This is a genomic window from Enterobacter sp. N18-03635 (assembly GCF_004006055.1).
Lineage (GTDB): Bacteria > Pseudomonadota > Gammaproteobacteria > Enterobacterales > Enterobacteriaceae > Enterobacter > Enterobacter vonholyi.
Window position 1 is genome coordinate 1 of record NZ_CP034769.1, and the last position, 57671, is coordinate 57671.

At 57.9% G+C, this 57671-nt stretch carries 52 protein-coding genes, 1 pseudogene and 1 other annotated feature (1 of these 54 running past the window's edge); of the genes and pseudogenes, 35 read left to right on the forward strand and 18 right to left on the reverse strand.

The window, feature by feature from the left end; translation table 11 throughout:
* From dnaA to gyrB, 4 genes are read left to right on the forward strand one after another with little or no spacing between them, the layout of a single operon-like run.
* Entirely contained in the window at positions 1-1395 is a 1395-nt protein-coding gene (gene dnaA, locus ELK40_RS00725; protein ID WP_010426558.1) for a chromosomal replication initiator protein DnaA, read from the forward strand.
* Between the two features lie 4 nt (positions 1396-1399).
* Positions 1400-2500 carry a DNA polymerase III subunit beta gene (gene dnaN, locus ELK40_RS00730; protein ID WP_008500170.1) on the forward strand — a complete coding sequence of 367 codons (1101 nt, stop codon included), beginning with the start codon at positions 1400-1402 and terminating at the stop codon, positions 2498-2500.
* Positions 2500-3573 (forward strand): DNA replication/repair protein RecF, encoded by a 1074-nt coding sequence (gene recF, locus ELK40_RS00735; RefSeq protein ID WP_048030318.1) that lies wholly within the window; start codon positions 2500-2502, stop codon positions 3571-3573. Before dnaN ends, recF begins: the two co-directional genes overlap by 1 nt.
* Before the next feature lie 28 nt (positions 3574-3601).
* Positions 3602-6013, forward strand: coding sequence for a DNA topoisomerase (ATP-hydrolyzing) subunit B (gene gyrB / locus ELK40_RS00740; protein ID WP_127729011.1), 2412 nt, complete (start codon positions 3602-3604; stop codon positions 6011-6013).
* Positions 6014-6047: 34 nt separating this feature from the next.
* Here the strand turns inward: gyrB and ELK40_RS00745 are convergent, their stop codons facing one another.
* A complete protein-coding gene (locus tag ELK40_RS00745; RefSeq protein ID WP_127729012.1) occupies positions 6048-6983 on the reverse strand; it encodes a LysR family transcriptional regulator in 936 nt (311 codons plus the stop codon).
* Between the two features lie 109 nt (positions 6984-7092).
* On the opposite strand from ELK40_RS00745, the gene ELK40_RS00750 reads away from it, so the two are divergent.
* The 3 genes from ELK40_RS00750 (at position 7093) to ELK40_RS00760 (ending at position 10326) form a co-directional block, all read left to right on the forward strand.
* Complete coding sequence (locus ELK40_RS00750) at positions 7093-8118, forward strand: NAD(P)-dependent alcohol dehydrogenase (RefSeq protein WP_127729014.1); 1026 nt, start codon at positions 7093-7095, stop codon at positions 8116-8118.
* 115 nt (positions 8119-8233) lie between these two features.
* The gene (gene yidA, locus ELK40_RS00755) at positions 8234-9046 is read left to right on the forward strand and encodes a sugar-phosphatase (protein WP_115876765.1); all 813 of its coding nucleotides are present in this window, start codon (positions 8234-8236) and stop codon (positions 9044-9046) included.
* 50 nt (positions 9047-9096) lie between these two features.
* Positions 9097-10326, forward strand: a complete 1230-nt coding sequence (locus ELK40_RS00760) for a DUF3748 domain-containing protein (RefSeq protein WP_127729016.1) — start codon at positions 9097-9099, stop codon at positions 10324-10326.
* Here ELK40_RS00760 and ELK40_RS00765 read toward each other — a convergent pair.
* Positions 10323-10655 (reverse strand): YceK/YidQ family lipoprotein, encoded by a 333-nt coding sequence (locus ELK40_RS00765; RefSeq protein WP_096150942.1) that lies wholly within the window; start codon positions 10653-10655, stop codon positions 10323-10325. The genes ELK40_RS00760 and ELK40_RS00765 overlap by 4 nt on opposite strands.
* Before the next feature lie 249 nt (positions 10656-10904).
* Positions 10905-10976 (forward strand) — a sequence feature (ROSE (Repression Of Heat Shock gene Expression) occurs in the 5'-region of heat shock genes and acts as an RNA thermometer to modulate expression.).
* Here ELK40_RS00765 and ibpA point away from each other — a divergent pair.
* The 3 genes from ibpA to ELK40_RS00780 all read left to right on the forward strand — a co-directional run bounded on the left by ibpA (position 10970) and on the right by ELK40_RS00780 (position 13768).
* On the forward strand, positions 10970-11380 hold the full coding sequence (ibpA, locus tag ELK40_RS00770) for a small heat shock chaperone IbpA (RefSeq protein WP_008500162.1): 411 nt from the start codon (positions 10970-10972) through the stop codon (positions 11378-11380). Its footprint overlaps the feature before it by 7 nt.
* Before the next feature lie 133 nt (positions 11381-11513).
* Positions 11514-11942 carry a small heat shock chaperone IbpB gene (gene ibpB, locus ELK40_RS00775; protein ID WP_115876763.1) on the forward strand — a complete coding sequence of 143 codons (429 nt, stop codon included), beginning with the start codon at positions 11514-11516 and terminating at the stop codon, positions 11940-11942.
* Positions 11943-12106: 164 nt separating this feature from the next.
* Entirely contained in the window at positions 12107-13768 is a 1662-nt protein-coding gene (locus ELK40_RS00780) for a putative transporter (protein ID WP_127729018.1), read from the forward strand.
* On the opposite strand, the gene ELK40_RS00785 is transcribed toward ELK40_RS00780, so the two are convergent.
* The gene (locus ELK40_RS00785; protein WP_023618235.1) at positions 13736-14482 is read right to left on the reverse strand and encodes a GntR family transcriptional regulator; all 747 of its coding nucleotides are present in this window, start codon (positions 14480-14482) and stop codon (positions 13736-13738) included. The two genes, ELK40_RS00780 and ELK40_RS00785, sit on opposite strands and share 33 nt — an antisense overlap.
* Positions 14483-14703: 221 nt before the next feature.
* Between ELK40_RS00785 and ELK40_RS00790 the strand changes: the two genes are divergently transcribed.
* The 4 genes from ELK40_RS00790 (at position 14704) to ELK40_RS00805 (ending at position 18422) form a co-directional block, all read left to right on the forward strand.
* Positions 14704-16326 carry an alpha-glucoside-specific PTS transporter subunit IIBC gene (locus ELK40_RS00790; RefSeq protein ID WP_024907386.1) on the forward strand — a complete coding sequence of 541 codons (1623 nt, stop codon included), beginning with the start codon at positions 14704-14706 and terminating at the stop codon, positions 16324-16326.
* Positions 16323-17645: a 6-phospho-alpha-glucosidase gene (locus tag ELK40_RS00795; RefSeq protein WP_127729020.1), complete on the forward strand. Its 1323-nt coding sequence runs from the start codon at positions 16323-16325 to the stop codon at positions 17643-17645. Before ELK40_RS00790 ends, ELK40_RS00795 begins: the two co-directional genes overlap by 4 nt.
* Before the next feature lie 92 nt (positions 17646-17737).
* On the forward strand, positions 17738-18085 hold the full coding sequence (locus ELK40_RS00800; RefSeq protein WP_115876760.1) for a YidH family protein: 348 nt from the start codon (positions 17738-17740) through the stop codon (positions 18083-18085).
* Complete coding sequence (locus ELK40_RS00805) at positions 18075-18422, forward strand: DUF202 domain-containing protein (RefSeq protein ID WP_115876759.1); 348 nt, start codon at positions 18075-18077, stop codon at positions 18420-18422. The genes ELK40_RS00800 and ELK40_RS00805 overlap by 11 nt, the downstream gene beginning before the upstream one ends.
* A gap of 35 nt (positions 18423-18457) precedes the next feature.
* Here the strand turns inward: ELK40_RS00805 and dsdA are convergent, their stop codons facing one another.
* The gene (dsdA, locus tag ELK40_RS00810; protein ID WP_127729022.1) at positions 18458-19744 is read right to left on the reverse strand and encodes a D-serine ammonia-lyase; all 1287 of its coding nucleotides are present in this window, start codon (positions 19742-19744) and stop codon (positions 18458-18460) included.
* Positions 19745-19761: 17 nt separating this feature from the next.
* Positions 19762-21099, reverse strand: a complete 1338-nt coding sequence (dsdX, locus tag ELK40_RS00815) for a D-serine transporter DsdX (RefSeq protein ID WP_127729024.1) — start codon at positions 21097-21099, stop codon at positions 19762-19764.
* A 204-nt stretch (positions 21100-21303) separates the two neighbouring features.
* On the opposite strand from dsdX, the gene dsdC reads away from it, so the two are divergent.
* Positions 21304-22230 carry a DNA-binding transcriptional regulator DsdC gene (gene dsdC / locus ELK40_RS00820; protein WP_127729026.1) on the forward strand — a complete coding sequence of 309 codons (927 nt, stop codon included), beginning with the start codon at positions 21304-21306 and terminating at the stop codon, positions 22228-22230.
* A gap of 84 nt (positions 22231-22314) precedes the next feature.
* A complete protein-coding gene (locus ELK40_RS00825; protein ID WP_127729028.1) occupies positions 22315-23403 on the forward strand; it encodes a cellulase family glycosylhydrolase in 1089 nt (362 codons plus the stop codon).
* Here the strand turns inward: ELK40_RS00825 and emrD are convergent.
* The 4 genes from emrD to tisB all read right to left on the reverse strand — a co-directional run bounded on the left by emrD (position 23306) and on the right by tisB (position 26162).
* The gene (emrD, locus tag ELK40_RS00830) at positions 23306-24490 is read right to left on the reverse strand and encodes a multidrug efflux MFS transporter EmrD (RefSeq protein ID WP_127729030.1); all 1185 of its coding nucleotides are present in this window, start codon (positions 24488-24490) and stop codon (positions 23306-23308) included. The two genes, ELK40_RS00825 and emrD, sit on opposite strands and share 98 nt — an antisense overlap.
* Positions 24491-24665: 175 nt before the next feature.
* Positions 24666-25499, reverse strand: a complete 834-nt coding sequence (locus ELK40_RS00835; RefSeq protein ID WP_127729032.1) for an EamA family transporter — start codon at positions 25497-25499, stop codon at positions 24666-24668.
* A gap of 62 nt (positions 25500-25561) precedes the next feature.
* Positions 25562-26008, reverse strand: coding sequence for a GNAT family N-acetyltransferase (locus ELK40_RS00840; RefSeq protein ID WP_025910712.1), 447 nt, complete (start codon positions 26006-26008; stop codon positions 25562-25564).
* Between the two features lie 64 nt (positions 26009-26072).
* Entirely contained in the window at positions 26073-26162 is a 90-nt protein-coding gene (gene tisB / locus ELK40_RS22990; protein WP_008500146.1) for a type I toxin-antitoxin system toxin TisB, read from the reverse strand.
* Between the two features lie 523 nt (positions 26163-26685).
* Here tisB and ivbL point away from each other — a divergent pair.
* The 8 genes from ivbL (at position 26686) to ELK40_RS00885 (ending at position 34515) form a co-directional block, all read left to right on the forward strand.
* Positions 26686-26784, forward strand: a complete 99-nt coding sequence (gene ivbL / locus ELK40_RS00850; RefSeq protein ID WP_057979964.1) for an ilvB operon leader peptide IvbL — start codon at positions 26686-26688, stop codon at positions 26782-26784.
* A 106-nt stretch (positions 26785-26890) separates the two neighbouring features.
* Positions 26891-28579 (forward strand): acetolactate synthase large subunit, encoded by a 1689-nt coding sequence (gene ilvB / locus ELK40_RS00855; RefSeq protein WP_115876750.1) that lies wholly within the window; start codon positions 26891-26893, stop codon positions 28577-28579.
* A 3-nt stretch (positions 28580-28582) separates the two neighbouring features.
* A complete protein-coding gene (ilvN, locus tag ELK40_RS00860; RefSeq protein WP_008500144.1) occupies positions 28583-28870 on the forward strand; it encodes an acetolactate synthase small subunit in 288 nt (95 codons plus the stop codon).
* A 77-nt stretch (positions 28871-28947) separates the two neighbouring features.
* Positions 28948-29541, forward strand: coding sequence for a transcriptional regulator UhpA (uhpA, locus tag ELK40_RS00865; RefSeq protein WP_022646555.1), 594 nt, complete (start codon positions 28948-28950; stop codon positions 29539-29541).
* Positions 29538-31043, forward strand: coding sequence for a signal transduction histidine-protein kinase/phosphatase UhpB (uhpB, locus tag ELK40_RS00870; RefSeq protein ID WP_127729034.1), 1506 nt, complete (start codon positions 29538-29540; stop codon positions 31041-31043). Before uhpA ends, uhpB begins: the two co-directional genes overlap by 4 nt.
* A complete protein-coding gene (locus tag ELK40_RS00875; RefSeq protein ID WP_115876748.1) occupies positions 31036-32355 on the forward strand; it encodes an MFS transporter in 1320 nt (439 codons plus the stop codon). Before uhpB ends, ELK40_RS00875 begins: the two co-directional genes overlap by 8 nt.
* Before the next feature lie 140 nt (positions 32356-32495).
* The gene (uhpT, locus tag ELK40_RS00880; RefSeq protein ID WP_045895418.1) at positions 32496-33887 is read left to right on the forward strand and encodes a hexose-6-phosphate:phosphate antiporter; all 1392 of its coding nucleotides are present in this window, start codon (positions 32496-32498) and stop codon (positions 33885-33887) included.
* A gap of 175 nt (positions 33888-34062) precedes the next feature.
* Complete coding sequence (locus tag ELK40_RS00885) at positions 34063-34515, forward strand: DUF1198 domain-containing protein (protein WP_115876746.1); 453 nt, start codon at positions 34063-34065, stop codon at positions 34513-34515.
* Here the strand turns inward: ELK40_RS00885 and ELK40_RS00890 are convergent.
* Positions 34512-35432, reverse strand: a complete 921-nt coding sequence (locus tag ELK40_RS00890) for a LysR family transcriptional regulator (protein ID WP_127729036.1) — start codon at positions 35430-35432, stop codon at positions 34512-34514. The two genes, ELK40_RS00885 and ELK40_RS00890, sit on opposite strands and share 4 nt — an antisense overlap.
* A gap of 339 nt (positions 35433-35771) precedes the next feature.
* Between ELK40_RS00890 and ELK40_RS00895 the strand changes: the two genes are divergently transcribed.
* Positions 35772-36992 carry an MFS transporter gene (locus ELK40_RS00895; protein WP_127729038.1) on the forward strand — a complete coding sequence of 407 codons (1221 nt, stop codon included), beginning with the start codon at positions 35772-35774 and terminating at the stop codon, positions 36990-36992.
* A gap of 91 nt (positions 36993-37083) precedes the next feature.
* Here ELK40_RS00895 and ELK40_RS00900 read toward each other — a convergent pair whose 3' ends face one another.
* On the reverse strand, positions 37084-38082 hold the full coding sequence (locus ELK40_RS00900) for an aldo/keto reductase (protein ID WP_127729040.1): 999 nt from the start codon (positions 38080-38082) through the stop codon (positions 37084-37086).
* Positions 38083-38289: 207 nt separating this feature from the next.
* On the opposite strand from ELK40_RS00900, the gene nepI reads away from it, so the two are divergent.
* Genes nepI through ELK40_RS00915 form a run of 3 tightly spaced genes read left to right on the forward strand, consistent with a single transcriptional unit; the run spans position 38290 to position 40050 of the window.
* Positions 38290-39480: a purine ribonucleoside efflux pump NepI gene (nepI, locus tag ELK40_RS00905; RefSeq protein WP_127729042.1), complete on the forward strand. Its 1191-nt coding sequence runs from the start codon at positions 38290-38292 to the stop codon at positions 39478-39480.
* A 56-nt stretch (positions 39481-39536) separates the two neighbouring features.
* The gene (locus tag ELK40_RS00910) at positions 39537-39809 is read left to right on the forward strand and encodes a type II toxin-antitoxin system prevent-host-death family antitoxin (RefSeq protein ID WP_041911702.1); all 273 of its coding nucleotides are present in this window, start codon (positions 39537-39539) and stop codon (positions 39807-39809) included.
* Positions 39784-40050: a Txe/YoeB family addiction module toxin gene (locus ELK40_RS00915; protein WP_041911701.1), complete on the forward strand. Its 267-nt coding sequence runs from the start codon at positions 39784-39786 to the stop codon at positions 40048-40050. The genes ELK40_RS00910 and ELK40_RS00915 overlap by 26 nt, the downstream gene beginning before the upstream one ends.
* 1 nt (position 40051) lies before the next feature.
* Here the strand turns inward: ELK40_RS00915 and ELK40_RS00920 are convergent, their stop codons facing one another.
* From ELK40_RS00920 to ELK40_RS00945, 6 genes are all read right to left on the reverse strand, one after another.
* Positions 40052-40957 (reverse strand): DMT family transporter, encoded by a 906-nt coding sequence (locus ELK40_RS00920; RefSeq protein ID WP_127729044.1) that lies wholly within the window; start codon positions 40955-40957, stop codon positions 40052-40054.
* Positions 40958-41091: 134 nt separating this feature from the next.
* Positions 41092-42471, reverse strand: a complete 1380-nt coding sequence (locus ELK40_RS00925; protein ID WP_047649991.1) for a carbohydrate porin — start codon at positions 42469-42471, stop codon at positions 41092-41094.
* 138 nt (positions 42472-42609) lie between these two features.
* Entirely contained in the window at positions 42610-42912 is a 303-nt protein-coding gene (locus ELK40_RS00930) for a PTS lactose/cellobiose transporter subunit IIA (RefSeq protein ID WP_029741865.1), read from the reverse strand.
* A 2-nt stretch (positions 42913-42914) separates the two neighbouring features.
* Complete coding sequence (locus ELK40_RS00935; protein ID WP_127729046.1) at positions 42915-44294, reverse strand: glycoside hydrolase family 1 protein; 1380 nt, start codon at positions 44292-44294, stop codon at positions 42915-42917.
* 17 nt (positions 44295-44311) lie between these two features.
* Complete coding sequence (locus ELK40_RS00940) at positions 44312-45637, reverse strand: PTS sugar transporter subunit IIC (RefSeq protein ID WP_023309840.1); 1326 nt, start codon at positions 45635-45637, stop codon at positions 44312-44314.
* Positions 45638-45648: 11 nt separating this feature from the next.
* On the reverse strand, positions 45649-45963 hold the full coding sequence (locus tag ELK40_RS00945) for a PTS sugar transporter subunit IIB (protein ID WP_032644367.1): 315 nt from the start codon (positions 45961-45963) through the stop codon (positions 45649-45651).
* Positions 45964-46256: 293 nt separating this feature from the next.
* On the opposite strand from ELK40_RS00945, the gene ELK40_RS00950 reads away from it, so the two are divergent.
* Positions 46257-47207, forward strand: a complete 951-nt coding sequence (locus tag ELK40_RS00950; RefSeq protein ID WP_115876739.1) for a LacI family DNA-binding transcriptional regulator — start codon at positions 46257-46259, stop codon at positions 47205-47207.
* A gap of 48 nt (positions 47208-47255) precedes the next feature.
* Here the strand turns inward: ELK40_RS00950 and ELK40_RS00955 are convergent, their stop codons facing one another.
* Complete coding sequence (locus tag ELK40_RS00955; RefSeq protein WP_127729048.1) at positions 47256-47552, reverse strand: YicS family protein; 297 nt, start codon at positions 47550-47552, stop codon at positions 47256-47258.
* A gap of 141 nt (positions 47553-47693) precedes the next feature.
* Between ELK40_RS00955 and ELK40_RS00960 the strand changes: the two genes are divergently transcribed.
* The 6 genes and pseudogenes from ELK40_RS00960 to ELK40_RS00985 form a co-directional block, all read left to right on the forward strand.
* Positions 47694-48113 (forward strand): GNAT family N-acetyltransferase, encoded by a 420-nt coding sequence (locus tag ELK40_RS00960; protein WP_127729050.1) that lies wholly within the window; start codon positions 47694-47696, stop codon positions 48111-48113.
* A gap of 146 nt (positions 48114-48259) precedes the next feature.
* Positions 48260-49060, forward strand: coding sequence for a lipoprotein NlpA (gene nlpA, locus ELK40_RS00965; RefSeq protein WP_008500128.1), 801 nt, complete (start codon positions 48260-48262; stop codon positions 49058-49060).
* A 121-nt stretch (positions 49061-49181) separates the two neighbouring features.
* Positions 49182-49961: an MBL fold metallo-hydrolase gene (locus ELK40_RS00970; RefSeq protein ID WP_127729052.1), complete on the forward strand. Its 780-nt coding sequence runs from the start codon at positions 49182-49184 to the stop codon at positions 49959-49961.
* A 26-nt stretch (positions 49962-49987) separates the two neighbouring features.
* Positions 49988-50941 (forward strand): helix-turn-helix domain-containing protein, encoded by a 954-nt coding sequence (locus ELK40_RS00975; RefSeq protein WP_127729054.1) that lies wholly within the window; start codon positions 49988-49990, stop codon positions 50939-50941.
* 183 nt (positions 50942-51124) lie between these two features.
* Positions 51125-52822: a ShlB/FhaC/HecB family hemolysin secretion/activation protein gene (locus ELK40_RS00980; protein ID WP_244599395.1), complete on the forward strand. Its 1698-nt coding sequence runs from the start codon at positions 51125-51127 to the stop codon at positions 52820-52822.
* Between the two features lie 14 nt (positions 52823-52836).
* Positions 52837-57671, forward strand: a pseudogene (locus ELK40_RS00985) (hemagglutinin repeat-containing protein) (its annotated part continues 6682 nt past the right edge of the window); the annotation flags it as partial.

A 57671-nucleotide genomic window follows, 5' to 3' on the forward strand; every position in this document is an offset into this window, starting at 1 on the left:
GTGTCACTTTCGCTTTGGCAGCAGTGTCTTGCCCGATTGCAGGATGAGTTACCAGCCACAGAATTCAGTATGTGGATCCGCCCGTTGCAGGCGGAACTGAGCGATAACACGCTGGCTTTGTATGCGCCAAACCGTTTTGTGCTCGATTGGGTAAGGGACAAGTACCTTAATAACATCAATGGATTGCTGAACGATTTCTGTGGGTCAGATGCCCCGCAGCTGCGTTTTGAAGTGGGCACAAAGCCGGTCACCCAAACCGTACGTGAAACCGTGAACGTCGCAGCGCCTGCTCAGGCCGCTCCAGCTCCGGCCCCTCGCGTCGCACCCGCTCGTCAGGGCTGGGATAATGTCCCTGCACCGGCTGAGCCAACCTACCGCTCTAACGTTAACGTGAAACACACGTTCGATAACTTCGTTGAAGGTAAATCGAACCAGCTGGCGCGCGCGGCGGCTCGTCAGGTTGCTGATAATCCCGGTGGAGCCTACAACCCGCTGTTCCTTTATGGCGGCACGGGTCTGGGTAAAACGCACCTGCTGCATGCGGTGGGCAACGGCATCATGGCGCGCAAGCCCAATGCCAAAGTGGTGTATATGCACTCCGAACGCTTCGTTCAGGACATGGTAAAAGCCCTGCAAAACAATGCGATCGAAGAGTTTAAACGCTACTATCGTTCCGTTGACGCGCTGCTGATCGATGACATCCAGTTCTTTGCCAATAAAGAACGATCGCAGGAAGAATTTTTCCACACCTTCAATGCCCTGCTGGAAGGCAATCAGCAGATCATTTTGACCTCGGATCGTTACCCAAAAGAGATCAACGGCGTTGAAGATCGTCTGAAATCCCGCTTCGGCTGGGGCCTGACCGTGGCGATCGAGCCACCGGAGCTGGAAACCCGCGTCGCGATCCTGATGAAGAAAGCCGATGAAAACGACATTCGCCTGCCGGGTGAAGTGGCGTTCTTCATTGCCAAGCGTCTGCGCTCCAACGTCCGTGAGCTGGAGGGGGCACTGAACCGCGTTATCGCCAATGCCAACTTCACCGGTCGTGCGATCACCATCGATTTTGTGCGTGAAGCGCTGCGCGATTTGCTGGCATTGCAGGAAAAACTGGTCACTATCGACAATATTCAAAAGACGGTGGCTGAGTACTACAAGATCAAAGTGGCAGATTTACTGTCTAAACGTCGTTCCCGCTCGGTGGCGCGTCCGCGTCAGATGGCGATGGCGCTGGCAAAGGAGTTAACCAACCACAGTCTGCCGGAAATTGGGGATGCGTTTGGTGGCCGTGACCATACGACCGTGCTGCACGCTTGTCGCAAGATTGAGCAGTTACGCGAAGAAAGCCACGACATAAAAGAAGATTTTTCCAATCTAATCAGAACATTATCATCGTGACGCTATGAAATTTACCGTTGAACGTGAACATTTATTAAAACCGCTGCAACAGGTGAGTGGCCCATTAGGCGGTCGCCCAACGCTGCCTATTCTCGGAAACCTGCTGCTTCAGGTCGCGGACGGTACGCTGTCGCTGACCGGTACAGATCTGGAAATGGAAATGATCGCGCGCGTTACGCTGACGCAGCCGCACGACGCGGGCGCGACCACGGTTCCGGCACGTAAATTCTTTGATATCTGCCGCGGGCTGCCGGAAGGCGCTGAAATCGCCGTGCAGCTGGAAGGCGACCGTATGCTGGTGCGTTCTGGCCGCAGCCGTTTCTCGCTCTCCACGCTGCCAGCAGCGGACTTCCCGAACCTGGACGACTGGCAGAGCGAAGTTGAATTCACCCTGCCTCAGGCGACGATGAAGCGTCTGATTGAAGCCACGCAGTTTTCCATGGCGCATCAGGACGTTCGTTACTACTTAAACGGCATGCTGTTCGAAACCGAAGGTGAAGAGCTGCGTACCGTGGCAACCGACGGCCACCGTCTGGCGGTCTGTTCTATGCCGATTGGCGACTCACTGCCAAACCATTCGGTGATCGTGCCGCGTAAAGGGGTGATTGAGCTGATGCGTATGCTCGACGGTGGCGACACGCCGCTGCGCGTGCAGATCGGCAGCAACAACATCCGCGCACACGTGGGCGACTTTGTCTTCACATCGAAGCTGGTTGACGGCCGTTTCCCGGATTATCGCCGCGTATTGCCGAAGAATCCGGACAAAACGCTGGAAGCCGGTTGCGATAGCCTCAAGCAGGCGTTTGCACGTGCGGCCATTCTCTCTAACGAGAAATTCCGCGGCGTGCGCCTGTACGTGAGTGAAAACCAGATCAAAATCACCGCTAACAACCCGGAGCAGGAAGAGGCAGAAGAGATTCTGGACGTCACCTACGCCGGGGCTGAGATGGAAATCGGCTTTAACGTCAGCTACGTACTGGATGTGCTGAATGCGCTGAAATGCGAAAACGTGCGCATTCTGCTGACCGACTCCGTTTCAAGCGTACAGATTGAAGATGCCGCATCACAGTCGGCTGCCTATGTTGTTATGCCAATGAGACTGTAATGTCGCTCACCCGTCTGTTGATCCGCGACTTTCGCAATATCGAAAGCGCGGATCTCGCTTTATCCCCCGGCTTTAACTTCCTGGTTGGCGCAAACGGCAGCGGCAAAACCAGCGTGCTTGAGGCCATCTATACGCTCGGCCACGGTCGGGCGTTTCGCAGTTTGCAGATTGGTCGCGTCATTCGCCACGAGCAGGAATCCTTTGTTCTGCACGGGCGTTTGCAGGGCGAGGAGCGGGAGACCGCCATCGGCCTGACCAAAGATAAGCAGGGCGACAGCAAGGTGCGCATCGACGGCACTGACGGCCATAAAGTGGCGGAGCTGGCGCTGCTGATGCCAATGCAGCTGATTACGCCCGAGGGGTTTACTTTACTCAACGGCGGCCCCAAATACAGAAGAGCGTTCCTCGACTGGGGATGCTTTCACAACGAAGCCGGATTCTTTAACGCCTGGAGCAACCTGAAGCGTCTGCTCAAGCAGCGTAACGCCGCGCTGCGCCAGGTGACGCGCTACGCCCAGCTGCGTCCGTGGGACATGGAGTTAATCCCTCTCGCGGAACAGATAAGCCGCTGGCGTGCCGAATACAGCGCTGGTATCGCCGAAGACATGGCCGACACCTGCAAACAGTTTTTACCTGAATTCTCTCTCACCTTCTCCTTCCAGCGCGGCTGGGAGAAAGAGACGGACTATGCCGAAGTGTTAGAGAGAAGCTTCGAGCGCGACCGCATGTTGACCTATACCGCGCACGGCCCGCACAAGGCGGATTTCCGCATTCGTGCTGACGGTGCGCCAGTGGAAGACACGCTGTCGCGCGGGCAGCTCAAGCTCCTGATGTGTGCGCTGCGCCTGGCACAGGGAGAGTTTCTCACCCGCGAGAGCGGAAGACGCTGCCTGTACCTGATAGATGATTTTGCCTCGGAACTTGACGACGCGCGGCGCGGGCTGCTTGCCAGCCGCTTAAAAGCCACGCAGTCGCAGGTTTTCGTTAGCGCGATAAGCGCTGAACACGTTATAGACATGTCGGACGAAAATTCGAAGATGTTTACCGTGGAAAAGGGTAAAATAACGGATTAACCCAAGTTGAAATGAGCGAGAAACGTTGATGTCGAATTCTTATGACTCCTCCAGTATCAAAGTCCTGAAAGGGCTGGATGCGGTGCGTAAGCGCCCGGGTATGTATATCGGCGACACGGATGACGGCACCGGTCTGCACCACATGGTATTCGAGGTGGTAGATAACGCTATCGACGAAGCGCTCGCGGGTCACTGTAAAGACATCGTGGTCACCATCCATGCGGATAACTCCGTCTCCGTCACCGATGACGGTCGTGGCATCCCAACCGGTATTCACCCGGAAGAGGGCGTCTCTGCAGCGGAAGTGATCATGACCGTCCTGCACGCAGGCGGTAAGTTCGACGATAACTCCTATAAAGTTTCCGGCGGCCTGCACGGCGTAGGTGTTTCGGTAGTAAACGCCCTGTCGCAGAAGCTGGAGCTGGTTATCCAGCGCGAAGGCAAAATCCACCGTCAGCTTTATACGCACGGCGTGCCGCAGGCACCGCTGGCCGTCACTGGCGACACCGACAAAACCGGTACCATGGTGCGTTTCTGGCCGAGCCTCGAAACCTTCACCAACGTCACCGAGTTCGAGTACGACATCCTGGCGAAACGCCTGCGTGAACTGTCGTTCCTGAACTCCGGCGTCTCGATTCGCCTGCGCGACAAGCGTGACAACAAAGAAGACCACTTCCACTACGAAGGCGGTATCAAGGCGTTCGTTGAGTATCTGAACAAGAACAAAACGCCTATCCACCCGAATATCTTCTACTTTTCCACCGAAAAAGACGGCATCGGCGTGGAAGTGGCGCTGCAGTGGAACGACGGTTTCCAGGAAAACATCTACTGCTTTACCAACAACATTCCACAGCGTGACGGTGGTACTCACCTTGCTGGCTTCCGTGCGGCGATGACCCGTACCCTGAACGCCTACATGGACAAAGAAGGCTACAGCAAGAAAGCGAAAGTCAGCGCCACCGGTGACGATGCCCGTGAAGGCCTGATTGCCGTGGTTTCCGTGAAGGTGCCGGATCCGAAGTTCTCCTCACAGACCAAAGACAAGCTGGTCTCTTCTGAGGTGAAATCGGCGGTTGAGCAGCAGATGAACGAACTGCTGAGCGAATACCTGCTGGAAAACCCGTCCGACGCGAAAATCGTGGTGGGCAAAATTATCGATGCGGCGCGTGCCCGTGAAGCGGCGCGTAAAGCGCGTGAAATGACCCGTCGTAAAGGCGCGCTGGACCTGGCAGGCCTGCCGGGCAAACTGGCTGACTGTCAGGAACGCGACCCGGCATTGTCCGAACTGTACCTCGTGGAAGGGGACTCTGCGGGCGGTTCTGCGAAGCAGGGCCGTAACCGTAAGAACCAGGCTATCCTGCCGCTGAAGGGTAAAATCCTCAACGTTGAGAAGGCGCGCTTCGACAAGATGCTCTCTTCTCAGGAAGTGGCGACGCTCATCACCGCGCTGGGCTGCGGCATCGGCCGTGACGAGTACAACCCGGACAAACTGCGCTACCACAGCATCATCATCATGACCGATGCGGACGTCGACGGCTCGCACATTCGTACGCTGCTGTTGACCTTCTTCTATCGTCAGATGCCTGAAATCGTTGAGCGTGGTCACGTCTACATTGCCCAGCCGCCGCTGTACAAAGTGAAGAAAGGCAAGCAGGAACAGTACATCAAAGATGACGAAGCGATGGATCAGTACCAAATCGCGATCGCCCTTGATGGCGCGACCCTGCACGCGAACTCGCACGCCCCTGCACTGGCCGGTGAGCCGCTGGAGCGTCTGGTATCCGAGTTCAACGCCACGCAGAAAATGATCACGCGTATGGAACGCCGTTATCCGAAAACGCTGCTGAAGGAACTGGTTTATCAGCCAACCCTGACCGAAGCCGATCTGAGCAACGAGCAGACCGTCACTCGCTGGGTGAACGCCCTGGTGACCGATCTCAACGAAAAAGAGCAGCACGGCAGCCAGTGGAAATGCGATGTTCAGCAGAATGCCGATCAGCAGTTCGAGCCGATCGTTCGCGTGCGTACTCACGGCGTCGACACCGACTATCCGCTGGAGCACGAGTTTGTGACCGGTCCGGAATACCGTCGTATCTGCACGCTAGGCGAGAAGCTGCGCGGTCTGATTGAAGACGATGCGTTCATCGAACGTGGCGAACGTCGTCAGCCGGTAGCCAGCTTCGAGCAGGCGCTGGACTGGCTGGTGAAAGAGTCCCGTCGCGGCCTCGCGATCCAGCGCTATAAAGGTCTGGGCGAAATGAACCCGGAGCAGCTGTGGGAAACCACCATGGATCCGGAAAGCCGCCGCATGCTGCGCGTTACCGTTAAGGACGCGATTGCTGCAGACCAGCTGTTCACCACCCTGATGGGCGATGCGGTTGAACCACGTCGTGCCTTCATCGAAGAGAACGCCCTGAAAGCGGCAAATATCGATATTTAATCGACGTGATACCGCACGATAACTGGCCGCGCGTTTAGCGCGGCTTTTTTATGGGCGCAGGCATATCCAGCGACATCACGGATGGTAAACGGCTCGCCAGCGTATCTATCGCTATTCTTACCCTCAGCGGCAGATGCGGCGTCTGCTGCCACACGGCATGAACGTTGAAATGCACTTCCGGTGCCTGCTTCAGGAGCGGGACGAGTTTACCCTGATGGATTTCTTTAACGACCATCCAGCAGGGCAGCCATGCAATGCCGTGCCCGGCCAGCGCCGCGTCGCAGATCGCCTGCAAATCATCCATATTGAGTGATGACCGGGGTGTAAAGGTGTGCGACGTTCCTTCGTTATCCATCAGCTGCCAGGACAACACTCTGCCTGCGCTCAAATAGTTGATGGCCGTATGCTGGGATAAATCATTAACGCTTTGTGGCTGGCCTTTCTTCAGCAGATACTCCGGCGTGGCGCACAGCACCATGCGGTGTTCTCCCAGCTTTCTGGCGACCATCATGCTGCTGTCCTGCAGCGTGCCGTTACGCACCGCCATATCAAACCCTTCCTCTACCAGATCCACCACGCGGTCGCTGAACGACATTTCAAGCTCAAGCCCGGGGTGTTCCTGCGCCAGTTCAATCAGCAGCGGCGCGACGCACTGGCGGCCAAACAGTACCGGCATGGCAACGCGCAGGCGGCCGGTGACCTGCTGTTTCCCCGTTTCAAGCAGCGACTCTGCGCCCCGAATCTCCTCCAGCGCGCGCAGGCAGCGTTCATAAAAAAGGGCGCCGTTATCGGTCAGCCTCTGGCTGCGGGTGGTGCGCTGAAAGAGCCGTACTCCCAGGCGTTCCTCAAGGCGAGCAATGCTTTTTCCCACCGCCGAGCGCGACAGGTGCAGGCGAACTGCGGCCTGTGCAAAGCTTCCTGCCTCCACGGCAGCGACAAAAACAGGAATATCTTTCAGCGTATCGGTCATGGATTGTATCCATTCAGGCATCAATAAAGAGAAAACTTATCGCCACTGGTGACGAAGAGTCAACGCTAGACTGTCGGTACTGAAGCTTATTTGATCGCAGGAGAGAAAAATGACAGAGACAATGCAACGCTGGACGATGAACGCCCTCGGGCGCGAGAGCCTCACACTCACTCAGGAGCCCATTCCACAGCCAGGCCCGGGTGAAGTACGCGTGCGGGTGAATGCCGTTGCGCTCAACTATCGCGATAAAATGGTGATTGAAGGCACGATGCCGATTCCGCTCTCCTTCCCGTTTACCCCGGCGTCTGACATGGCGGGCGTCGTAGATAGCGTTGGTGAAGGCGTCACGCGTTTCCAGCCAGGCGCCCGCGTCATCTCAACCTTCTTCCCGGAGTGGATCGACGGTAAACCGCAGGCTGACGCGCGCAATTTGCCCTATAAAACGTCCGGCGGATACTACCAGGGAATGCTGGCCGAGTACGTGATTGTGAAGGAAGACGCGCTGGCGGCCTCTCCGGAGACCCTGGATGACGCCGAGGCCAGCACCTTACCCTGCGCAGGGCTTACCGCCTGGTTCGCGCTGGTGGAACGCGGCCAGCTGCGCGCCGGGCAATCGGTGCTGGTACAGGGAACGGGCGGCGTGGCGATTTTCGCCCTGCAAATTGCAAAAGCGCACGGCGCGGAGGTGTTTGTCACCTCGGGGAGCGATGAAAAACTGGCGCTGGCCAAAACGCTGGGGGCCAGCCAGGGCATCAACCGTCTGAAAGGCGACTGGGCTGAAAATACGCTGGCGCTGACTCAGGATCGCGGCATCGACCATATTATTGAAACCGTGGGCGGAGAGAACCTGAAGCACTCCCTGCGCGCCGTTGCCGTTCATGGACGCATATCGGTCATTGGCGTGCTGGCCGGGTCTGACATTTCGCTCTCTGCTGGCGAACTGTTGCTGAAATCTCCCGTCATTCAGGGGATCGGCGTAGGCCACCGCAGGGCGCTGGAAGATTTCGTTCGCGCTGTTGACGTCACGGGACTGAAGCCGGTGATTGAGCATCGCTACCGCTTTAACGAGCTTGAACAGGCACTTGAACATCTGGATCGCGGCGCGTTCGGTAAAATCGTTCTCACCCGCGAGTAAGCCTTTGTTCCCCGGAATAAACGTAAAAGGGGTGTTCCTGTTGCGCAATGTAGCTCTATTTTTGTGTGCTTAATCGCGTTAGCATGAGGCAGCACTCATTTATCCCGGGGAACTCATGGCTATCAAACTCATTGCAATCGATATGGACGGCACGCTGCTGTTGCCGGACCACACCATCTCTCCAGCTGTTAAAAACGCGATCGCCGCGGCGCGCGCAAAGGGCGTGAATGTGGTTCTGACCACGGGGCGTCCGTATGCGGGCGTGCACAGCTACCTGAAAGAGCTGCACATGAATCAGCCTGGCGACTACTGCATCACCTATAACGGCGCGCTGGTACAGAAAGCCGCGGATGGCAGTACGGTTGCGCAAACCGCGCTGAGCTACGATGACTACCTGTTCCTGGAAAAACTGTCCCGTGAGGTGGGTTCCCACTTCCACGCCCTCGATCGCAATACGCTTTACACCGCCAACCGTGATATCAGCTACTACACGGTACATGAATCCTACGTTGCGACCATTCCGCTGGTGTTCTGTGAAGCCGAGAAAATGGATCCGGCCACCCAGTTCCTGAAAGTGATGATGATCGACGAGCCGGAGATCCTGGATAAAGCGATTGCGCGCATTCCGGCCGAGGTGAAAGAGAAATACACCGTGCTGAAAAGTGCGCCGTACTTCCTCGAAATCCTCGATAAACGCGTCAATAAAGGCACCGGCGTTAAATCGCTGGCCGACGCGCTGGGCATCAAGCCGGATGAAATCATGGCGCTGGGCGATCAGGAAAACGACATCGCGATGATTGAATTCGCGGGCATGGGAGTGGCGATGGATAACGCTATTCCGTCGGTGAAAGAAGTGGCTAATTTTGTCACCAAATCCAACCTCGAAGACGGCGTGGCCTACGCGATCGAGAAGTTTGTGCTGAACTAAACACCCGCTTGCTATACCCTGATGCGATAACTGTGCATCAGGGTATCCTCATGAAACAAATCACCTTCGCTTCCCGCAACCACCAGCTGACCAACATCAATACCTGGACGCCGGACAGCCAGTGGCTGGTCTATGACGTGCGCCCGTCAGGTGCGTCGTTCACCGGTGAAACCATCGAGCGGGTCAACGTCGGCACGGGTGAGGTGGAGGTGGTTTATCGCGCCACTGACGGCGCGCATGTCGGCGTGGTGACCGTTCATCCCGCGCAGGAGAAATACGTGTTTATCCACGGTCCGAAAAATCCGGATGCAGACTGGCACTACGATTTTCATCATCGTCAGGGGGTGATTGCGCATCACGGCCAGTTGAGCAACCTGGACGCGATGGATATCACTTCGCCGTACACTCCTGGCGCGCTGCGCGGCGGAAGCCACGTCCATGTCTTCAGCCCGAATTGCCTGCTCGTCAGCTTTACCTATAACGACCACGTGCTCCACGAGCGCGATCCTAAACTTGATTTACGCAACGTCGGCGTGGCGGCGCCTTTCGGTCCGGTAAACCCGCAGGGGAACCATCCCCGTGAATATTCGGGAACCTTCTGGAGCGTACTGGTTAGCCGCACGACGCCCAATCCGCAGCCGGGCAGCGACGAGATTAACCGCGCTTACGAAGAGGGCTGGGTGGGCAACGACAGGCTGGCGTTTATCGGCGATACCCTGTCTGCAACGGGCGAGAAAGTGCCTGAACTTTTTATTGTTAATCTGCCCGAAGACGAGCAGGGCTGGAAGCGTGCGGGCGATGCGCCGCTACAGGGCACGACGGATACCCTGCCAGCGCCGCCAGCGGGAGTAGAACAGCGTCGTTTAACCTTTACGCATCAGAGGGCGTATCCGGGTCTGGTAAACGTGCCGCGTCACTGGGTTCGCAGTAATCCGCAGGGGACACAGATTGCGTTTCTGATGCGGGATGATAACGGCATTGTGCAGCTGTGGCTGATCTCGCCGGAGGGCGGCGAGCCGCGCCAGTTGACGCGAAACGGAAGCGATATTCAGTCTGCATTTAACTGGCATCCTTCCGGCGATCGTTTGGGGTTTGTGCTCGAAAATAGGATCGCGTGCTGCGACGCACAGACCGGAGAGGTGACGTTTTTGACGTCCGATCACGGCAATCCGCCATCTGCTGATGCGGTCGTGTTTTCTCCGGACGGACGCGTTATTGCATGGATGGAAGAGACAGCCGGTTTCCGTCAGCTTTGGGTAACGGAAACCGCGCAGCGCTAGCGTGGAGGCATGTCAGCGGGCGGGATGACGGCGTTTGTCGCCAGATTCTCCTGCTCGCTTTTTTCTACCCGTGAGCGTACGGAGTTGTCCTTACGAAACATATCCCACGGCAGCAGAAGCGTATCCGCCACGGCCGTAAACGGCATATCGAGGATAACCAGGGATTTGGTGCCCCAGTTTGTATCGTCATCGGAGAGCATCGTCGCGCTGGCTCGCGTCCCCGGATATGTTCCTTCTTTACCGCCGGTGTGAGACATCACGCTCGAACACCCGCAAAGTAAAACTACCCCGCTGAACGTCGTCAGCTTTATCAGAACATTTTTCATCATCACTCAGTCATCGTTAATGGCACTGCATAGACCTTCAACTCAGGGTTATAGCGAGCCTTATCCAAAATGGATAGCCCGATAACCCCGCACTGTGGCAGCCATCGCAATTTAACCCTTTGTGCTGTTGTCCCAGTCTAAGCGAGATGCAGGAAAGTGCAAAAAAAAGTGCAGGTGTCGTTCTTGAAAAGGCCGATTGCAGACCCATTTTAATGATGTGGCCCGATAACGAACTCGCCTGATGGGTGTTCGGGGGGCGCAAAGGCCTGTCCATGGTGGAAGGCTTCAACTTCTCGCTGATTTCAGGAGTTTTATTTATGCGTAACTTCGATCTTTCTCCGCTCTACCGTTCTGCAATTGGTTTTGACCGCCTGTTTAATCATTTAGAAAATAACCAAAGCCAGAGCAACGGCTACCCTCCATACAATGTTGAGCTGGTTGACGAAAACCACTACCGCATCGCCATTGCCGTCGCCGGTTTTGCAGAAAACGAACTGGAAATCACCGCTCAGGACAACCTGCTGGTGGTGAAAGGTTCCCATACGGCCGAGCAGAAAGAACGTACCTACCTTTATCAGGGCATCGCCGAGCGCAACTTTGAACGCAAGTTCCAGTTAGCCGAGAACATTCACGTGAAAGGCGCGAACCTGGTCAACGGCCTGCTGTTTATCGAACTGGAACGTGTGATTCCGGAAGAGAAAAAACCGCGTCGTATCGAAATTAACTAATTATGCGGGTCGCGCGAGCGGCCCACCCAGACTTGCTTGCCGTAACGGGAGCATATGCGAATCCACTTGGATTTGCAGGAACAACTGCGCACAAAAAATTGTGCCGAACTCGCTTCTCAGAAGGAGATTTAGTATGCGTAACTACGATTTATCCCCCTTGCTTCGTCAGTGGATTGGTTTTGACAAACTGGCTAACGCCCTGCAAAACACCGCTGAGCAACAGACTTTTCCGCCTTACAACATCGAAAAAAGCGACGATAACCATTATCGCATCACCCTTGCGCTGGCCGGCTTCCGCCAGGAGGATCTGGATATCCAGCTCGAAGGCACGCGTCTGACCGTGAAAGGTACGCCGGAGAAACAAGAGACCGAGACCACATGGCTGCATCAGGGGCTGGTTAATCAGCCGTTTAGCCTGAGCTTTACTCTGGCAGACCATATGGACGTCTCCGGCGCAACGTTTACCAACGGGCTGCTGCATATTGACCTGACCCGTAACGTGCCGGAAGCCATCGCGCCACAGCGTATCGCCATTAGCGACCGGCCGGCGTTAAACAGTTAATTGTGCGCGGGCTGGTGCCCTCACCCGACCCTCTCCCACAGGGAGAGGGTGAAAAGATAAAGCCCTGCCCCGGCAGGGCTTTTTTGTGCGCCATCGCCCATACAACCGCCCACGGCTCTGAGAGAATCCTTAGCATAACTAAGGTTATGCCAAGGAAGTGGATCATGAGTGATATCGCGTTAACCGTAAGCGTGTTGGCCCTGGTCGCTGTTGTTGGCCTGTGGATAGGGAATATCAAAATCCGCGGCGTCGGGTTTGGGATAGGCGGGGTGCTGTTTGGCGGCATTTTTGTCGGGCACTTTGCCGACAAGCTCGGGCTGGTCCTCAGCGCCGAAATGCTCCACTTTACCCAGGAGTTCGGCCTGATCCTCTTCGTTTATACTATCGGTATTCAGGTGGGACCGGGGTTTTTCGCCTCTCTTCGGGTCTCCGGAATACGGCTCAACCTGTTTGCCCTCGGCATTGTGGTGATGGGCGGGCTGGTCACCGCCATTCTGCATAAAATCTTTGCTATCCCGCTGCCCGTGGTGCTGGGCATTTTCTCCGGAGCGGTCACCAACACGCCCGCGCTCGGTGCCGGGCAGCAAATCCTCCGCGATTTGGGCATCGAACCCGGCATCGTCGACCAGATGGGGATGAGCTACGCCATGGCCTATCCGTTTGGCATTTGCGGCATTCTGCTCTCTATGTGGCTGGTCCGCGTCCTGTTTCGCATTAACGTCGATAAAGAGGCAAAGGACCACGAAACCACCCTCACCAACGGCCATATGCCGATCAAAACCATCAACATTCGGGTTGATAACCCCAACCTGAACAATATGGCGATTCAGGACGTGCCGATCCTGAACAGCGCCAATATCATCTGCTCCCGCCTTAAGCGCGACGATATGCTGATGGTGCCCGCGCCCGGCACCGTCATTCAGCAAGGCGATCTGCTGCATCTGGTCGGCCAGCCCGGCGATTTAAACAACGCGCGGCTGGTGATTGGTCAGGAAGTGGATACCTCGCTCTCAACGCGCGGCACCGATATGCGGGTGGAACGCGTTGTGGTGACTAACGAGCACGTCCTTGGTAAAAAAATACGCGATCTGCAGGTAAAAGAGCGCTATGACGTGGTGATCTCCCGCCTCAACCGTGCGGGTGTCGAGCTGGTCGCCAGCCCCGAGGCCAGCCTGCAGTTCGGGGATATCCTCAACCTGGTGGGTCGCCCCTCGTCCATCGACGCCGTGGCGGATATGGTGGGTAACGCCCAGCAGAAGCTGCAGCAGGTGCAGATGCTGCCGGTGTTCATCGGTATTGGGCTTGGCGTGCTGCTCGGCTCCATCCCGCTGTACGTGCCGGGCTTCCCGGTGGCGCTCAAGCTTGGCCTGGCGGGCGGGCCGCTGATTATGGCGCTGATCCTCGGGCGTATCGGCTGCATCGGTAAGCTCTACTGGTTTATGCCGCCGAGCGCCAACCTGGCGCTGCGCGAGCTGGGCATCGTGCTGTTCCTGGCGGTGGTCGGGCTGAAGTCCGGCGGGGATTTTGTCGATACGCTGATCAAGGGCGAAGGGATGAGCTGGGTCGGCTACGGCATCTTTATCACGGCGATTCCGCTGCTGACGGTGGGCATACTGGCGCGGATGTTCGCCAAAATGAACTACCTGACGCTGTGCGGCATGCTGGCGGGCTCCATGACCGATCCGCCCGCGCTGGCCTTTGCCAACAACCTGCACAGCACCAGCGGCGCGGCTGCGCTCTCCTATGCCACCGTCTACCCGCTGGTGATGTTCCTGCGCATCATTACGCCGCAGCTACTGGCGGTGCTGTTCTGGGGGATGGGCTAGCAGGTCGTCCGGGTGGATGCGTCGCAGATGGTAGTCCACCTGGTAATCACTGGTATTGCGGAACATCACGGAATAATTGAGGAACTCGCCGCTGTCGCTGTAGGAAAGGGAGGTGATACGCAGCAGCGGCGTCTGTTCCGGCAGGTTCATATAACCCGCCAGCTGCTTATCGGCCAGCACCGGCGTCAGGCTCTCGTAGTTGCCGCTGATGGTGATCCCGCACTCCTTCTCGATGTAATCAAACTTTGACCCTTCAAGATGCGCCAGCGACAGATTGCGAAACAGCTTCACCGGCATAAAACTGTCCTCCAGCATCAGCGGCTTTCCGTCCACGTAGCGCACCCGTCGGGAAAAGTAGATCCGCTCATCCACCTGAATTCGCAGCTGGCTGGCGATGGCGGGCGGGGCGGGCATCACTTCGAACTGCAGCACCTTGCTCTGCACCTCTTTTCCCTGCTGACGCAGCACTTCCACCAGCCCGGTCAGGTTGGTGGTTTCGTGGTGAACGTCTTTGCGTGACACAAACGTGCCGCTGCCGTGCCGCCGTTCAACCAGCCCCCAGCTCACCAGCAGATCCAGCGCCTTGCGGATGGTCATTCGCGCCACGCCGAACTCCTGCGCCAGCGCTTTCTCGCCCGGCAGCGGACTGCCGATATTGTAGTCCGACGAATTCAGCCGCAGCCGCAATCTGTCAGCAATGGATTTGTAGATCACCAGTAGACCTCTCTGCCCTTATCAGGCCGTGGATGGCGTCCTGACATGTCCATATTTACCGCAAAAAGTAGACCTGATTGGTCAAAATAAAACCATGAATGCGATCACGAATCGCAGCGGCACGCCATGTTCGCGCATCAGTAAGTTCTTATGCTCACCTCAGGCCAGCAAAAAACCATAAAGGCCTCTACCCCTACAGGTTGTTTCATGAGGATTTAAAAATGCTCAGTCAAATACAACGTTTTGGCGGTGCCATGTTTACCCCGGTGTTGCTGTTTCCGTTCGCCGGGATCGTGGTGGGAATCGCCATCATGCTTCGCAACCCGCTGTTTGTCGGCGAAGCCTTAACGGCCCCCGATCATCTTTTCGCGCAGATTGTTCACATCATTGAAGAGGGCGGCTGGGCGGTGTTCCGCAATATGCCGCTGATTTTTGCCGTCGGCCTGCCGATTGGCCTGGCGAAGCAGGCCCAGGGCCGTGCCTGTCTGGCGGTGCTGATTAGCTTCCTGACCTGGAACTACTTCATCAACGCGATGGGGATGACCTGGGGCCACTTCTTTGGCGTCGACTTCTCCGCCGAACCGACGGCCGGTAGCGGGCTGGCGATGATTGCCGGCATCAAAACGCTCGATACCAGCATCATCGGTGCAATCGTGATTTCAGGCATCGTCACCGCCATCCACAACCGCTATTTTGACAAGCCGCTGCCGGTGTTTCTGGGGATTTTCCAGGGCAGCTCGTTTGTCGTTATCCTCGCGTTCTTCGTCATGATCCCCTGCGCCTGGCTGACGCTGCTGGGCTGGCCGAAAGTGCAGATGGGCATTGAGTCCCTGCAGGCGTTCCTGCGCTCTGCCGGGGCGCTGGGCGTGTGGGTCTATACCTTCCTGGAACGCATTCTGATCCCAACCGGATTGCACCACTTCGTCTACGGTCCGTTCATCTTCGGCCCGGCGGCGGTGGAAGGGGGGATTCAGGTCTACTGGGCGCAGCATCTGCAGGAATTCAGCCAGAGCACCCTGCCGCTGAAAACCCTCTTCCCGGAAGGCGGCTTCGCCCTGCACGGTAACTCAAAAGTGTTCGGCTCGGTCGGGATTGCGCTGGCGATCTGGTACACCGCGTCGCCGGAAAACCGCGTCAAGGTCGCGGGGCTGCTGGTCCCGGCCACGCTTACCGCGGTGCTGGTGGGCATTACCGAACCGCTCGAATTCACCTTCCTGTTTATCTCGCCGCTGCTGTTTGCCGTTCACGCCGTGCTGGCGGCGACCATGGCGACGGTGATGTACACCTTCGGCGTGGTCGGGAACATGGGCGGCGGCCTGCTGGACCAGTTCCTGCCGCAAAACTGGATCCCGATGTTCCATAACCACGCCGCGACGGTCTTTACCCAGATCGGCATTGGCGTCTGCTTCACCGGAATTTACTTCGTGGTCTTCAAAACGCTGATTGCACGTCTGAACCTGAAAACCCCGGGCCGGGAGGAGAGCGAAATCAAGCTCTACAGCAAGGCCGACTATAAGGCGGCGCGCGGGCAAACCACCGCCCCGGCCGCGGCCAGCCAGCAGGTCGGGCAGGCCGCCGGATTCCTGCAGGCGCTCGGCGGCGCGGCCAACATCGAAAGCATCAACAACTGCGCCACCCGCCTGCGCATCGCCCTGGTCGATATGGCGAAAACGCAAAGCGATGACGTCTTCAAAGCCCTCGGCGCCCACGGCGTGGTGCGACGCGGTAACGGCATTCAGGTGATTGTCGGCCTGCACGTTCCTCAGGTGCGCGACCAGCTGGAATCGCTGATGAAAACCCCCTTAACGAATGAACAAACCACCCTGACAGAGGCTATATCATGAAAAAATTCTCAGTTGTCATTGCAGGCGGCGGCAGCACCTTTACGCCTGGTATCGTCCTGATGCTGTTAGCCAACCGTGACCGTTTCCCGCTGCGCGCCCTGAAGTTTTATGACAACGACGGCGCGCGTCAGGAGACCATCGCCGAAGCGTGCAAAATCATCCTTAAGGAGCAGGCTCCGGAGATTGAATTCAGCTACACCACCGATCCGAAAGCGGCCTTTAGCGATGTCGATTTCGTGATGGCGCATATCCGCGTGGGCAAATACCCGATGCGCGAAAAAGATGAAAAAATCCCGCTGCGCCACGGCGTGCTGGGCCAGGAAACCTGCGGCCCGGGCGGGATTGCCTACGGCATGCGCTCTATCGGCGGCGTGCTGGAGTTGGTGGATTACATGGAGCAGTACTCCCCAAACGCGTGGATGCTGAACTACTCCAACCCGGCGGCGATTGTCGCGGAAGCCACGCGCCGTCTGCGTCCGAACGCCAAAATCCTCAACATCTGCGATATGCCGATCGGCATTGAAGGGCGCATGGCGCAGATAGTCGGCCTGAAGGACCGCAAAGAGATGCGCGTGCGCTACTACGGCCTGAATCACTTCGGCTGGTGGACGTCGATTGAAGACCTGAACGGCAACGATCTGATGCCGAAGCTGCGCGAATACGTGGCGAAAAACGGCTATGTTCCGCCTTCGGAAGATGCGCACACCGAAGCGAGCTGGAACGATACGTTCGCTAAAGCAAAAGACGTGCAGGCGCTGGATCCGGACACCATGCCGAACACCTACCTGAAGTATTACCTGTTCCCGGACTACGTGGTCGCGCATTCCAACCCGGAACGCACCCGCGCCAATGAGGTCATGGATCACCGTGAAAAGCATGTGTTCAGTTCCTGCCGGGCGATTATCGAGGCGGGCAAATCCTCCGCCGGTGAGCTGGAAATTGATGAACATGCGTCGTACATCGTCGATCTGGCGACGGCAATTGCCTTTAACACCCAGGAGCGGATGCTGCTGATTGTGCCTAACAACGGGGCCATCCATAACTTCGATGCCGACGCGATGGTTGAGATACCGTGCCTGGTGGGCCATAACGGTCCTGAGCCGCTTACGGTGGGCGATATTCCACACTTCCAGAAAGGGCTGATGAGCCAGCAGGTGGCGGTGGAAAAACTGGTGGTGGATGCCTGGGAGCAGCGCTCGTATCAGAAACTCTGGCAGGCGATTACCCTGTCGAAAACCGTGCCGAGCGCGTCCGTCGCGAAAGCGATTCTGGATGACCTGATCGAGGCCAACAAGGATTACTGGCCAGAGCTGCACTGATCGTCCTGACCGACATCGCCCGATGTCGGTCTCCTTGTCCTTGTCGATTTACGCTATGCTGAAGCCTGCCCGTAGCTCGACAAGGAACCTTCATGAAAATTTCCCGCCTCGGCGAAGCGCCGGACTACCGCTTCTCGCTGGCTAATGAACGCACGTTTTTAGCGTGGATCCGCACCGCGCTGGGATTCCTTGCCGCAGGGGTGGGTCTCGACCAGCTCGCGCCTGATTTTGCCACGCCGCTGATTCGAGAGGTGCTGGCGCTGCTCCTGTGCTTGTTTGCGGGCGTGCTGGCGGTTTACGGCTATCTGCGCTGGCTGCGCAATGAGAAGGCGATGCGTCTGAAGCAGGATCTGCCCTATACGCGCGGGTTACTCATCATCAGCGCGGTTTTGCTGGCGGTGGCGGGCGTGGTGATGGTGCTGGTGTTCTATGGCGGATAGCCGCAAAGCGCGACGGGAAGCGGACCCCGGCCTGCAGCCGGAGCGGACGTCGCTCGCCTGGCTGCGTACGCTGCTGGGGTATGGCGCGCTGATTGCCCTGGCGATTAAGCACAACTGGCACCGCACCGGGGTGCCGTTCTGGATCTCGCTTGTTGTGCTGGCGCTGGTGGCGATCGTTTTATGGCGCTATACCCGCAGCCGTAACCTGATGGACGTGGCGCAGAACGACTTTGTGCAGCCGAAGGCGGTGCGGGATAAGTTCCTGATTGCGCTGGCCGTGCTGTCTCTGTCTTTACTCTTCGCAGTGACTCACATTCAGCAAATTGTGAGCTTTTAAAGCCCGGTGGCAGCTACGCCTTACCGGGCCTACGATTAGCGGCCTTTTGCTAAATACTTCGCCATCTCGTCTTCCGGCACCATCCCGCCGCCGGTCGCCCACACAACGTGGGTAACGTTCGCACCGGCACTGACGCGCAGCGGCCCGGCCATCCCCGCCAGCGCCGACGGTTCCAGACGAATGCCTTCCTCCTGCGCCAGCCAGCCGAGCATGTCGTACATGCTCCGATCGGAAAGCGTATAGAACCCGTCGAGCAGGCGCTCCATCGCGCGACCCACGAAGCCAGACGCGCGCCCTACCGCCAGCCCGTCCGCCGCCGTCACGTTATCAATGCCCAGGTCCTGTACGGCAATCTCGTCGTGCAGGCCTGTGTAAACGCCCAGCAGCATGCACGGGGAGTGCGTGGGCTCCGCGAAGAAGCAGTGGACGTTGTCGCCAAAGGCCAGCTTCAGGCCAAACGCCACGCCGCCGGGGCCGCCGCCGACGCCGCACGGCAGGTAGACGTATAGCGGATGCTCCGCGTCCACCACGCGGCCCTGTGCGGCAAACTGCGCCTTCAGCCGCTCGCCCGCCACCGCATAGCCCAGGAACAGGGTGCGGGAGTTTTCATCGTCAATGAAGAAACAGTTAGGATCGCTTTCCGCCGCTTTGCGTCCCTGCTCCACCGCCACGCCGTAATCCTGCTCGTATTCCACGACGATCACGCCGTGGCTGCGCAGTTTGGCTTTCTTCCACTCGCGGGCGTCGGCGGACATATGCACCGTCACCTTAAAGCCGATGCGGGCGCTCATAATGCCGATGGACATACCCAGGTTGCCGGTTGAGCCCACGGCGATGCTGTACTGGCTGAAGAAGTCCTTAAAGCGCGGCTCCAGCAGAACGCTGTAGTCGTCTTCAACGCTCAGCAACCCGGCTTCCAGCGCCAGTTTTTCCGCGTGGGTCAGCACCTCATAGATACCGCCGCGCGCTTTAATCGAGCCGGAGATCGGCAAATGGCTGTCTTTTTTCAGCAGCAGGGTGCCGGGAATGGCCTTGCCGGACTCTTTCTCCAGCCGCGCCTGCATTGCCGGAATCGCGACCAGTTCGGATTCAATAATCCCGCCCGTTGCCGCCGTCTCCGGGAAGGCTTTCGCCAGATAAGGCGCGAAGCGTTTCAGGCGAGCATGGGCGTCGTCCACGTCGGCTTTGGTCAGCCCAACATAGGGCAGCCCTTTAGCCAGCGTGGTGGTACGCGGGTTAAGCCAGGTGGTTTCTTTCAGGGCAATCAGATCCTCAACCAGAGGAAACTGTGCGGTTAAAGTAGTGATAGTTGCGTTTTCCATAATACGTCTCTTCGCGCTCAGATAATGAAAGAAAGCAGGAATGTGCCGCCAAGTGCAAGCACCGAGGCGATAAACGTCGCCGTCGTATAGTATTTGAAGGTCTCATTCAGGGTCGCGCCGCAGTATTGCTTCACCAGCCAGAAGAGGGAATCGGTTACGATTGTGCAGCCAATGGCGCCGGAACCGATGGCAATGGTGATGATCTCCGGGCTCACGTTCGGGTAGAGCGGCAGCATCGGCGCGACTATCGCCGTGGCGCCCATCATCGCGACCGTGGCGGAGCCTACGGCGGCATGCAGCACCAGCGCCACTAGCCAGGCGAGCAGGATAGGGTGCATGTGCAGGTTCGATAGAATATGCGCCAGCGAGTCCGCCAGCCCGCTGGTTTTCAGGATGGCGTTAAACGCGCCCCCCGCGCCGATAATCAGCAAAATGTTGGCGATAGAGCCGAAGCCATGCTCTGTATGGGTTAGCATCGCGCCCATGCCCATATGCTGGCGGATGCCCAGCAGGTAGTAGGCGACAAACACGGCGATAAACATCGCGGTGATCGGGTTGCCGATAAACTCCAGCAGCGTATACAGCGTGCCTTCTTTTGCCATATTCAGCTCGGCAATGGTTTTCACCAGCATCAGGGCAATCGGCAGCAGCACCGTGAACAGCGTGGCGCCCAGCGACGGCAGGGTGTGCTCTTCCCGCACCTTCAGGTCTGAAAATTCCGCCGGAACCGGTTTAAACGGCAGACGGTTGCCGAGCAGTTTCAGGAACAGCGGGCCGCCGACCAGCGAGGCCATCAGGCCTACCATCAAACCGTAGACAATGACCGTTCCGACGTCCGCGCCTAATTTATTGGTCACAAACAGCGCGGCCGGATGCGGCGGCACCACGCAGTGCACCGCCATCAGCGCGGTACAGAGCGGAATGGCCAGCTTAAGCAGCGACGTGTTGGTCTTTTTGGCGATGGAAAACGCCAGCGGGATCAGCAGTACCACGCCCACTTCCACAAACAGCGTAATGCCGCAAATAAGGCCCACCAGCACCATAATCACGTCCGCCGACAGCCAGCGGCAGCGCTGCAGCGCGATCCCGATGCGCTCGGCCGCGCCGGAAACCTCCATCATCTTGCCGAGAATGGTTCCAAGGCCGATCACCGCCGCCAGGAAGCCCAGCGTGCCGCCAATCCCGTTCTCGATGGCGTTCACCATATCCAGCGGGCTCATTCCCATCATTGCGCCGACGAAAAAGCTCGCCAGCAGCAGCGCGAGGAATGGGTGAAACTTCAGTTTTACGATGGTTAAAACAATCAACACGATGCTGACAAGCAGCGTTGCCACAACCCAGACCTGAGATCCCATATCTCACCTCATCCTTATGTCATCTGGGGGTATTGGACGAAAAAGCGGCGTGGGCTGACAAACGATATAAATTGGCGTTCAGGTGAGCCAGATTGAATCAAATGAGTGACTATGCTCTAAAAAACGCACTTAATCTGCATTAGGGTCACATAAATTCACCCGGGAACGGTATGCTGAGCGCAGAAAACACGCGTGAGAATTGTGATGACCGATGCAAATGAAGCCAGAAACCGGCTATTAAACGGCTGGCAGCTGTCGAAAATGTACACCTTTGAAGTGGCTGCCCGGCATGAATCCTTCGCGCTGGCGGCGGAGGAACTGTCGCTTAGCCCCAGCGCGGTAAGCCACCGCATCAACCTGCTGGAAGAAGAGCTGGGTATTCAGCTGTTTGTCCGTTCGCACCGTAAAGTCGAGCTGACGCAGGAGGGAAAGCGCGTTTACTGGACGCTAAAATCGTCCCTCGACACCCTGAATCAGGAGATTCTGGACATCAAAAACCAGGCGCTGTCCGGCACGCTGACGGTCTACTCCCGGCCATCGATCGCTCAGTGCTGGCTGGTACCCATGCTGGGTGACTTTACCCGCCGCTATCCGTCGATTTCGCTCACCATCCTGACCGGCAATGATTACGTCAATATGCAGCGAACGGGCGTCGATCTGGCGCTCTATTTCGACGATACACCGCCAAACCATCTGTCTCATCACTTCCTGATGGACGAGGAGATTTTGCCCGTCTGCTCCCCGCGGTATGCCCGCGAGCATGAACTGCTGAAAAACCCTGATAACCTCAGCCACTGCACGCTGCTGCACGACCGTCAGGCCTGGAGTAACGATTCCGGTACGGATGAATGGCTGAGCTGGGCGCAGCACTTTGCGGTGAATATGCCGCCATCGTCGGGCATTGGTTTCGATCGTTCGGATTTGGCGATTATTGCGGCCATCAACCACGTTGGCGTCGCGATGGGCCGAAAGCGGCTGGTGCAAAAACGGCTTGAACGGGGCGAGCTGATCGCCCCGTTTGGTGACAAGACCCTGAAATGCCATCAGCACTACTATGTCTCGACGCTTTCTGGCCGTCAGTGGCCGAAAATAGACGCCTTTATCGGCTGGCTGAAAGAACTGGCAGGTTGAAGAATTATTACGCTTTCGCTCTACACCAAATGTGAAAAAGCGTGCTAAATACAGGTAATGCTTTCGATTTATCCAGGGTAAACCGTGTTAAAGCCTTTTATTGCCTCTGCATTACTGATCTCTTCCGGCTGGGCGATGGCCGCTGAGCCGCCGCTGACGGCTGCCCGTTATGCGCAACAGTTGGGCGTCGGGATGGATGTGGACTGGGCGCGCACCGAGCGCGGCATACGCGAATTCGACCCGCTGGTGGTCCGCGATTTTCGGGCTAAAGGTATTACCCACGTGCGCATCCGCGTGGCCGATGAGCCGACGGAAGCGCGGTTAATTCACCTTCGCAAGCTGGTAGAAGCCTGCGAGCAGTATGGCGTGATCCCGATAATTGCTTATCAGGCTGATGAATATAAAAACGACCCGAAAGCCGATAACGAGAAAGAGACGGTCAACTGGTGGATTGCCGTGGCACACTATTTCGGCCAAAGCTATCCGCTGCTGGGTTTTGATCTCATCTATGAGCCGGCCGACAAGCTTAACCACAGCCTGGCGTCGCTAAACCGCGTGTATGAAAAATCTATTAAAGCGATCCACGACATCGACCCCCAGCGCATGATCTTTATTGCGCCGCGCCTGCGTGCCGCACCGGAGGATTTATCCAGCCTGAAGCTGCCTGCGCATAGTCAAAACTACCTGCTGGCGGAGTGGCATATTTTCCCGTGGGGGCCGCTGAAAAATGGTAGTAAATACCCGTGGACGTCCGGCACGGCGGCGGAGAAAGCGGCTATCCATAATCGCATCAATACCGCGCTGCGCTGGCAGCAAAAAACCGGGCACGTTAGCTGGGTCGGGGGCTGGGGCGTGGGGGAATCAAACCACCTCACGCCAACCGCTTCGCAAATGGCCTTCGCCACCTTTATGGCCTGCGAACTGCAAAAAGCGAAAATCCCGTATGCGCTTAACGCGGATTTCCAGTTTTACGACGGGGAAGAGGGGGCCTGGCGGCCTGCTCCAGAGCCCTTACTGCAGGCGATGATAACGCCTGCCTGTGAAAAGCCCGGCGAGAAGCCGGGCCATCATGCGGTTAAACCGGCTGTTCGTGATGCGGAACGCGCGACGCCAGCGGCAGCCAGCACAGTAAAATCAGCAGCCCCATCAGCGTCATCAGCAGGCCCAAACTAGCCTGCCCGGTCTGCGGCATCATGGCCGAGAGCCAGGCCAGCGCGCCGGAGCCGATATTCTGCAAACCGCCCACCAGCGCGCCCGCCGTACCGGCAAGGAACGGAAACGGCTCCATCGCGCCGCTGGTGGCGAGCGGGAACAGCATCCCCGCGCCGAAGAAGAACAGCGCTGCAGGGATGAGCAGCGTCCAGACGGTCATCACGCCAAACAGCCCTGGGATCCACATCATCAGACCCGCCAGCAGGCAGCTGATCACCGACTGCCACATCAGGGTGGAGAAGCGCTTGTTCTGACGCCCGGCAAACCACGCGCCGAAGAACGCCGCCGGGATTGGCAGAATAAACAGAATGCTCACCACCATGCTGCTCAGGCCCAGCCCCGCGCCCAGCAGCACGCCGGAGCAGGCTTCAAACACCGCGATGCCCGCCAGGCCGCCGATCAGCATCAGCAGGTAGCAGGTGAACGCGCCGTTGCCGAACAGCGTTTTATAGCTGGCGATAAGCTTCGTGCGCGGCGCGTCCTGCGGCCGCGTTTCCGGCATCCAGCGCGCCATGCTGAAGGTAACAATCATGCAGAGCACCAGCAGGAAGGCGTAGCAGGCGCGCCAGGACCACATAGTGTCCAGCAGGCCGCCAATCAGCGGGGCCAGCAGTGGGCTCACCAGAATCCCCATATTCAACAGGCTATTGGCATGGCGCAGCTGAGTGCCCTGATACATATCGCGCGGTAGGGTTCGCGCCATTACCCCGCCGACGCCGGTCCCGACGCCCTGCAGGGCGCTGGCGGCAATCAATACGGTCAGGCTGTGGGTGGTCATCGCAATCACGGTCGCCACCATGAAAATGCACATACCGACTAAAATCACCGGACGGCGTCCGATACGGTCGGAGAGCGGTCCATAGAACAGCTGCGAAACGCCATAGGTCAGCAGGTAGGCTGCCATTACGCTCTGTACTGCGCCCTCGCGGACGTTTAATTCCTTTGCCATGTCGGCAATCGCCGGAATATAGATGGTTTGCGCCATCTGACCGACGGCCACCAGTAACACCAGCATCAACAATAAGTTAACGTTCCTTTGTTTTTTCATGTCGCTGAATACTTTTGCCAAAAGAGAAAAATGAAGAATAAGTAACTGCGCATTCCCATAAATGCGCGAGGAATCTACCACAGAGAGATGACAAATTAAGCATTGTCGTGGTGAATGAAAAAAACGTGAAAGGCAGGATTTGTAAACAATAACGGCAACTAATGTTGCCAGTGATTTACGCCAGGCGCAGCAGAATGGCGCCGCCGGCGATACCCAGTGCCGCCGCGATGCGCAGGCCCGCAACCTTCTCTTTTAAAAGGATAAAAGCGATTAGCGCGCCAAAGAGTATGGAGGTTTCACGCAGCGCCGCGACTACCGCCAGCGGCGCCTGCGTCATTGCCCACAGCGCCAGACCGTAAGAGCCCATGGTGCCAACCCCGCCGAGCAGCCCCTTTTTCCAGTGCAGGCGCAGGTAGCCGGACGCCTCGCGCCGACGCGCGACCATCGCCCAGCCGAGCAGGCAGAAGCCGTTCATAAAGAAGGTCCACAGCGTATAGCCCAGCGCGGTGTCCGACAGCCGCACGCCGGTGCCGTCCACCAGCGTATACCCGGCAATAAAGCAGGCATTCAGCAGCGCCAGCCAGATCCCTTTGCGTGACTGCATGCGCCCGTTCATCGCCATCGCCAGAATCGACAGGCAGATCACCCCAATGCCGGACCAGGCGAGCCAGGAGAGACGATCGCCGAGCGCCAGCACGCTGATCAGCGCCACCAGCAGCGGGGCGGTGCCGCGCATCAGCGGGTAGGTCTGGCTCATATCGGAGACCTGATAGGTCTTCGCAACCAGCACGGTGTACACCACCTGTAGGGCACAGGAGACAATCAAAAACGGCCAGCTTTCTGCTGAAGGTTGTGGGGAAAACGGCAGTAAGACCAGAGCGATAACCGTGGCGGATCCGCTGACGCTTATTGCGGAATAGAGCTTGTCCGTTCCGGCCTTAACGATGGCGTTCCAGCTGGCATGCAGCAGCGCGGCGAAGAGCAAAATGCAGAATACGGTGATGGTCATGGCGTATCGGGTGGTGAATTGTCACTCAACTGTAACATTCACGTCCTGAAGCTGCCAGCCGGTTACACCGCACAAAAAAGGCGGTGCGTCACTCGCGGTTCGTCCGAGACCAGCGTAAATCCTGCCCGGCGATAAAACCCGTAGGCAGCGTCCGGCGCATGGGTATTGAGGAAATCAAACCAGATGCTGGCATCGGCCATCACCACGGTCAAAAGCTGCTTGCCAATTCCCAGCCCGCGGCACTTTTCGCTGACGTAGAGATGGCGAATACGTCCGGCGCGCGGCTGCTGGCTGAACGGATCGCGATTCAGACCGCACACGCCGACCAGCTTGCCGTTGAGAAACGCGCCTAACAGCTTTTCGCCCGGCGCGTTAAAGCGGTTCTCACCCCGCTGCCAGCTCTCTTCGAGCCTGCGCAGCATATTGAAATTCAGTGCAATACTTTCCGCCTTCAGGGCGATATACCCCGGCTCGTCTGGCGTGACAGGCTCAATTAACAGACGCGACATAGCATTCCCTCGTTATTAAAGAGGGGCGGTTGCCCGCCCCTCTCAGGTGCGACTTGAACCTGAATTACCGAACGAATTTCAGGACAGCATCAAGCAGTTGCAGTACAGCAACAATGAGTTTGAGGATAAGTATCACCATATCCACTACGCTCATACGCGTCTCCTTTTGGTTAAAAGGAGCACGATGCTGGCGTACCTTTCCGCCGCCTGTTGCCAGCACCTGGATTGACGTAACACAGTGTGCTCACTTCAGAGGGTTAAGGCACTGACGGCACCACCCGTTTCAGCCAGGACTTCGTTGCGCCGGTAGAACTGCGGCCCCCTCGCTCACTGCGAACACCCTCAGTATAGATAAATACTGTACGTATGAACAGTATTTTGTGGACAAAATCTGGATGGCGATCCATACTCAAAAACGTCAAAATCCGTGCCGGAATTGCGCGTTCGTCTTCGATCGCGTATACTTTTTTGCGTTGACGTAACACAGTGTGTTCTGCGGCGACCAACCGCAAAACCCTGATAAAAACCTCGCTTAGGCGGGGTTTTTTGTTTTCATCACCCAACAAACGAAACGTGATCCCTGACGCATTTTTGCGCAGATGAAAATTTTTCCATTGTCACGCCCGAAAACCTGTGTTTGTATAAATTCAATCAATGAATCCAAACACAGGTCCCCAATGACTTCATCCATCTTCACTTCGACCCTACTAAAAACTGCGCAACCAGCCGCAGTGGTCGTCGTGCGTGTGGTGGTGGTCGTCGGCAATGCGCCGTAGGGACTGGATCAACACACGAATCCAAAACCCCGCCGGCGCAAACCGGGCGGGGTTTTTCGTTTAGGACCCTCCCCGGAAAGTCGGCCCAGAAGAAAAGGACTGGAGCATGGCAAGTTCGGGCACAACATCCACCAAGACGCGTTTTACCGGCGCGCAGCTGATCGTTCATCTGCTGGAGCGACAGGGCATCACCACGGTTGCGGGTATTCCGGGCGGCACGGTGCTGCCGCTGTACGATGCGTTAAGCCAAAGCACGCAGATCCGCCACGTGCTGGCGCGCCACGAGCAGGGGGCAGGCTTTATCGCTCAGGGCATGGCGCGTACCCAGGGTAAACCGGCAGTCTGTATGGCCTGCAGCGGGCCGGGCGCAACCAACCTGGTGACCGCCATCGCCGACGCGCGCCTCGACTCCATTCCGCTGATCTGCATCACCGGCCAGGTGCCGTCCTCGATGATCGGCACCGATGCGTTCCAGGAAGTGGATACCTACGGCATCTCTATCCCCATCACCAAACATAACTATTTAGTTCGCGATATCAGCGAGCTTCCTCAGGTTATCAGCGATGCGTTCCGCATTGCGCAGTCCGGCCGCCCGGGCCCGGTGTGGATAGACATTCCTAAGGATGTCCAGACCGCAGAGATCGAGATCGACGTTCTGCCGGAGCCGGGCGAGCGAGCCCCCGCGCCGGAATTCAGCGCTGAGAGCGTGCGCGACGCTGCCGCCATGATTAACGCCGCCAAACGCCCGGTGCTCTATCTGGGTGGCGGGGCGATTAACGCCGCAGATGAAATCCGCGAGTTTGCAGAAAAAGCCAACCTGCCGACTACCATGACCCTGATGGCGCTCGGCATGCTGCCAAAAGCGCACCCGCTGTCCCTGGGCATGCTGGGGATGCACGGCGCGCGCAGCACCAACTACATCCTGCAGGAGGCGGATTTATTGATTGTTATGGGCGCGCGTTTTGATGACCGGGCGATTGGCAAAACCGAGCAGTTCTGCCCGAATGCAAAAATCATTCACGTGGATATCGATCGCGCTGAGCTCGGCAAAATCAAACAGCCGCACGTGGCGATTCAGGGGGATGTGGCGGAAGTACTGACGCAGCTGATCCCGCAAACCGACGCAACCGACCGCGCCGACTGGCGTCAGCTGGTGGCCGATCTGCAGCGCGAGTTCCCGGGTGCCATCCCAACCGAAGGCGACCCGCTGAGCCACTATGGTCTTATCAACGCCGTTGCCGCCTGCGTGGACGACAGCGCGATTATCACCACCGACGTCGGCCAGCATCAGATGTGGACCGCCCAGGCCTACCCGCTGAACCGTCCGCGCCAGTGGCTGACCTCCGGCGGTCTGGGAACCATGGGCTTCGGCCTGCCTGCGGCGGTCGGTGCAGCGCTCGCCAACCCGGACCGCAAGGTCATCTGCTTCTCCGGTGACGGCAGCCTGATGATGAACATTCAGGAAATGGCGACCGCGGCCGAAAACCAGTTAGACGTGAAAATCATCCTGATGAACAACGAGGCGCTTGGCCTGGTGCACCAGCAGCAGAGCCTGTTCTACAAGCAGGGCGTGTTTGCGGCGACCTATCCGGGGATGATTAACTTTATGCAGATTGCCGCCGGCTTTGGCCTGCACACCTGCGATCTGAACGCGGAAGAGGATGCCCATGCGGCGCTGCAGGCGGCGATTTCTCGTCCGGGCCCGGCGCTGATCCACGTCCGTATCGACCCTGAACAAAAAGTGTATCCGATGGTGCCGCCGGGTGCGGCAAATACTGAGATGGTGGGAGAATAAGCCATGCAGAAACAACATGATAACGTCATTCTGGAACTCACCGTCCGCAACCATCCCGGCGTCATGACTCACGTCTGCGGGCTGTTTGCCCGCCGCGCGTTTAACGTGGAAGGCATTCTCTGTCTGCCGATTCAGGGCAGCGAGCACAGCCGCATCTGGCTCCTGGTGAACGATGACCAGCGTCTGGAGCAGATGATGGCGCAGATTGACAAGCTGGAGGACGTCACCAACGTGGCGCGCAACCAGTCCGATCCCACCATGTTTAACAAAATTGCGGTGTTTTTCGAATAGATCGCTCATTGCTTGAACACCCGCGCGCTTATCGTTAAGGTAGGCGCGTTTTTTTATCCGCCCGCCAGGAACGCGCCATGACCACCATCGCCCTTATCGACGACCACCTTATCGTCCGCTCCGGATTTGCCCAGCTTCTGAACCTCGAACCGGATTTTCAGGTGGTGGCCGAGTTTGGCTCTGGTCGCGAGGCGCTGGCGGGCCTGCCGGGTCGTGGGGTGCAGGTCTGTATCTGCGATATCTCGATGCCGGATCTCTCCGGGCTGGAGCTGTTAAGCCAGCTGCCGAAAGGGATGGCGACGATCATGCTGTCGGTTCACGACAGCCCGGCGCTGGTCGAGCAGGCGCTTAACGCGGGCGCGCGCGGCTTCCTTTCCAAACGCTGTAGCCCGGACGAGCTGATTGCCGCCGTGCGCACCGTCTCCACCGGCGGCTGCTACCTGACGCCGGATATCGCCATCAAGCTGGCGGCCGGCAGGCAGGATCCGCTCACCAGACGCGAGCGTCAGGTGGCTGAGAAGCTCGCGCAGGGGATGTCGGTGAAAGAGATTGCGGCTGAGCTGGATTTGTCGCCAAAAACCGTGCATGTCCATCGCGCCAACCTGATGGAAAAACTTAACGTCAGCAACGACGTCGAGCTGGCGCGCCGCATGTTCGACAGCTGGCAATGAGTTCCGCTTTTTCACGGCTGATCGCCGTCGTCGCCAGCTTTTTTATCTTCTCCGCCGCGTGGTTCTGCCTGTGGAGCATTAGTCTGCATCTGGTGGAGCGCCCGGAGCTGGCGGTGCTGCTGTTTCCATTCGGCCTGCGTCTGGGGCTGATGCTGCAATGCCCGCGCGGCTACTGGCCCGTTTTGCTCGGGGCAGAGTGGCTGATGCTGGTCTGGCTGGCTCAGGAGGTTGCCCTCGCGCATCTTCCCTTATTGATGACCGGAAGCCTGCTCACGCTTCTCCCGGTTGCCCTCATTTCCCGCTATCGTCACCAGCGCGACTGGCGCACCCTGCTGCGGCAGGGGGCGGCGCTGATTGCCGCCGCACTGCTGCAGTCCCTGCCGTGGGTTGGCGACAAGGAGATGCTCAACGCTCTGCTGCTGACCCTCACCGGTGGCCTGACGCTGGCACCCACCTGCCTCGTGATCTGGCACTACCTCACCAGCACCGTCTGGCAGCCGCTCGGCCCGGGGCTGGTTTCCCAACCGGTGAACTGGCGCGCCCGGCATCTCATCTGGTATCTGCTGCTGTTCGTGGTGAGCCTCTGGCTTCAGCTGGGTTTGCCCGCCGAGCTTTCACGCTTCACGCCGTTTTGCCTTGCGCTGCCGATTATTGCTCTGGCCTGGCACTATGGCTGGCAGGGGGCGCTGATCGCCACCCTGATGAACGCCATCGCGCTGATTGCCAGCCAGACCTGGCACGACCATCCGGTGGATTTGCTGCTCTCGCTGCTGGCCCAGAGCCTGACCGGGCTGCTGCTCGGCGCGGGCATTCAGCGCCTGCGCGAGCTGAACCAGTCCCTGCAGACCGAGCTGGCGCGCAACCGCCGTCTGGCTGAACGCCTGCTGGAGACGGAAGAGAGCGTGCGGCAGGAGGTGGCCCGCGAGCTGCACGATGATATCGGCCAGACGATCACCGCCATCCGCACCCAGGCGGGCATTGTCCAGCGTCTTGCGGCGGAAAATGCGGGCGTGAAGCAGGGCGGGGCGCATATCGAGCAGCTTTCACTTGGCGTATATGACTCGGTGCGACGCCTGCTCGGCAGGCTGCGCCCGCGCCAGCTTGACGACCTGTCGCTGGAGCAGGCGGTGCGCTCCCTGATGCGCGAGATGGAGCTGGAAAGCCGCGGCATTGTCAGCCATCTCGACTGGCGAATTAACGAATCTGCTCTGAGCGAAGGCCAGCGCGTGACGCTGTTCCGCGTCTGTCAGGAGGGGCTGAACAATATCGTCAAACACGCCAGTGCCAGCGCGGTCACGATACAGGGCTGGCAGCAGGACGAGCGCCTGATGCTGGTGATTGAAGACGACGGCTGCGGCCTGCCGCCGGGCTCCGGCCAGCAGGGCTTTGGCCTGGCGGGCATGCGCGAGCGCGTCAAGGCGCTGGGCGGCACGCTGAACCTTTCCTGTACCCACGGGACGCGCGTCAGCGTCAGTTTGCCGTTAAGGACGCATCATGTTTAAAACCCCAGCCAGCGCAGCCCCATTAAGCAACAAAGCGGAAATTGATGCCCGCTACAGCTACTGGCGACGTCATATTCTGATTACCATCTGGCTCGGCTACGCGCTGTTCTACTTCACTCGCAAAAGCTTCAACGCCGCCGCGCCGGAGATCCTCGCCAGCGGCGTGATGACGCGCACCGATATCGGCCTGCTGGCGACGCTGTTTTACATCACCTACGGCCTGTCGAAGTTCTTCTCCGGTATTGTTAGCGACCGCTCTAACGCCCGCTATTTCATGGGCGTTGGGCTGATCGCTACCGGGGTGGTGAACATCCTGTTTGGTTTCTCCACATCGCTTTGGGCCTTCGCCCTGCTGTGGGCGCTTAACGCCTTCTTCCAGGGCTGGGGCGCGCCGGTCTGCGCCCGCCTGCTCACGGCGTGGTACTCGCGCAACGAGCGCGGCGGCTGGTGGGCCGTCTGGAACACCGCGCACAACGTCGGCGGGGCGCTGATCCCGATGGTGGTGGGTGCCGCGGCGCTGCACTACGGCTGGCGCGCGGGGATGATGATTGCAGGTGGCCTCGCCATTCTCGCCGGGCTGTTCCTCTGCTGGCGCCTCCGCGACAGGCCGCAAACCGTTGGCCTGCCTGCGGTGGGCGACTGGCGGCACGACGAAATGGAGATTGCCCAGCAGCAGGAGGGGGCGGGGCTGACCCGTAAGGAGATCCTCACCAAATACGTGCTGAAAAACCCGTACATCTGGCTGCTGTCGCTCTGCTACGTGCTGGTCTACGTGGTGCGCGCGGCCATTAACGACTGGGGCAATCTGTACATGTCCGAGACGCTCGGCGTGGACCTGGTCACCGCTAACTCGGCGGTGACGATGTTCGAACTGGGCGGGTTTATCGGCGCGCTGGTAGCGGGCTGGGGTTCGGATAAGCTGTTCAACGGCAACCGCGGCCCGATGAACCTGATTTTTGCCGCCGGGATTTTGCTCTCCGTCGGCTCGCTGTGGCTGATGCCGTTCGCCAGCTACGTGATGCAGGCGGCGTGCTTTTTTACCACCGGCTTCTTCGTCTTTGGCCCGCAGATGCTCATCGGCATGGCAGCGGCGGAGTGTTCCCACAAAGAGGCGGCAGGCGCGGCGACGGGCTTTGTCGGGCTGTTTGCCTACCTTGGCGCATCGCTCTCCGGCTGGCCGCTGGCGCGGGTGATCGATATCTGGCACTGGAGCGGTTTCTTCGCGGTGATCGCCATCGCGGCGGGAATTTCCGCCCTGCTGCTGCTGCCTTTCCTGCACGCGCAGGCCCCGCGCGAGATGGGTGAAGCGTGATGCGCCTCACCTTTCTGGCCCGAGTGGCGTAAAACTAAGAAATTTTCCCGGTTTTACCTGGACACTGTCTCAGGCATCTCTCCTGGCTGATTTTTACAATGCCTGCCATTCGCAGGTAAAAATCAGCTCAGGAGCAAACCATGCTGGCCTTCCTCAACCAGGTGCGCAAGCCGACCCTGGATCTGCCGCTCGACGTGCGGCGCAAGATGTGGTTCAAACCGTTCATGCAGTCCTATCTGGTGGTCTTCATCGGCTACCTGACCATGTACCTGATCCGCAAAAACTTTAACATCGCGCAGAACGACATGATCTCCACCTACGGGCTGAGCATGACGCAGCTGGGGATGATTGGCCTGGGCTTCTCCATCACCTACGGCGTGGGGAAAACAGTCGTTTCCTACTACGCGGACGGCAAAAACACCAAGCAGTTCCTGCCGTTTATGCTGATCCTCTCCGCCATCTGTATGCTCGGCTTCAGCGCCAGCATGGGCGCAGGGTCTGTCAGCCTGTTCCTGATGATCGCCTTCTACGCCCTGAGCGGCTTCTTCCAGAGTACCGGCGGGTCGTGCAGCTACTCCACCATCACCAAGTGGACCCCGCGCCGCAAGCGTGGTTCGTACCTCGGCATGTGGAACATCTCCCACAACCTCGGCGGAGCGGGTGCGGCAGGCGTGGCGCTGTTTGGCGCAAACTATCTGTTCGACGGCCATGTGATCGGCATGTTTATCTTCCCGTCGATTATCGCCCTGATTGTCGGCTTTATCGGCCTGCGCTACGGCAGCGACTCCCCGGAATCGTACGGCCTCGGCAAAGCCGAAGAGCTGTTCGGCGAGGAGATCAGCGAAGAGGACAAAGAGACCGAAGAGAACGAGATGACCAAATGGCAGATCTTTGTTGAGTACGTGCTGAAAAACAAAGTGATCTGGCTGCTGTGCTTCTCAAACATCTTCCTGTACGTGGTGCGCATCGGCATCGACCAGTGGTCCACCGTGTATGCCTTCCAGGAGCTGAAGCTCTCTAAAGAGGTGGCGATTCAGGGCTTCACCCTGTTCGAAGTGGGCGCGCTTGTCGGCACCCTGCTGTGGGGCTGGCTCTCTGACCTCGCCAACGGCCGTCGTGCGCTGGTGGCCTGCGTCGCGCTGGCGCTGATTATCGCCACACTTGGCGTCTACCAGCATGCCAGCAACCAGTACGTTTACCTCGCATCCCTGTTCGCGCTTGGCTTCCTGGTGTTTGGTCCGCAGCTGCTGATCGGCGTGGCGGCAGTGGGCTTCGTACCGAAAAAAGCGATCGGCGCTGCCGATGGGATTAAAGGCACCTTCGCCTATCTGATTGGCGACAGCTTCGCCAAGCTGGGTCTGGGGATGATCGCTGACGGTACGCCAATTTTCGGCCTCACCGGCTGGGCGGGCACCTTCGCGGCGCTGGATGCGGCAGCGATCGGCTGTATCGTCCTGATGGCGATGGTCGCGGTGCTGGAGGAACGTAAAATTCGCCGTGAGAATCGTGCGCAGAAATTAAAAACAGCCTGAGTGTGCAGGTAACGTCTTTGCCCGGTGTGTGATGCCGGGCTTTTTTATTTCCGCCGACGGCATTAATACCTTATCCCCCGTTCCACAACGTCTTTTCAGAGCACTATTCTGGTTCTGCCCGCTGTTGACGCCGTGCGTTTCCCGCTATGATGAGCGGCTAGTCAAAGGAGAACGCATGGTCTGGATAATGCTGGCAACGCTTGCCGTGGTGTTTGTGGTGGGATTTCGCGTCCTGACCTCAGATTCCCGCCGCGCCATCAAACGTTTAAGCGAGCGTCTGGGCATCACCCCGATGCCGGTTGAGTCGATGATCGATCAGTTCGGCAAAATGCCGGGCAATGAGTTTATCCGCTACCTTGAGCGCCCGGACGAAGCGCATCTGCAAAACGCCGCGCAGGTGCTGCTGATCTGGCAGGTATGCATTGTCGACGCCAGCGAGGAGAACCTGCACGCCTGGCACCGCATGCTGCGAAAAGCCCGCCTTGCCGCACCCATTACCGATGCGCAAATTCGTCTGGCGCTTGGCTTCATGCGGGAGATGGAGCCCGATCCGCAGGAGCTGAACGCCTTCCAGCTACGCTACAACCAGCTCTTCCTGCCGGAAGAGGGTGTGTTTTATCTGCATTAAGGCATTTTCCCGCATAACACATTCTGAGCGTTCAGAATCTCCTCTCTGTTTTCATTGAGGCGGGTGGCGGCATAGATATCTATGTTTAACCTTTTTGCCTCCGCGTCCGTGAGTTCACGGTAGCAAAGTCCTTCCTGATTAAAGGTGCATTTCGACTGCGGCAGCAGCGCAAATCCTTTCCCTCTTGCGATACGGCTCAGCATCACGAGGGTATCATCCGGCTCTTTAATACGCTTCAGCGGCGTTTTTAGCGTATCAAAGTAGCTTTCGCATTTGTCGTAGAATGAAGGGTTTGCACTTCTGGAAAACCAGAATATGGGTAAATCACTGATATCTTCGAGGGAGACTTTCTCTTTGAGACTTGCAGGGTGTAAAGAGGGCATTGCGATGAGTAACGGCTCCTGGCAGACCCACCGGTACTGAACAATGTCTTCATGACCCGTTCCTTTTTCACCGGTCAGCACCAGATCCAGCATATTTTTAGACAAGCTTTGCAGCAGTTGCGCTGACGTCAGATCCGGCGTTTCGACATCATCTCCCGCGTTCATTTTTTGAAGCTGGGTGTTCACCGGTTCAATATATTCAAAATTAAGCGTCCGCGTCAGCCCGATTCGGAGGCTCGTTTCAGAGGAGAGCGTGTCTTCTTTTAAATTGCTGATGTCTTTGAGTATTTTTTCAGCCTGAACAACCAGCGCACGACCTGCTTCAGTGAGGCTAACGTCATGCGTGCTGCGGCTGAACAACTGACGTTTCAGAACCGCTTCAAGGCACTTTATCTGGCGCGTCAATGGCGGTTGAGTCATGCGTAGACGTTCGGCAGCCTTACGGAAATTCAGTTCATGTGCAACAGCGAGAAAGCATTGTAATTGTTTGATACTGGGCAGGTTATTGCTGATTAAATATTCTGCTGTGGCCATACGTGAGTCCTGAATGCGAAAAGGTATTTAGTCTTTTTTCGATTTCGATATTACACGGTAACGCTATGAAGAAAAACCCAATTTAATAGTAATACAAAAAGTATATTACAAATTTAATAATTCCACTTATGCACTGAGTTGATAAATTAATTTCTGTTTTTTTCTTATTTTTATTAAAAGGATTTCTCTGTTCTAAAGTATCGCGTGGAAACTAAGTACGGCTCTCAGAAATATCATCGTTGGCCCGAAGATATTGAGTGTCCCGTTTGTGGGTAACAACATTCAACATTTATCCAATTCGTAAAAGAATTTACTGATTAGTATATTGAGGTGGCGATTATGGCTGTAGAACGTTTTCCGCAAAAAATGACCTTAAAGTCATGGCTTGCTTTATTTATTCTGGCTATTTCAACGTTTACTATTGTTACCACTGAACTGGCGCCAGTAGGTTTATTAACCCCAATTGCAGATGGGCTACAGTCTTCGGAATCTGCAGTGGGTATGACCGTATCGCTTTATGCCTGGGTCGGGGCGTTGAGCGCGCTGTTTGCCTCCGTCTTTTTAGGGAATGTGTCCAGGAAGCGCCTTTTACTCGTGCTCACCGTGGTACTTCTGATTTCTAACGTCATGGCCGCGACCGTAGACACCTACAGCATGCTGCTTAGCGCCCGCGTACTGGGTGCGCTTGCTCACGGTGCATTCTGGGCGATGATCGGCGCGGCGGCGGTAGCTATCGTACCTGCCAGATATATTGGCGCGGCGACGTCAATCGTATTTGGAGGCGTTTCCGCAGCAAGCGTTTTTGGCGTGCCGGTATCCAACTATATTGGTATTCACTTCGGCTGGCGGCAGGCATTTTGGCTGATGGCCGCGCTGAGCGTAATTGCCTTTGTGGGTATTAGTGTGCTTGTTCCCCGGATCGCCAGCAAAAGTTCGCTTGGCCTGGATGCGCTTAAAGGCGTGCTAAAGTCGTCTACCTTGTGGAAAATTTACTCAGCAACCTTGCTGGCCGTTACGGCCCACTTTGCTGCTTTTACGTATATTGAACCCTGGCTACATGCGCAGAGTTCACTGTCCATCACCTTTATTCCCGCTGTGCTTTTTGTTTACGGCATCGCGGGTCTGGCCGGTAATTTCCTCACCGGCGTGTTGATTGATAAGTATCTCAAGCTGACGGTCTCGTTGTCTGTACTGCTGATCTGTGCAGTGCTGCTGTTCCTGGGTCTGTCAGGTTCCTCGCTCTCTGCTGCGATGATATTCACCAGCATGATTGTCTGGGGTATCGCCGTGTCAGGAATATTTGTCGGCTTCCAGACCTGGGTTTTATGTATGGCAGAGGATAAAGCCTTCCCCGCCTCTGCAATCTACGTTTCATTTTTCAATACCGCCATTGGTATCGGCGCGTCGGTCGGTGCCTGGATAGTTTCATCATTTTCACTGCCGCTCCTGTATATCGTCGCCGCCACGGCCATCGGCCTTTCCGTTCTGCTTATTGCGTTTATCCCTGCCACGTTGACCGCTAAACAATCCCGGATGGAGAAATCTTATGAGTCCAATTAATGCCCGCATCCGGCATGGATGAAAAATAATCATTGCTGACAACGGATAAAAAAACCGGGTAAACCCGGTTTTTTTATTTCATGATGAGGTATCAGGCGTTTACACCCTTCATTCCCTCTGCAGAATATCGTTCACCTTTTATCTCTATCTTTCGACGAATATCGTTCAGTGATTGAATATCGCTTTTTTCCAGAACAATGTCGGCTGAGTGTGCATTCTCTGCCAGGTAACGGGTGTGCTTAGTGCCCGGAATGGGAACCAGTTTATCGTATTGCGCCAGCAACCACGCCAGTGCAATTTGACCCGAAGTGCAACCGTATTTCTGCGCAAGCGGCGTAATCGCATCGAGCAACTGGCGATTATGATCAAGACTGGACTGAATAAAACGTTCGTTATTCTTGCGAAAATCACCCTCTGCAAAATCACTGTTGTTCAGGTATTTTCCAGTAAGGAAGCCTCTACCAAGAGGCGAGTAAGGCACCAGGCCGATATCCAACTCTTTCACGACCGGCAGAACGGTATCTTCAATATCACGCGTCCACAGAGAATATTCCGTTTGCAGCGCGGTGACAGGATGGACTTCATGGGCCCGTCGTAGCGTTGAAGCTGAAACTTCACAAAGACCAATATGGTTAATTTTACCTTCTTTAACGAGCGCACTGAGGCAATCCATGCTTTCTTCGACCGGTGTTTCGTTGCTCACTCTGTGAAGGTAAAAGAGATCGATGCGTTCAACGCCAAGGCGCTTAAGGGATTCGTTACAGCAACGGATGATATAGTCGGGTGTGTTATTAATGGAGCGGGCATAGGACTCGTCGGGAGAGCGATCGATACCGCACTTCGTGGCAATTTTAAACTGCTCGCGTGTGCTTTTATCCAGCCCGGCAAGAAAGTGACCGATCAGCCTTTCATTGTGACCGCGGCCATAAAGATTTGCGGTATCAATGAACGTCACGTTCAGTTCGATGAGCTTATGCAACACCTCAAGTGATGCATTGTCATCCGTCTGCCCGTAAAATTCACTCAGCCCCATCGCACCAAAGCCAATAGCACTAACACTAAGATTTTGAGATAAGTTACGTGTTTTCATAGTTTCTCCTTTTCAGACGCTATGATTGTTTCACCTCAAATGTGGATACTGAATTTTCATTTTCGTTATGCTGAAAAGGTATCAGTCGACGACGCTCTCCCTCCTGGCTCATTAAAAACGACAAAAGTTGTCAAATCGTTAAATCCGTCACACTTTTGATGATAAACTGCGCGACTTTTCCGCACGTTTTTATCTTCAGGTGACGCCATGACAGAACATATCCAGCCCACGACCAGACCGCAGACCAAAGAGGTTTCACGCCCCAACTGGTCGGCGGTTTTCTCCGTGGCGTTCTGCGTCGCCTGCCTGATTACCGTTGAGTTTCTGCCGGTGAGCCTGCTGACACCGATGGCGCAGGACCTGGGCATTTCCGAAGGCGTGGCGGGGCAGTCCGTTACCGTCACCGCGTTTGTGGCGATGTTTGCCAGCCTGTTTATCACCCAGGTGATTGGCACCATCGACCGTCGCAAAGTGGTCATTCTGTTCAGCGTGCTGCTGACGCTCTCCTGCCTGCTGGTCTCCTTCGCAGAAAGCTTCACCCTGCTGCTGCTGGGCCGCGCCTGTCTGGGACTGGGGCTCGGCGGCTTCTGGGCGATGTCCGCCTCGCTGACCATGCGCCTGGTGCCTGCGCGCACCGTGCCGAAAGCGCTGTCCGTCATCTTTGGCGCGGTCTCCATCGCGCTGGTGATTGCCGCGCCGCTGGGCAGCTTCCTGGGCGGGATTATCGGCTGGCGTAACGTCTTTAATGCGGCGGCGGTTATGGGCGTGCTTTGCGTTATCTGGGTGTGGAAGGCGCTGCCGTCCCTGCCTGGCGAAGCGGCGCACCACAAACAGAACATGTTTAGCCTGCTGAAGCGTCCCGGCGTGCTGGCGGGGATGACCGCGATCTTTATGTCCTTTGCCGGGCAGTTTGCCTTCTTTACCTATATCCGCCCGGTGTTTATGACCATGGCGGGCTTTGACGTAGACGGCCTGACGCTGGTGCTGCTGAGCTTCGGTATCGCCAGCTTTGTCGGTACCTCGCTTTCGTCCCAGTTCCTGAAGCGCTCCCTGAAAGTGGCGCTGGCGGGTGCGCCGCTGGTGCTGGCTGCAAGCGCCGCGGTGCTGGTGCTGTGGGGTAGCGATAAGTGGGTCGCGTCTGCCATTGCGATTATCTGGGGCTTTGCCTTTGCGCTGGTGCCGGTGGGCTGGTCGACGTGGATCACCCGCTCACTTGCCGATCAGGCTGAAAAAGCCGGGTCGATTCAGGTGGCGGTGATCCAGCTGGCAAACACCTGCGGCGCGGCGATTGGCGGCGTGGCGCTCGACCACCTGGGGCTGACGTCACCGCTGGTGATTTCAGGCGCGCTGATGCTTTTGACCGCGCTGCTGGTGGCGGGCAAGGTTAAAGCACGTTGATTGATAAATAGTCACTTCATCGATATACTTGTACCGTAACTTGTACAGGAGGGAATATGCAGGTTGTGACGTTTACCGAAGCACGAAGCCGACTCAAAGATGTGTTGGACGACGTGAATGACAACGTGGAGACAACCATCATCAGCCGCCGAAACGGGGGTGACGCGGTGGTTATGTCTCTGCAGCACTACAACTCGATGATGGAAACCATCCATCTGATGAGTTCGCCTGCTAACGCCAGCCGACTGATGGAGTCAATCGCACAGGCAAATACCGGAAAAACCACGCAGAGGGATCTGATAGATGACCAGGCTACTGATTTGGACTGATAACGGCTGGGATGATTACCTGTGGTGGCAGGAGCAGGACAAGAAAACGCTTCGCAGAATCAATAAATTGATTGAAGATGCGAAGCGTCAACCTTTCGATGGCCTGGGTAAGCCGGAACCCCTTAAAGGTAACCTTTCCGGATACTGGTCCCGTCGAATCAATGATACCGATCGTCTGGTTTACGGGGTGTCAGATAGCGCTCTTACTATTTTAATGTGCCGCTATCACTATTATTCGTAGATCACGCCGATGTCCTCACCCGTCTTCTTGAATCCATCGAAATCAGTACAACCGACGACACGATCAGCAGCGTCCCCAGCCAGTCCGGCAGGGTGAACGCCACGCCCAGCAATATCACCGACAGCAGCGCGCTGCTCAGCGGCTCGGCGCAGCTCAGAATGCTCGCTTTCGGCCCGCCGATCGTCTGCGCGCCTTTCAGATACAGGCTGAACGTCAGCGCGGTGCCGATCACGACCAGGTAGAAAAACGCCAGCAGCAGGCTGCCGTCAATGACGAAGGTCGTCCCGCGCCCGGCGTAGAACGGCGTCAGCATTAACCCGGCAATCAACATACTCCAGCCGACAATCGGCAATGTGCCATAGCGGGCAATTAGCGTTGACGGATAGGTCGTGTAAAACGCCGCGGCAAACGCCGAAGCGATGCCGAAGAACAGCGCGGCTGGCGAGATGGAGAGCGAGGTCGGGTCGCCGTGGGTGACCAGCAGGAACGTCCCGACCAGCGAGGTCACAATCGCGGATAAAACAAACACGCCGGGGCGCTTTTTCCGCGCCAGCGCGAACCAGGCCACGATAATGGTTGGCGACAGAAACTGCAGCACAGTGGCCGTTGCCGCATTGGATTTTTCAATCGTCAGCAGGAAGGTGAGCTGCACGGTGAGCGCGCCGACCAGCGAGAAAAACAACAGGCTGAGGGCGTCTTTGCGATGTTTGATGACCGAGAAAATCTTGTCGCCGTGAACGAAGGAGAGCGTCAGCAGGATCACGCCGGTAAACAGCAGGCGAACCATGGTCAGGTAAGGCGAAGAAATGTGGCTTTTCTCCATGATGTACTGCGCGCAAACGCCGGAACTGCCCCATAAAACGGCGGCGATCAGGACGTTCAGCATCCCTTTACGTGTAGAACCCATTTTCTCCCCTGTTATGTTGGTTTTTTTCTAGCATAACATGGGATCTTTCCGGGTGGCGCTACGCTTACCCGGCCTACAAAACCTTGTAGGCCCGTGCAAGCGCAGCGCCGCCGGGCGAAACAAACGGCGCTGTACTAGAACCACGCCTCCCACATCGCGCCGACGTTGAAGTCATCGAGCGTTTCGTCTTTGGTGTTGTTCACGCGCGCGGTGCGTGCGTTATCCACCTTGCCGCCGGTCACGTAGAAGCGCAGCATCGGACGGAACTCTGGCCCCATGGCGATAGACATGTTCTGCGACAGGGTCAGCTTCCAGCCCTTGTTGTCGCCGCCGTTGTCGTAATCCACGTGTTGCCAGCCTGCTTCCAGCCAGGTGGAGTGAACGTCGTTCCACCAGTGCATCGGACGCACGATGGCGTTGTAGTTCTTGCGGTTGTCGGTCTTATCGCGGCTGTTGTCGTAGTCGTGGAAGGCGAGGATATACTCCACCTGCGTGGCCTGGGTGAATTTGTATAGCCCTTCGAAGCTGGCGTAGACCGTGGTCAGATCCTCGGTTTTGTTGAACACGCTGTTGTCCGCGTTATCGGAGTAGCGGGCAATCACCTTGTTCACGCCGCTGTCGTTGGTGTGGCTCAGCACCACGCCGCCCTGCCACGCGTTCAGACGTTCGTCGCTCTCCACCGCTTTGGAGTCAAAGCCGTAGTTGGCGTAAAGCTCCATGTCGATCGGTCCGAGCTTCATGCCGTGGATTTTAGAGGTGGCCGCGTAGTTACCTTTGTCGCCCGTGCCGGACCCGCCGGTACAGGTGATGCGCGACGGGTTGGCTTCATCTTCCATCACTTCCGGGCTACAGGATTCCACCGCCGCCACGGCGGCGACGTCAAACTGCACGCCGCCGATGTCGAAGTTCTTCACCCCGGCGCCCTGGCCGTCGTGGTTCATCCAGAAGTAATCGTTGATGCCCTGCTGCGGACGCTGGTGGAAGTCACGACCGGCCCAGAAATAGGCGTTCGGGTTGGAGGCCATAATATTGGTCACCCCGGCGTAGGCTTTTTTCAGGTTAACTTCGTCGCCCCAGTGGTCGATCATCACGTTGATGTCCCAGATGGCGCCGTTTTCGCCTTTAAAGGCCTTGGAAAGCTGGAATTCCCCGCCGTTGCCTTCGTTGCCCAGACGACCAATGGCGGACGCGCCGTTGTATGAACCGTCCACCGCCACGTATTTCTGATCGGCGGCCTGGAAGTGCGCGCCGTATCGGGCGTAGCCGGTAAATTTAACCCCAAACGGAATCGCCATATCCGGAGATTGCGCCGCGCTTTGCGGCTCGGTCACCACGTCCGCTTTTTTCGCGACGGCAGCATCCATTTTGGCCTGACGTTCAGCCAGGGCTTTATCCACCGCTTTCGCCACAATGGCGTCGATTTGTTCCTGCGTGAATTCCTGTGCGAGCACGGAAATTGGGCAAAGCGCGGCGATAACCGCCATGGTTAATGGAAGTTTTTTAATCGTATTCATGGTTATCTCAATATAGTTTAATTTTATTCAGACAATAACCATCCCGCTCCGATCTGACAGAATATGTCGCTATCATCAGAACAAGTGGATTTCTAGTTTTAGGTACAGAGGTGTTACATTAATTTATTTCGACATAGGCTATCTCTGATATAAATGAATAATTTCTTCGGATAATTCACGCGCTAATAAGGAATTCATTAAATGATCCTGCGCGTGCACCATAATTAACGTCATCGGCTGGCGGCCTTCGCCCGCATCCTGCTCGATCAGTTTGGTCTGCATCTTGTGCGCCTGGCGCGCGTAGCCGTCGGCTTCGCGCAGCAGGCTTTTGGCTTCGTCAATGTTGCCCTGGCGCGCGGCGTGCAGGGCTTCAAAGCACAGGCTGCGGGACTGCCCGGCATTGACGATAATTTCCATTACGGCTTCTTCTAATGCGATCATAATCATGACTCTTTATCAAAACTATTATTTAACGCGGTGGCGGCAAACCACTCCCCGCTTTTCTTAATGGTGCGTTTCTGCGTCTCTAAATCGAGCTGGATAAATCCGTAGCGATTTTTATACGCGTTGCACCACGACCAGTTATCTATAAACGTCCACATATGGTAGCCAAGACAATTACACCCTTCGCTAATCCCTTTATGCAGCCAGGCTAAATGTTCGGAAATAAACTCGATGCGGTATTGATCGTTAATCTGACCATTTTCAATAAAACGCTGCTCATTTTCGACGCCCATGCCGTTTTCGGAAATAAAGCAGCGAGGGTTGCCGTAATTGTCGCGCAGGTTAATCAGAATATCGTAGATACCCGGCTCGTAGATTTCCCAGCCGCGGTGCGGATTCATCTTGCGGCCCGGCATCTCGTAATTATCAAAGAACCACTCCGGCATAAACGGCGCCTGCGGGTTCACCGCGCTGTCGCGACACTTCACGCGACGCGGCTGATAGTAGTTAATGCCGAGCAGGTCGATTTTCCCTTCTGCAATCAGGAAACCGTCTTCCGGCTTGCAGGCGGGCAGCTGGTCGTAAGATTTCAGGAGCGCCACCAGATCCGCCGGGTATTCGCCTCGCAGAACCGGGTCAAGGAAGCTGCGGTTAAACATCAGATCCGCAACGTGCGCCGCCTTCACGTCTGCCGGGTTCTGCGAACGCGGATACGACGGCGTCAGGTTCAACACGATGCCGATCTCCCCCGCGTAGTGCCCGGCGCGGTAGGCCTGCACCGCCTTCGCATGGGCCAGCACCGTGTGATACGCCACGGTGGCCGCCCTGCGGAAATCCACTACGTTGGGGTAGTGGAAGTCGTACAGATAACCGCCTTCCACCGGCACGATCGGTTCGTTGAAGGTAAACCAGTGCAGCACGCGATCGCCGAACAGCTCGAAGCAAATCTGCGCGTAACGTGCGTACGCGTCCACCACGTTGCGGTTTTCCCAGCCGCCTATTTCCTGCATCGCCATCGGCATGTCGAAATGGAACAGAGTGATAAACGGCGTGATGCCCTGTTCATTCAGCTCATCAATGACCTGATTATAAAAATCAACCGCCTCCGGATTCACTTCACCGATACCGTCGGGGATCAGGCGCGCCCAGCTAATCGAGGTGCGAAAGCTGTTGTGGTTCAGCTGCTTCAACAGCTGAATGTCCGTTTTCCAGTGCTGATAAAACGTGGAGGTCTGCTGTGGCCCCACGCCGTTGTGAAAACGGTTCGGCTCGCGGGCAAACCAGTAGTCCCACGTGGTTTCCCCCTCTCTTGCCCCTTCCGTCTGGAGAGCGGAGCTTGCGCTGCCCCACCAGAAGTTATCGGGAAATGCGTATTTCATGACTCTTCCTCTTTGACTTAATTGCTGGCGGTCTCAGCGGCACCGACGGTTGCCTGGGCCTTCTGCTCTTCGTTTTTGATGAGCGTACGCTCATAGGCGCGCAGGAACGGCAGGTACATCAGCGCGGACATCACCATACAGACCAGGCACATCACCACCGGGCTCAACGCCCAGTTCGCCGCCCACGAGGCGCCGATCGGTGCAGGGGTAGTCCATGGGGTCAATGACACAACCTGTGCCAGCCAGCCGAGCTTGGTTGCCGCGTACGCCAGACAGGCGTTGACCAGCGGAACGAACACGAACGGGATAAACAGCATCGGGTTCATGATGATCGGCGCGCCGAACAGAATCGGTTCGTTGATGTTAAAGAAGCTTGGCACCACGCCCATTTTGCCGATGGTGCGCAGGTGGGTAACGCGGCTGCGCAGCAGCAGGAACGCCAGCGGCAGGGTGGAGCCGACGCCGCCAATCAGCAGGTAGTGATCCCAGAAGCCCTGCAGGTAGACGTGCGGCAGCGCCGCGCCTGCGGCCAGTGCCGCCTGGTTTGCCGAGAGGTTGGCCATCCAGAACGGGTTCATGATGCCGGTGACAATCAGCGAACCGTGGATACCGGCGAACCAGAAGATCTGGCACAGCAGCACGGAGAGCAGAATGGCGGGCAGGGAGTCAGAGGCGGACACCAGCGGCTCCAGCAGGTGCATAATCGCCTGCGGGATAATCATCCCGGTCTGCGCTTCAATGAACAGGTTCAGCGGGTGCAGCGTACCGATCACCACCATCACCGGGATCAGGATCTCAAACGAGCGCGCCACGCCGGTCGGGACTTCCTTCGGCAGACGAATGGTCACGTTGTTCTGCTTCAGCCACGCGTAAACGCGGGTGGCGTAGATCGCGGTAATCAGCGCGGTGAAGATGCCCTGACCGGAGAGATACTGGGTCGAGATTTTGCCGTCGGCATACGGCGCGGCGACCAGCAGGAAGGCCATAAAGGCCAGCAGGCCGGACATCACCGGGTCGAGGTTAAACTGACGCCCCAGGCTCGCCCCAATCCCCACCGAGATGAAGAAGGTCATCACGCCCATGCTGAGGTTAAACGGCAGCATCAGCTGCTCGCGGTAGGTCTGGGAGAAATCCAGCCAGCCGCGGGCGAAGCTGTTGGTGGTATCCGCCGAGAACGGCGGGAAGATGAACACCAGCATAAACGAGCCGATGATCATGAACGGCAGCGCGGCGGTAAAGCCGTCGCGGATGGCAATCACATACTTTTGCTGGCCGAGCTTCGCGGCCAGCGGGGTAATTGACTGCTCAATCACCGCGACCATGGATTGATATAACGAACTCATGTGAACACCTTTTAGTGTGCCGCTTCGATGAGCGACAGAGCATAGTCCAGTACTTTATCGCCACGCTGCATGCCATAGTCCATCATATCGATGGGCTGCACCGGAATGCCATGCGTCGCCGCCTTGTCTGAGAGTGTCTGTAACATGTATTTCACTTGCGGTCCGAGAAGGACAACCTGGTATTGCGGAAACTGCGTATCAAATTCGGAAACACCGTACGCATCAATCTTCACCGGCAAACCACGTTCTTTCGCGACATCGACCATTTTGCTGACCAGCAGGCTGGTGGACATCCCGGCAGAGCAGCACAGCATAATCTTGAACATCGACAACCATCCTCTAAATGTAAAAAGTTATTGCGAGGATGATTGGACATTATACGGAAACCGGTTTCCATTTATAAAAAGCAGAACTGTGATAGCCATCAAGATCCAATACTTATGAGGCTAATTAACCGGATGTGCGTCACATAATTTGGCTGGTTTGACATCATTTTGAGTGGAAACGGAAAATCGGTTTCCATGGAAAACGGAAACGGATATACTCCGTTCTGGCTATAATGTGAGCCGAAGCGGTGATGGAATTTGCAGGCGCGAGGTAAGCCTGCCAGGGGAAAAAGATGTCGACAATCAATGATGTATCACGTCTTGCCGGGGTGTCTAAAGCCACGGTTTCGCGAGTGTTGAGTGGGTCGCGTGGCGTTAAGGAAGCCAGCCGTCAGGCCGTTCTGAAAGCTGTGGATGAGCTGAACTATCGTCCCAACGTGATTGCCCAGTCGCTGCTGAGCCAGTCGACGGGCTGCATTGGGGTCATTTGCGCCCAGGAAAACATTAACCAGACCACCGGTTATCTGTACGCGCTGGAAAAACAGCTCAGCCAGCATCAAAAACACCTGCTGCTGCGTTTCGCGCACGGTAAAGCGGAAGTGATGAACGCCCTTGAAGAACTTTCCTGCGGGCTTTGTGATGACATCCTGGTGATCGGCGCCCGTTTCCCGCTGGACGTCGACATGGACAACGTCATCCTGGTCGACTGCATGGAGTCTGATAATTCCAACAGCATCCAGTTCGATCACGCTTTTGCCGCAGAAACTGCCTGTAATTATCTCACCAGCCAGGGGCGTCGCCAGATTGCGCTGATCCACCCCCACGGCAGCGGTTTTGCCGACCAGGTGCTGCTCGGCTACAAGCACGCGCTGGAGAAAAATTTCCTGCCCTTTAATCGCAACCTGGTCTTTATGGACGCGACGTCTTCGTCCGTTGCGCTGCAGGAGCTGCTGAATAACGCCAGCACGCTGAACTTCAACGCGCTGCTGGTGGCGGACGAGCAGGAAGCCCAGCGGGTGATCCCGCAGCTGCAGGCGTTTAATAAATCGGTACCGGACGACATCATGGTCTTTAGCCTTGCCGGATCGCTGCACCTGCCGGGTATTCCGGTGATCCCGGCGATTGAATATTCCATGGATGCCATGGCGGCGCGTATTGTGGGCTGGCTGACGGAGAAAACGCAGATGCTGGGCTCGTATGTGCTGCGCGGAGATTTAATTATTCCGGATGTGCGTAAGCGTTAAACATGTTTTCCAGGCCGGGTAAGCGTAGCGCCACCCGGCAAGCAGCATTCAATAATCTTCCATACAATCCACTTGACCAATCGCCCCCCAGTAGGCATCCAGGTTGTCGCGCTTCACGGCGGTAATGGCATTTTTGATTAGCAGCTGATTGGCCTCGGACGACAAAATCATCTCCTGCCAGGCTTTATCGCTCTGCTTTTTCTGTGGCGTACAGGTTTTCTTAATATCTTTAAGGACCTGCTGCTTTATTTGCGCCTCTTTCATGGGATCGTCCTTTTCCTGAGCATGGACAAACGCGGCGAACAGCAGACAAACCAGCAGGCAGACAAGGTGTGCAGCTTTCATCAACAACCCCCTTTTGACGTCACAGGCTTCCCATGAAATATATCGTTACATTCAGTGTAGCGACGCCAGCCGAAAGTATGAATTTTCTCCGTAAAGTATCTGTGAGATAGTCAAACAGCACACAAAAACAGGGAGAACGTCATGCAACTGAGCATTACCAATACGGTTACGCAGCAGGAAAAAGAAGAGTTATTCGTGGGGCTGCGTGCCTACAACGCGCAATTTTTGGATATGGCGACCTTTAGCGGCGACGTTGGCGTTTACATGCGTGACGATAATGGCGCCATGCTGGGCGGGTTAATCGGTGTGCGAAAAGGCGACTGGCTGAATATCGACTATCTCTGGGTGAGCGAGACCGTGCGCGGATCCGGCGTTGGCAGCCAGCTCATCAGAACGGCCGAAGAGGAAGCCAGACGCAAAGGCTGCAAGCACGCGCTGGTCGATACCGCCAGCTTCCAGGCGCGGCCGTTCTATGAAAAACAGGGGTACCAGTTGCAAATGTCTTTGCAGGATTATCCTTATCCGGGCATGCAGCGACATTACCTGGCGAAAGCCCTTTAGCTCTGAATCCGCAGGCCGGGTAAGCGCAGCGCCACCCGGCTATACCCGCATATAACTTATCCTTCTTATTGATTCTTTTTCGGTTTTTATTTCACCGCCTCGTTGTCGATATAGTCATTACAACATTCAGCAAAAGGAACTGTCTTGTGAAACGTCGATTGGGTGCTCTGGTACTGGCTGGCCTGTTGCTGGCAGGGTGCGATCAAAGTGGCAGCGATGCCAAACACATTAAAGTCGGCGTCATCAACGGCGCCGAGCAGGACGTGGCGGAAGTCGCCAAAAAGGTGGCGAAAGAGAAATATGGCCTCGACGTGGAGCTGGTGGGCTTCAGCGGCTCGCTGTTGCCTAACGATGCCACCAACCAGGGGGAACTGGATGCCAACGTCTTCCAGCATCGCCCGTTCCTTGCAGAGGATAACAAGGCGCATGGCTACAAGCTGGTGGCCGTGGCGAACACCTTTGTTTTCCCGATGGCCGGCTATTCCCGCAAAATCAAATCCGTCTCTGACCTGAAGGACGGAGCGACCATTGCCATTCCAAACGACCCTACAAACCTGGGCCGCGCGCTGCTGCTGTTGCAAAAAGAGAAGCTCATCACCCTGAAGCCGGACACCGGGCTGCTGCCAACGGCGCTGGATATTACCGCCAACCCTAAACAGCTGAAAATCATGGAGCTCGAAGGGGCGCAGCTGCCGCGCGTGCTGGACGACCCGAAAGTCGATGTCGCCATCATCAGTACTACCTATATCCAGCAAACCGGGCTGTCGCCGGTGCATGACAGCGTCTTTATCGAAGACAAAAACTCGCCGTACGTGAACATCGTTGTGACGCGCGAAGACAACAAAGACGCCGAGAACGTGAAGGAATTTATCCAGTCGTATCAGTCGCCTGAAGTGGCGAAAGCGGCGGAGACGATCTTTAACGGCGGGGCGGTGCCGGGCTGGTAACAATCTAATGGAAAAAGGGTTGCTTAAATTGGCCCGATTCCATCGGTAATCGCCCTTTAACCCACAGCGTCAGCTGAGACGGCTGGCTATCCTCCTTATCACACCAACCGGAGGATAGCCCATGAACATTACCCACATTCGCAACGCCACCCAGCTGATTACCTACGCCGGAAAACGTCTTTTAATCGACCCGATGCTGGCCCCTAAGGGGGCTTACCCGGGCTTTCCCGGCACTGCGTATGCCGAACGCCGTAATCCGACTGTCGAGCTCCCCGTTGACGTCAACACGCTGCTGGACGCCGACGCGGTGATCGTCACCCATACTCATGACGATCACTGGGATCGCGCCGCGGCAGAGCTGATCGCCAAAGATAAGCCGATCTACGTGCAAAACGAGCGTGACGCCGCGCTGCTGCGCAGCCAGGGGTTTAGCAACCTGACGGTCATGACCGACGCGACCTTCTTCGGCGATATTCAGATTACGAAAACCCACGGCGGGCAGCACGGGACCGATCGCGCATATGCCGTGCCCGAACTGGCGGAGCGGCTGGGCGAGGCCTGTGGCGTGGTGCTCCGTCATCCTGATGAGAAGACGCTCTACATTGCCGGGGATACCGTCTGGCGTGACGAAGTGGCGGCCGATCTGCAAAAGCATCAGCCGGACGTGGTGGTGCTGAACGCCGGCTATGCTCACGTCATTGGCTTTGGGCCCATTATTATGGGGCAGGAGGACGTGCTCAACGTCCATTTCCTGCTGCCGCAGGCCAAAATTCTGGCGAGCCATATGGAAGCCATTAACCACTGCCTGTTAACCCGCAGCGCGCTGCGTGAGTACGTTGAAGCCAACCAGGTGAGTGACGCAGTGAGCATTCCCCAGGATGGCGAAACCGTTATATTCTGAGTATCTAAAAGGGAAAGGAGAGACAAATGCCGCTAGTCAACGTCGCGATTGTCGCGGTAGACGGGTTCAGCCCGTTCCACTACTCCGTTCCCTGCATTCTGTTTGGCGACTCGGTCTCCGGAGAAAAGCGCTTTAACGTGACGATCTGCGCCGAAACGCCGGGGTTCCTCACCTCAAAAGACGGATTTGCCCTCAACGCCACGCAGGATTTTACCGCCATTGGGCAGGCCGATATTGTTGTCGTTCCCTACTGGCAGCACGTTCTTGAACGCCCGCCGCAGTCGCTGCTCGACAGCCTGGTGCAGGCGAGAGACAACGGCGCGGAAATCGTCGGGCTGTGTCTGGGGTCGTTTGTGTTGGCCTGGGCGGGGCTTCTCGACGGTAAGCGTGCGGCCACCCACTGGGAGTTCGAACGTCAGTTTCAGTCCCTCTTCCCGAACGTTCGGCTGGATATTAATGCCCTTTACGTGGATGACGGCAATATCATTACCTCTGCCGGGACTGCCGCCGCGCTGGACTGCTGCCTGTATATCATTCGCCAGCGCTTTGGCAGCGTGGTCGCCAACCAGATTGCCCGCCGGATGATTGTACCGCCCCACCGCGAGGGCGGTCAGGCGCAGTTCATCGCCCAGCCGGTACCCAAAGATACCCGCGACGGACGCATTAACTGCCTGATCGACTATCTTCAGCAGCACATCACCGAACCACATAGTCTGGACTCGCTGGCGGAGGTCGTCTCAATGAGCCGCCGCACCCTGACCCGCCATTTTGTTAACGCTACGGGGATGAGCGTCGCCGACTGGCTGACCGCCGAACGCCTGCGGCGCAGCCAGATCCTGCTTGAAGCCGGAAATATGCCGATTGAGCGCGTGGCTGAGCTGGTGGGATTTAATTCCGCCGTCACCTGGCGACAGCAGTTTAAGGCGCGTTTTGGGGTGAGCCCTGCGGAATGGAGAAAAACCTTTCGTCTTCACAGCTAGTTTATTTGGGCTAACTCAAGATTTAAGGCTTAGTTAAATAATTTATTATTTTTTCTTAATCGACCTCTCATTTTTCTAAAAAAATATTTTATTTGATGAGCCCTAACGCAAATTAGATATACTCGCATTAAGAATGCTCTTATATTTTGAAAATATTAATTGCGAATAAATTTTGTGGCATGGATGAATAGCAATAAAATAAAAAAGAGAATAATTTCATTAGCAAATTATATTATTTTTATCTTATCGGTTACGCTTTTTTCAGCGAGCGTTAACGCTGCTCCGTTGTCTCCAGCCGATCGCGATTCCATCCAGCAGCAACAGCAGCAGCTTTTATTACAGAACCAGCAACAGCGTGAGGAGCTGGAGCGGAGTATTCCTCGTCCCGCGCCCGCCAGACCGCTGCCGGCTACCGGCGCCGGGCCCTGCTTCACCATTCATACCATTACCCTTTCCGGTGTGACCCTAATCTCCCCGAAAACCCGGCAGGCCCTTGTTGCGCCGTGGCAGGGCCGCTGTCTGGATATGGCGAAAATAACGGAGCTTCTCGCCCATATTTCTGACTGGTATATCAGCCGGGGATATATCACCAGCCGCGCTTTTCTTACCGAGCAGGATCTCTCCGGCGGTCTGCTGAATATTGTGGTGCTGGAAGGACGGCTGGAAGCGATCCGTCTGGAAGGCGAAACGCCGCACATGCTGAAAATGGCGTTTCCGGGACGGGTCGGCGGCATCCTTAATTTACGCGACATCGAACAGGGCATGGAGCAAATTAACCGTTTGCGTGCCGAACCGGTTCAGATTGAAATTCTTCCGGGAACGCAGCCCGGATATTCCATCGTTAACCTCACGGCAAAACCGGAATTTCCCTTAAGTGCATCGGTAAGCCTGGATAATAGCGGGCAGAAAAGTACCGGCGAAGATCAGCTGAGTGGCGTGCTCACCGCCAATAATATGCTTGGGCTGGCGGATAAATGGTTTGTCAGCGGCGGGCGCAGCAGCGATTTTGCCAGCGCGTACGATGCGCAGAATTTCCAGGCGGGCGTCAGCGTGCCGTTTGGCTACGGCCTGCTGGACTACAGCTACGCCTGGAGTAACTACCGGACCACCATCAGTAACCAGGGATTCAACTGGCTCTCCACGGGCGATACCAAAACCCACCGCCTTAACGCGTCCTGGGTGGTCTTCCGCAACGGGGAGGTGAAAACCGGCATTGCGGCTGGCGTGGTTCAGCGCTCCAGCCGCAACTGGCTCAACGACGCGCCGCTTCAGAGCAGCACGCGCAACCTCTCCAGCCTGATTCTGGGCATTACGCACACGCAAAAAATGCTGGGCGGCGTGGCGACCTTCAACCCGACCTGGAGCCACGGCATGCCGTGGTTCAGTGCCGAAACCGACGAAGATAAGTCCGGGGATGTGCCGCGCGCGGAATTCCGTAAATGGAGTCTGAACGCCAGCTTCCAGCGGCCGATTACCCGTAATGCCTGGTGGCTGACCAGCGCCTACGGCCAGTGGTCGCCCGACCGGCTGTACGGCTCTGAGCGCCTGACGCTCGGCGGCGAAAGCTCCGTGCGCGGTTTTAAAGAGCAGTACCTGTCCGGGGATAACGGCGGCTACTGGCGTAACGAGCTGGGGTACTCCCTCTTCACCCTTCCGGTGATTGGCGCAGTGAGCGCAACGGTCGCCGTTGACGGCGGCTGGCTGGAAAAAGACCGTCAGGACCGCTTTGCCTCCGGCACGTTATGGGGAGGCTCGGTGGGGCTGAGCAGCGCAGGGCGCTGGTACAGCAGCCAGATTTCGGTCGGTACGCCCCTGCACTACCCCGACTGGCTCGGCCCGGATCATGTGAGCGTTAACTGGCGCATTGCCTTCATGCTTTAAGAGACTCTACGACTATGGATACCCGTCACCCACCCGTTCGTTTCTCACAGCGTCTGATCAGCTGGATTGTCTGCGGCCTGATGGTCTGGCAGCCGATGGCGCCTGCCGTCGCGGCGGCGCTCACGCCGACCGGGCAGACCACGGTCGATCGGGCGGGGAACGGGGTGCCGGTCGTCAACATCGCCACGCCCAACGGGGCGGGTATCTCGCATAACCAGTTCGGTGAGTATAACGTCGGCAAAGAGGGGCTTATCCTCAACAACGGTACGGACCGTTTAACCCAGACCCAGCTGGGCGGGCTTATCCAGAACAACCCCAACCTGCAGGCCGGGCGGGAAGCGAAAGGCATTATCAACGAAGTCACGGGTGCCAGCCGCTCGCAGCTGCAGGGCTACACGGAAGTTGCCGGTAAAGCAGCAAACGTCATGGTGGCCAACCCGTACGGCATTACCTGTAACGGGTGCGGATTTATCAACACCCCGAACGTCACCCTGACCACGGGGAAACCGCAGTTCGACGCCAGCGGTAACCTGCTGGCGCTGGAGGTGACGAAAGGGGCCATCACGGTTGAAGGCCAGGGGCTGGATGCCAGCAAGAGCGACGCGCTGTCGATTATTGCGCGCGCGACGGAAGTGAACGCCGCGATCCACGCGAACGACCTGACGGTGACCGCAGGGGCGAACCGCGTGGGGGCAGACGGCAGCGTCAGGCCGGTTGCCGGTGAGGGCGCCGCGCCCGTGGTGGCCGTGGATACCGGCGCGCTCGGCGGGATGTATGCCAACCGTATCCGCCTGGTCTCCAGCGAGACGGGCGTGGGGGTGAACCTCGGCAACCTCACCGCGCGCCAGGGCGACATTCAGCTGGACGCGGGCGGGAAACTGACGGTCACGAACAGCCTGGCCAGCGGCTCGATTAGCGCGAACGGCGCGGGGGTGGCCCTCAGCGGCAGCCATCAGGCCGGGGGGGCGCTGAACGTGGCCAGCTCGCGGGATGTGGAGCTCAGTAACAGCACGCTCGCCAGCCAGGGCGATATGCGCCTTTCCGCTGCGGGGAAAGTGCAGACGACAGGCGGCGGGACAAACAGCGCGGGCGCGCTGTCGGTGAGCAGCGGGCAGGGGATGACGCTCAGCAATACCTCCCTGGTCTCCCGCGGTGCGGCGACTCTGGACAGTAAAGATACCCTGACCGTAAACGGCGGCGGCGTGTCGGCACAGGGCGGGGCGCTAACCGTCACGAGCAAACAGGGAATGGCGCTTGCGGATGCGACTCTGACAGGCCAGGCCGACACCACGCTGTCCACCGGCGGCAGCCTGACGCAGCGCGGCGGCAGCGTCACCAGCAAAGGCGCGCTCAGCGTGGCGGCCGGGAAGGATATCACGCTGACGAATACCCGCAGCGGAAGCAATACCCGCGCGACGCTCAGCAGCGGCGGCACGCTGTCCTCCACGGCCAGCGCGGTCTCGGCAGGAGAAAATCTGGCCCTGAGCGGCGGGCAAATAGTCCTGGACGGCCAGAGCCGGGCCGATGCCGCGGGCGATGTCCGCCTGACGGGCAGCGCCGTCAGTAACCAGGGGCAGGTGAATGCGGGGCGCGACATTGCGCTCTCCGGCGACAGGGTGTCCAGCAGCGGCCAGCTGGCGGCGAAAGGCCGCCTGGACGTGAACGCGGGAGAGCTGACGAACGGCGGCACGGCGCAGGGTAACGACGTCACCCTGAAGGGGCAGACGGTCACTAACAGCGGTACCCTGCAGAGCGCCGGTAACCTGGCGCTGAGCGCCGGTACCCTGGAGCAGCGGGGTACGCTCAGCGCGAAAGACAACGCGAACGTCACGGCGCAGCAGACCCTGCGTAACAGCGGCAGCCTGCTGGCTGACGGGGTTATGAGCGTGACGGCAGACGCGCTTGAGCAGAACGGCACCCTGTCCGGCGCGACGGCGCTGACGGCGCAGGCCGGCACCCTGACCAGCGGTCAGGCGTCCCGCACCACCAGCCAGGGTAACGTACAGATTACCGCGACCCGCAGCGCCAGCCTGAACGGGCAGACGGACGCGGCGGGGGCCTTAACCGTCAGCACCGGCGACCTGACCACCGGCCAGGATGCGCACCTGCAGAGCGGGCAGGGGCTTACCCTGCAGGCGCAGAATGCCGCGCTGAACGGCACGCAGGCGGCGAAAGGCGCCCTGTCGGTGACGGCGGGCACCCTTGCGCACGCCGGGAAATCCACCGGTAACGCGCTGAGTTTTAACGCAACCGGCGACCTGACCAGCGGCGGCGAGCTCACCGCCGGCACCCTCAGCCTCAGCGGACAGAACATCCTTCACTCCGGCGTCGCAAAAGCGGACCGCATGACCCTGACGGCCCCCGGGCGCATCACCAGCAGCGGTACGCTGGTTGCCGGTACGCTGGCGCTGGACGGTGCCTCGGTGGAGAACGGCGGGCTGCTGCAGGGAACCACCCTGCTCGACCTGAAGACCGGGTCGCTCACGAACCTCGCGGGCGGATCGGTCTACAGCACGCAGGATTTAACGCTGAACGTTCCGGTGCTGTCTAACAGCGGGCTTATCACTACCGACGGCACGCTGCGCATTAAAGGCGACACGCTGACAAACCAGGGTGAAATCAACGGCGTCAGCCTGAGCAGCGACTACCTCAGCCTGACCAACAGCGGACGCCTGCTGGCGGACGACCGGCTCACCCTGAACGGCACTGCGTTTGCTAACGCGGGCAATATTGCGGCCGGCGACCTGCACATCACGGCGGACAGCCTGGAGAACCAGGGCACCGTCGGGGGGGACTCGGCGCTGACGCTCGGCGTGGCAGACCTCACTAACCGGGGCGCGCTGCGCAGCGGCGGAACGCTCACGCTTAACGGTGAAACGCTGGCCAACAGCGGCGAGCTCAGCGCCACCGCGCTGCTGCTGAACCTGACCCGCCAGGCCAGCAACGATGCCGACGGGCGGGTGATTGCCCGGGACGGCCTGACGCTGACCGCCGCCAGCCTGACGAACGGCGGCCTGATGGCCGGTACTGACGCGCAGTTTAACAGCGCGTCGGTGACCAACGGCGGCACGCTGCAGGGGACCCGTTCCCTGACGGCGACCGGGGCACAGCTCAGCAACCTGCAGGCGGGCATGCTGCTCTCCGGCGGCGCGCTCGGCCTGCGCCACACCACCCTGACCAACGCCGGGCTGCTGCAGGGCAACACCCTGAACCTGGCCACCGGCGAGTGGATGAATACCGGCAACGCGCTGGGGGAAGCGGGCGTGACGGCGGCGGTGACCGGCACGCTGACCAACAGCGGCAAGGTGCTCAGCCAGCAGGCGCTGGACGTCCAGGCAGGCAGGACCGATAACCGGGGCCAGCTGCTGGCGAAAGTGCTGACCCTGCGGGGCGACCTGCAGAACAGCGGCTTGCTTCAGGGCAGCAGCACGCTGGCCTGGTCCGGCAACACCTTCACGAACCAGCCTCAGGGCCAGGTGACGGGCGGCGAGACCCTGACGCTCAGCGGACAAACGCTGAGCAACGCGGGCAGCCTGCAGGGGCGCAGCGCGACGCTTGACGCCGGGAGCCTGAATAACCAGGGCAGCGTTCAGGCGCTGGACGCCCTGACCCTTTCCGCGACCGGCAGGCTGGATAACACGGGCGCCCTGCTCAGCCAGAACCTGTTCACGCTGACGGCGGCGCAGCTGTTCAACGACGGCCAGCTGGCCGGGAAGGCGCTGACGGTGAAGGCCGCGCAGCTGACCAACACCGGGATTCTTCAGGGCAACGACACGCTGGCGCTGACCACCCGCGCGCTGAGCAACGGCGCCACCGGGCAGCTGATTAGCGGCAGTTCTCTGGACCTGTCCCTCGACACGCTCGATAACGCCGGCCTGCTGCTGGTGAACGGCGGTTTTACCCTGCGGGGCAGCGACCTGACCAACCGGGGCGATATTCAGGCGCAGGACCTGGATTTGGGCCTGAGCAGTGCCCTGACCAGCACGGGGAACATCGTTGCCACCGGAGATGCCGCGCTTCACGCGACGACGCTGACCAGCAGCGGCACGGTGGCGGGCAAAACGCTGACAGCTGGCGCGACGGAGCTGCGCAACAGTGGCCTGATGCAGGGCAGCAGCGCGGTTAACGCCGCCGCTGACCGCTTTATCAACGAGCAGAACGGCAAATGGCTCTCCGGCGGCGGCTTCACGCTGACGGGGGGAGAGCTGACCAACGCCGGTACGCTGCAGGGCGCGACGCTGGGCATGACCGGCACCACCCTCACCAACAGCGGCACGGTGAACGGGCAGACGGGACTCAGCGGCACGCTCGGCGGGGCGTTAACCAATACCGGGCTGCTGCAGAGCGGCGGCACGACCGCCTTCACCGCGGATACCCTGGCGAACCCGGGGCGCATCACGGGCGGTACGCTGTCCCTCACCGCCCGCGAGATGAACAACGGCGGGCTGATGCAGGGAACGAACGGCCTGGCGCTCACCGGCACCGCGCTGACCACGGGCGCGACCTCGCGCACCCTCTCCGGCGGCATGCTGACGCTGGATGCAGGCCAGCTGACCACGCAGGGCACGCTGCAGGGGAACGGCGCGGACATCCGCGCCACCGGCGACTGGACGCACGGCGGGTCTCTGCTCAGCCAGGGAACGCTGACGGCCACGACCGGCGGCACGCTGACCTCAGCCGGCTCGCTGATGAGCCAGGGGCGGGCGGATATCACCGCGCAGACGCTGGACAACCGCGGGCAGCTCCTCAGCGAGGGGGATGTGACGCTCGGCGGCAGCACGCTTAAAAACAGCGGCACCGTGCAGGGGAACACCCTCACGCTGCATCAGAACAGCATTAACAACCAGGG

Excerpts from the sequence above, each read along its gene's own strand:
- dnaN (WP_008500170.1), top strand. The coding sequence starts at position 1,400 with ATGAAATTTACCGTTGAACGTGAACATTTATTAAAACCGCTGCAACAG.
- recF (WP_048030318.1), top strand. The coding sequence starts at position 2,500 with ATGTCGCTCACCCGTCTGTTGATCCGCGACTTTCGCAATATCGAAAGC.
- gyrB (WP_127729011.1), top strand. The coding sequence starts at position 3,602 with ATGTCGAATTCTTATGACTCCTCCAGTATCAAAGTCCTGAAAGGGCTG.
- ELK40_RS00745 (WP_127729012.1), bottom strand. The coding sequence starts at position 6,983 with ATGACCGATACGCTGAAAGATATTCCTGTTTTTGTCGCTGCCGTGGAG.
- ELK40_RS00750 (WP_127729014.1), top strand. The coding sequence starts at position 7,093 with ATGACAGAGACAATGCAACGCTGGACGATGAACGCCCTCGGGCGCGAG.
- yidA (WP_115876765.1), top strand. The coding sequence starts at position 8,234 with ATGGCTATCAAACTCATTGCAATCGATATGGACGGCACGCTGCTGTTG.
- ELK40_RS00760 (WP_127729016.1), top strand. The coding sequence starts at position 9,097 with ATGAAACAAATCACCTTCGCTTCCCGCAACCACCAGCTGACCAACATC.
- ELK40_RS00765 (WP_096150942.1), bottom strand. The coding sequence starts at position 10,655 with ATGATGAAAAATGTTCTGATAAAGCTGACGACGTTCAGCGGGGTAGTT.
- ibpA (WP_008500162.1), top strand. The coding sequence starts at position 10,970 with ATGCGTAACTTCGATCTTTCTCCGCTCTACCGTTCTGCAATTGGTTTT.
- ibpB (WP_115876763.1), top strand. The coding sequence starts at position 11,514 with ATGCGTAACTACGATTTATCCCCCTTGCTTCGTCAGTGGATTGGTTTT.
- ELK40_RS00780 (WP_127729018.1), top strand. The coding sequence starts at position 12,107 with ATGAGTGATATCGCGTTAACCGTAAGCGTGTTGGCCCTGGTCGCTGTT.
- ELK40_RS00790 (WP_024907386.1), top strand. The coding sequence starts at position 14,704 with ATGCTCAGTCAAATACAACGTTTTGGCGGTGCCATGTTTACCCCGGTG.
- ELK40_RS00795 (WP_127729020.1), top strand. The coding sequence starts at position 16,323 with ATGAAAAAATTCTCAGTTGTCATTGCAGGCGGCGGCAGCACCTTTACG.
- ELK40_RS00800 (WP_115876760.1), top strand. The coding sequence starts at position 17,738 with ATGAAAATTTCCCGCCTCGGCGAAGCGCCGGACTACCGCTTCTCGCTG.
- ELK40_RS00805 (WP_115876759.1), top strand. The coding sequence starts at position 18,075 with ATGGCGGATAGCCGCAAAGCGCGACGGGAAGCGGACCCCGGCCTGCAG.
- dsdA (WP_127729022.1), bottom strand. The coding sequence starts at position 19,744 with ATGGAAAACGCAACTATCACTACTTTAACCGCACAGTTTCCTCTGGTT.
- dsdX (WP_127729024.1), bottom strand. The coding sequence starts at position 21,099 with ATGGGATCTCAGGTCTGGGTTGTGGCAACGCTGCTTGTCAGCATCGTG.
- dsdC (WP_127729026.1), top strand. The coding sequence starts at position 21,304 with ATGACCGATGCAAATGAAGCCAGAAACCGGCTATTAAACGGCTGGCAG.
- emrD (WP_127729030.1), bottom strand. The coding sequence starts at position 24,490 with ATGAAAAAACAAAGGAACGTTAACTTATTGTTGATGCTGGTGTTACTG.
- ELK40_RS00835 (WP_127729032.1), bottom strand. The coding sequence starts at position 25,499 with ATGACCATCACCGTATTCTGCATTTTGCTCTTCGCCGCGCTGCTGCAT.
- ELK40_RS00840 (WP_025910712.1), bottom strand. The coding sequence starts at position 26,008 with ATGTCGCGTCTGTTAATTGAGCCTGTCACGCCAGACGAGCCGGGGTAT.
- tisB (WP_008500146.1), bottom strand. The coding sequence starts at position 26,162 with ATGAGCGTAGTGGATATGGTGATACTTATCCTCAAACTCATTGTTGCT.
- ivbL (WP_057979964.1), top strand. The coding sequence starts at position 26,686 with ATGACTTCATCCATCTTCACTTCGACCCTACTAAAAACTGCGCAACCA.
- ilvB (WP_115876750.1), top strand. The coding sequence starts at position 26,891 with ATGGCAAGTTCGGGCACAACATCCACCAAGACGCGTTTTACCGGCGCG.
- ilvN (WP_008500144.1), top strand. The coding sequence starts at position 28,583 with ATGCAGAAACAACATGATAACGTCATTCTGGAACTCACCGTCCGCAAC.
- uhpA (WP_022646555.1), top strand. The coding sequence starts at position 28,948 with ATGACCACCATCGCCCTTATCGACGACCACCTTATCGTCCGCTCCGGA.
- uhpB (WP_127729034.1), top strand. The coding sequence starts at position 29,538 with ATGAGTTCCGCTTTTTCACGGCTGATCGCCGTCGTCGCCAGCTTTTTT.
- ELK40_RS00875 (WP_115876748.1), top strand. The coding sequence starts at position 31,036 with ATGTTTAAAACCCCAGCCAGCGCAGCCCCATTAAGCAACAAAGCGGAA.
- uhpT (WP_045895418.1), top strand. The coding sequence starts at position 32,496 with ATGCTGGCCTTCCTCAACCAGGTGCGCAAGCCGACCCTGGATCTGCCG.
- ELK40_RS00885 (WP_115876746.1), top strand. The coding sequence starts at position 34,063 with ATGGTCTGGATAATGCTGGCAACGCTTGCCGTGGTGTTTGTGGTGGGA.
- ELK40_RS00890 (WP_127729036.1), bottom strand. The coding sequence starts at position 35,432 with ATGGCCACAGCAGAATATTTAATCAGCAATAACCTGCCCAGTATCAAA.
- ELK40_RS00895 (WP_127729038.1), top strand. The coding sequence starts at position 35,772 with ATGGCTGTAGAACGTTTTCCGCAAAAAATGACCTTAAAGTCATGGCTT.
- ELK40_RS00900 (WP_127729040.1), bottom strand. The coding sequence starts at position 38,082 with ATGAAAACACGTAACTTATCTCAAAATCTTAGTGTTAGTGCTATTGGC.
- nepI (WP_127729042.1), top strand. The coding sequence starts at position 38,290 with ATGACAGAACATATCCAGCCCACGACCAGACCGCAGACCAAAGAGGTT.
- ELK40_RS00910 (WP_041911702.1), top strand. The coding sequence starts at position 39,537 with ATGCAGGTTGTGACGTTTACCGAAGCACGAAGCCGACTCAAAGATGTG.
- ELK40_RS00915 (WP_041911701.1), top strand. The coding sequence starts at position 39,784 with ATGACCAGGCTACTGATTTGGACTGATAACGGCTGGGATGATTACCTG.
- ELK40_RS00920 (WP_127729044.1), bottom strand. The coding sequence starts at position 40,957 with ATGGGTTCTACACGTAAAGGGATGCTGAACGTCCTGATCGCCGCCGTT.
- ELK40_RS00925 (WP_047649991.1), bottom strand. The coding sequence starts at position 42,471 with ATGAATACGATTAAAAAACTTCCATTAACCATGGCGGTTATCGCCGCG.
- ELK40_RS00930 (WP_029741865.1), bottom strand. The coding sequence starts at position 42,912 with ATGATCGCATTAGAAGAAGCCGTAATGGAAATTATCGTCAATGCCGGG.
- ELK40_RS00935 (WP_127729046.1), bottom strand. The coding sequence starts at position 44,294 with ATGAAATACGCATTTCCCGATAACTTCTGGTGGGGCAGCGCAAGCTCC.
- ELK40_RS00940 (WP_023309840.1), bottom strand. The coding sequence starts at position 45,637 with ATGAGTTCGTTATATCAATCCATGGTCGCGGTGATTGAGCAGTCAATT.
- ELK40_RS00945 (WP_032644367.1), bottom strand. The coding sequence starts at position 45,963 with ATGTTCAAGATTATGCTGTGCTGCTCTGCCGGGATGTCCACCAGCCTG.
- ELK40_RS00950 (WP_115876739.1), top strand. The coding sequence starts at position 46,257 with ATGTCGACAATCAATGATGTATCACGTCTTGCCGGGGTGTCTAAAGCC.
- ELK40_RS00955 (WP_127729048.1), bottom strand. The coding sequence starts at position 47,552 with ATGAAAGCTGCACACCTTGTCTGCCTGCTGGTTTGTCTGCTGTTCGCC.
- ELK40_RS00960 (WP_127729050.1), top strand. The coding sequence starts at position 47,694 with ATGCAACTGAGCATTACCAATACGGTTACGCAGCAGGAAAAAGAAGAG.
- ELK40_RS00970 (WP_127729052.1), top strand. The coding sequence starts at position 49,182 with ATGAACATTACCCACATTCGCAACGCCACCCAGCTGATTACCTACGCC.
- ELK40_RS00975 (WP_127729054.1), top strand. The coding sequence starts at position 49,988 with ATGCCGCTAGTCAACGTCGCGATTGTCGCGGTAGACGGGTTCAGCCCG.
- ELK40_RS00980 (WP_244599395.1), top strand. The coding sequence starts at position 51,125 with ATGAATAGCAATAAAATAAAAAAGAGAATAATTTCATTAGCAAATTAT.